At 71.9% G+C, this 55481-nt stretch carries 60 protein-coding genes and 1 tRNA gene (1 of these 61 running past the window's edge); 28 read left to right on the forward strand and 33 right to left on the reverse strand.

The genetic code is table 11. The annotated features are described in order from the left end of the window. Window positions 1-162 precede the first annotated feature (162 nt). Window positions 163-960 (reverse strand): class I SAM-dependent methyltransferase, encoded by a 798-nt coding sequence (locus ABEA87_RS26390; protein WP_345634018.1) that lies wholly within the window; start codon window positions 958-960, stop codon window positions 163-165. Between the two features lie 117 nt (window positions 961-1077). Here ABEA87_RS26390 and ABEA87_RS26395 point away from each other — a divergent pair, with 117 nt between their 5' ends. Continuing rightward, window positions 1078-1416 (forward strand): DUF952 domain-containing protein, encoded by a 339-nt coding sequence (locus ABEA87_RS26395; RefSeq protein ID WP_345634021.1) that lies wholly within the window; start codon window positions 1078-1080, stop codon window positions 1414-1416. Between the two features lie 64 nt (window positions 1417-1480). On the opposite strand, the gene ABEA87_RS26400 is transcribed toward ABEA87_RS26395, so the two are convergent. From ABEA87_RS26400 to ABEA87_RS26430, 7 genes are all read right to left on the reverse strand, one after another. Further along, window positions 1481-1921: a nitroreductase family deazaflavin-dependent oxidoreductase gene (locus tag ABEA87_RS26400; RefSeq protein ID WP_345634023.1), complete on the reverse strand. Its 441-nt coding sequence runs from the start codon at window positions 1919-1921 to the stop codon at window positions 1481-1483. Between the two features lie 47 nt (window positions 1922-1968). Continuing rightward, on the reverse strand, window positions 1969-4062 hold the full coding sequence (locus tag ABEA87_RS26405; RefSeq protein ID WP_345634025.1) for a xanthine dehydrogenase family protein molybdopterin-binding subunit: 2094 nt from the start codon (window positions 4060-4062) through the stop codon (window positions 1969-1971). Then, the gene (locus tag ABEA87_RS26410; RefSeq protein ID WP_345634027.1) at window positions 4059-5273 is read right to left on the reverse strand and encodes an FAD binding domain-containing protein; all 1215 of its coding nucleotides are present in this window, start codon (window positions 5271-5273) and stop codon (window positions 4059-4061) included. The genes ABEA87_RS26405 and ABEA87_RS26410 overlap by 4 nt, the downstream gene beginning before the upstream one ends. Then, window positions 5270-5803, reverse strand: a complete 534-nt coding sequence (locus tag ABEA87_RS26415) for a (2Fe-2S)-binding protein (RefSeq protein WP_345634028.1) — start codon at window positions 5801-5803, stop codon at window positions 5270-5272. The genes ABEA87_RS26410 and ABEA87_RS26415 overlap by 4 nt, the downstream gene beginning before the upstream one ends. A gap of 112 nt (window positions 5804-5915) precedes the next feature. Continuing rightward, window positions 5916-7115: a nucleotide disphospho-sugar-binding domain-containing protein gene (locus ABEA87_RS26420; RefSeq protein ID WP_345634029.1), complete on the reverse strand. Its 1200-nt coding sequence runs from the start codon at window positions 7113-7115 to the stop codon at window positions 5916-5918. Between the two features lie 55 nt (window positions 7116-7170). Continuing rightward, a complete protein-coding gene (locus ABEA87_RS26425; RefSeq protein WP_345634030.1) occupies window positions 7171-8286 on the reverse strand; it encodes a helix-turn-helix domain-containing protein in 1116 nt (371 codons plus the stop codon). Then, window positions 8283-8993: a hypothetical protein gene (locus ABEA87_RS26430; RefSeq protein ID WP_345634032.1), complete on the reverse strand. Its 711-nt coding sequence runs from the start codon at window positions 8991-8993 to the stop codon at window positions 8283-8285. The genes ABEA87_RS26425 and ABEA87_RS26430 overlap by 4 nt, the downstream gene beginning before the upstream one ends. Before the next feature lie 512 nt (window positions 8994-9505). Between ABEA87_RS26430 and valS the strand changes: the two genes are divergently transcribed. The 8 genes from valS (at window position 9506) to ABEA87_RS26470 (ending at window position 19239) form a co-directional block, all read left to right on the forward strand. Continuing rightward, window positions 9506-12085 carry a valine--tRNA ligase gene (gene valS, locus ABEA87_RS26435; protein WP_345634034.1) on the forward strand — a complete coding sequence of 860 codons (2580 nt, stop codon included), beginning with the start codon at window positions 9506-9508 and terminating at the stop codon, window positions 12083-12085. Between the two features lie 339 nt (window positions 12086-12424). Next, window positions 12425-12871, forward strand: a complete 447-nt coding sequence (locus ABEA87_RS26440) for a hypothetical protein (protein WP_345634036.1) — start codon at window positions 12425-12427, stop codon at window positions 12869-12871. Window positions 12872-12875: 4 nt separating this feature from the next. Next, entirely contained in the window at window positions 12876-14261 is a 1386-nt protein-coding gene (locus ABEA87_RS26445) for a hypothetical protein (RefSeq protein ID WP_345634038.1), read from the forward strand. Continuing rightward, window positions 14258-14971 (forward strand): glycosyltransferase family 2 protein, encoded by a 714-nt coding sequence (locus ABEA87_RS26450; protein WP_345634040.1) that lies wholly within the window; start codon window positions 14258-14260, stop codon window positions 14969-14971. Before ABEA87_RS26445 ends, ABEA87_RS26450 begins: the two co-directional genes overlap by 4 nt. A 92-nt stretch (window positions 14972-15063) precedes the next feature. Then, window positions 15064-17364, forward strand: coding sequence for a xanthine dehydrogenase family protein molybdopterin-binding subunit (locus ABEA87_RS26455; protein ID WP_345634042.1), 2301 nt, complete (start codon window positions 15064-15066; stop codon window positions 17362-17364). Continuing rightward, on the forward strand, window positions 17361-18338 hold the full coding sequence (locus tag ABEA87_RS26460; RefSeq protein ID WP_345634044.1) for an FAD binding domain-containing protein: 978 nt from the start codon (window positions 17361-17363) through the stop codon (window positions 18336-18338). Before ABEA87_RS26455 ends, ABEA87_RS26460 begins: the two co-directional genes overlap by 4 nt. Before the next feature lie 4 nt (window positions 18339-18342). After that, complete coding sequence (locus ABEA87_RS26465; protein WP_345634046.1) at window positions 18343-18834, forward strand: (2Fe-2S)-binding protein; 492 nt, start codon at window positions 18343-18345, stop codon at window positions 18832-18834. 75 nt (window positions 18835-18909) lie between these two features. Further along, window positions 18910-19239, forward strand: coding sequence for a hypothetical protein (locus tag ABEA87_RS26470; protein WP_345634047.1), 330 nt, complete (start codon window positions 18910-18912; stop codon window positions 19237-19239). Here ABEA87_RS26470 and ABEA87_RS26475 read toward each other — a convergent pair. The 4 genes from ABEA87_RS26475 to ABEA87_RS26490 form a co-directional block, all read right to left on the reverse strand. Continuing rightward, window positions 19236-19916 carry an SMI1/KNR4 family protein gene (locus tag ABEA87_RS26475; protein WP_345634048.1) on the reverse strand — a complete coding sequence of 227 codons (681 nt, stop codon included), beginning with the start codon at window positions 19914-19916 and terminating at the stop codon, window positions 19236-19238. The genes ABEA87_RS26470 and ABEA87_RS26475 overlap by 4 nt on opposite strands. Window positions 19917-20106: 190 nt before the next feature. After that, window positions 20107-20631 (reverse strand): ATP-binding protein, encoded by a 525-nt coding sequence (locus ABEA87_RS26480; protein WP_345634049.1) that lies wholly within the window; start codon window positions 20629-20631, stop codon window positions 20107-20109. Continuing rightward, window positions 20628-21797 carry a sensor histidine kinase gene (locus ABEA87_RS26485; RefSeq protein WP_345634050.1) on the reverse strand — a complete coding sequence of 390 codons (1170 nt, stop codon included), beginning with the start codon at window positions 21795-21797 and terminating at the stop codon, window positions 20628-20630. Before ABEA87_RS26485 ends, ABEA87_RS26480 begins: the two co-directional genes overlap by 4 nt. A gap of 11 nt (window positions 21798-21808) precedes the next feature. After that, window positions 21809-22324: a hypothetical protein gene (locus tag ABEA87_RS26490; RefSeq protein WP_345634051.1), complete on the reverse strand. Its 516-nt coding sequence runs from the start codon at window positions 22322-22324 to the stop codon at window positions 21809-21811. Window positions 22325-22557: 233 nt separating this feature from the next. Between ABEA87_RS26490 and ABEA87_RS26495 the strand changes: the two genes are divergently transcribed. Both ABEA87_RS26495 and ABEA87_RS26500 read left to right on the forward strand, forming a co-directional pair. Beyond that, window positions 22558-22977: a ChaB family protein gene (locus ABEA87_RS26495; protein WP_345634324.1), complete on the forward strand. Its 420-nt coding sequence runs from the start codon at window positions 22558-22560 to the stop codon at window positions 22975-22977. A gap of 212 nt (window positions 22978-23189) precedes the next feature. Beyond that, window positions 23190-23759, forward strand: a complete 570-nt coding sequence (locus ABEA87_RS26500; protein ID WP_345634052.1) for a hypothetical protein — start codon at window positions 23190-23192, stop codon at window positions 23757-23759. A gap of 33 nt (window positions 23760-23792) precedes the next feature. Here ABEA87_RS26500 and ABEA87_RS26505 read toward each other — a convergent pair whose 3' ends face one another. Together ABEA87_RS26505 and ABEA87_RS26510 are read right to left on the reverse strand one after the other, a co-directional pair. Then, window positions 23793-25004 carry an RNA polymerase sigma factor gene (locus ABEA87_RS26505; protein WP_425570963.1) on the reverse strand — a complete coding sequence of 404 codons (1212 nt, stop codon included), beginning with the start codon at window positions 25002-25004 and terminating at the stop codon, window positions 23793-23795. Window positions 25005-25155: 151 nt separating this feature from the next. After that, entirely contained in the window at window positions 25156-25512 is a 357-nt protein-coding gene (locus tag ABEA87_RS26510) for a YciI family protein (protein WP_345634054.1), read from the reverse strand. Between the two features lie 174 nt (window positions 25513-25686). Here ABEA87_RS26510 and ABEA87_RS26515 point away from each other — a divergent pair, with 174 nt between their 5' ends. Beyond that, window positions 25687-26259, forward strand: coding sequence for a TetR/AcrR family transcriptional regulator (locus ABEA87_RS26515; RefSeq protein WP_345634056.1), 573 nt, complete (start codon window positions 25687-25689; stop codon window positions 26257-26259). Window positions 26260-26348: 89 nt separating this feature from the next. Here ABEA87_RS26515 and ABEA87_RS26520 read toward each other — a convergent pair whose 3' ends face one another. After that, on the reverse strand, window positions 26349-27023 hold the full coding sequence (locus tag ABEA87_RS26520) for a uracil-DNA glycosylase (protein ID WP_345634058.1): 675 nt from the start codon (window positions 27021-27023) through the stop codon (window positions 26349-26351). A 232-nt stretch (window positions 27024-27255) separates the two neighbouring features. On the opposite strand from ABEA87_RS26520, the gene ABEA87_RS26525 reads away from it, so the two are divergent. Both ABEA87_RS26525 and ABEA87_RS26530 read left to right on the forward strand, forming a co-directional pair. Continuing rightward, complete coding sequence (locus tag ABEA87_RS26525; protein WP_345634060.1) at window positions 27256-27456, forward strand: hypothetical protein; 201 nt, start codon at window positions 27256-27258, stop codon at window positions 27454-27456. A gap of 392 nt (window positions 27457-27848) precedes the next feature. Further along, window positions 27849-28196 carry a PRC-barrel domain-containing protein gene (locus tag ABEA87_RS26530; protein ID WP_345634062.1) on the forward strand — a complete coding sequence of 116 codons (348 nt, stop codon included), beginning with the start codon at window positions 27849-27851 and terminating at the stop codon, window positions 28194-28196. Between the two features lie 15 nt (window positions 28197-28211). Here ABEA87_RS26530 and ABEA87_RS26535 read toward each other — a convergent pair whose 3' ends face one another. Both ABEA87_RS26535 and ABEA87_RS26540 read right to left on the reverse strand, forming a co-directional pair. After that, a complete protein-coding gene (locus ABEA87_RS26535) occupies window positions 28212-28949 on the reverse strand; it encodes a hypothetical protein (protein WP_345634064.1) in 738 nt (245 codons plus the stop codon). A gap of 178 nt (window positions 28950-29127) precedes the next feature. Then, window positions 29128-29325 carry a hypothetical protein gene (locus ABEA87_RS26540; RefSeq protein WP_345634066.1) on the reverse strand — a complete coding sequence of 66 codons (198 nt, stop codon included), beginning with the start codon at window positions 29323-29325 and terminating at the stop codon, window positions 29128-29130. Between the two features lie 263 nt (window positions 29326-29588). Here ABEA87_RS26540 and ABEA87_RS26545 point away from each other — a divergent pair, with 263 nt between their 5' ends. After that, window positions 29589-30059: a nuclear transport factor 2 family protein gene (locus ABEA87_RS26545; RefSeq protein WP_345634068.1), complete on the forward strand. Its 471-nt coding sequence runs from the start codon at window positions 29589-29591 to the stop codon at window positions 30057-30059. A gap of 95 nt (window positions 30060-30154) precedes the next feature. After that, complete coding sequence (locus ABEA87_RS26550) at window positions 30155-31687, forward strand: alkaline phosphatase family protein (protein ID WP_345634070.1); 1533 nt, start codon at window positions 30155-30157, stop codon at window positions 31685-31687. Window positions 31688-31745: 58 nt separating this feature from the next. Here ABEA87_RS26550 and ABEA87_RS42720 read toward each other — a convergent pair whose 3' ends face one another. Beyond that, window positions 31746-33305 (reverse strand): M28 family metallopeptidase, encoded by a 1560-nt coding sequence (locus tag ABEA87_RS42720; protein WP_425570959.1) that lies wholly within the window; start codon window positions 33303-33305, stop codon window positions 31746-31748. Window positions 33306-33538: 233 nt separating this feature from the next. Here ABEA87_RS42720 and ABEA87_RS26565 point away from each other — a divergent pair, with 233 nt between their 5' ends. The 3 genes from ABEA87_RS26565 (at window position 33539) to ABEA87_RS26575 (ending at window position 36616) form a co-directional block, all read left to right on the forward strand. Next, a complete protein-coding gene (locus ABEA87_RS26565) occupies window positions 33539-34627 on the forward strand; it encodes a class I SAM-dependent methyltransferase (protein WP_345634072.1) in 1089 nt (362 codons plus the stop codon). Beyond that, window positions 34624-35814: a molybdopterin molybdotransferase MoeA gene (locus ABEA87_RS26570; RefSeq protein WP_345634075.1), complete on the forward strand. Its 1191-nt coding sequence runs from the start codon at window positions 34624-34626 to the stop codon at window positions 35812-35814. The genes ABEA87_RS26565 and ABEA87_RS26570 overlap by 4 nt, the downstream gene beginning before the upstream one ends. A 163-nt stretch (window positions 35815-35977) precedes the next feature. Then, window positions 35978-36616 (forward strand): NADPH-dependent F420 reductase, encoded by a 639-nt coding sequence (locus ABEA87_RS26575; RefSeq protein ID WP_345634076.1) that lies wholly within the window; start codon window positions 35978-35980, stop codon window positions 36614-36616. Here the strand turns inward: ABEA87_RS26575 and ABEA87_RS26580 are convergent, their stop codons facing one another. The 3 genes from ABEA87_RS26580 to ABEA87_RS26590 form a co-directional block, all read right to left on the reverse strand. After that, complete coding sequence (locus tag ABEA87_RS26580) at window positions 36617-37894, reverse strand: lysylphosphatidylglycerol synthase transmembrane domain-containing protein (protein WP_345634077.1); 1278 nt, start codon at window positions 37892-37894, stop codon at window positions 36617-36619. A 203-nt stretch (window positions 37895-38097) separates the two neighbouring features. Next, window positions 38098-38445: a winged helix-turn-helix domain-containing protein gene (locus ABEA87_RS26585; protein ID WP_345634078.1), complete on the reverse strand. Its 348-nt coding sequence runs from the start codon at window positions 38443-38445 to the stop codon at window positions 38098-38100. A gap of 54 nt (window positions 38446-38499) precedes the next feature. After that, window positions 38500-38946, reverse strand: a complete 447-nt coding sequence (locus ABEA87_RS26590; RefSeq protein WP_345634079.1) for a hypothetical protein — start codon at window positions 38944-38946, stop codon at window positions 38500-38502. A gap of 162 nt (window positions 38947-39108) precedes the next feature. On the opposite strand from ABEA87_RS26590, the gene ABEA87_RS26595 reads away from it, so the two are divergent. The 4 genes from ABEA87_RS26595 to ABEA87_RS26610 all read left to right on the forward strand — a co-directional run bounded on the left by ABEA87_RS26595 (window position 39109) and on the right by ABEA87_RS26610 (window position 41552). After that, window positions 39109-39918: a nucleotidyltransferase domain-containing protein gene (locus tag ABEA87_RS26595; protein ID WP_345634081.1), complete on the forward strand. Its 810-nt coding sequence runs from the start codon at window positions 39109-39111 to the stop codon at window positions 39916-39918. Window positions 39919-39969: 51 nt separating this feature from the next. Next, window positions 39970-40605: a CG0192-related protein gene (locus tag ABEA87_RS26600; protein WP_345634083.1), complete on the forward strand. Its 636-nt coding sequence runs from the start codon at window positions 39970-39972 to the stop codon at window positions 40603-40605. Between the two features lie 61 nt (window positions 40606-40666). Continuing rightward, a tRNA-Arg gene (locus tag ABEA87_RS26605) sits at window positions 40667-40739 on the forward strand. 339 nt (window positions 40740-41078) lie between these two features. Next, window positions 41079-41552 carry a YcxB family protein gene (locus tag ABEA87_RS26610; protein WP_345634085.1) on the forward strand — a complete coding sequence of 158 codons (474 nt, stop codon included), beginning with the start codon at window positions 41079-41081 and terminating at the stop codon, window positions 41550-41552. A gap of 373 nt (window positions 41553-41925) precedes the next feature. Here the strand turns inward: ABEA87_RS26610 and ABEA87_RS26615 are convergent, their stop codons facing one another. The 8 genes from ABEA87_RS26615 to ABEA87_RS26650 form a co-directional block, all read right to left on the reverse strand. Next, window positions 41926-42651: a hypothetical protein gene (locus tag ABEA87_RS26615; RefSeq protein WP_345634088.1), complete on the reverse strand. Its 726-nt coding sequence runs from the start codon at window positions 42649-42651 to the stop codon at window positions 41926-41928. Next, a complete protein-coding gene (locus tag ABEA87_RS26620) occupies window positions 42648-42797 on the reverse strand; it encodes an excisionase (RefSeq protein WP_345634090.1) in 150 nt (49 codons plus the stop codon). Before ABEA87_RS26620 ends, ABEA87_RS26615 begins: the two co-directional genes overlap by 4 nt. A gap of 376 nt (window positions 42798-43173) precedes the next feature. Further along, complete coding sequence (locus ABEA87_RS26625) at window positions 43174-43377, reverse strand: hypothetical protein (protein ID WP_345634092.1); 204 nt, start codon at window positions 43375-43377, stop codon at window positions 43174-43176. Window positions 43378-43773: 396 nt separating this feature from the next. Continuing rightward, window positions 43774-43926, reverse strand: a complete 153-nt coding sequence (locus ABEA87_RS26630; RefSeq protein ID WP_345634094.1) for a hypothetical protein — start codon at window positions 43924-43926, stop codon at window positions 43774-43776. A 59-nt stretch (window positions 43927-43985) separates the two neighbouring features. Further along, window positions 43986-44183, reverse strand: coding sequence for a UTRA domain-containing protein (locus ABEA87_RS26635; RefSeq protein ID WP_345634096.1), 198 nt, complete (start codon window positions 44181-44183; stop codon window positions 43986-43988). A gap of 281 nt (window positions 44184-44464) precedes the next feature. Beyond that, entirely contained in the window at window positions 44465-45124 is a 660-nt protein-coding gene (locus ABEA87_RS26640) for a hypothetical protein (protein ID WP_345634098.1), read from the reverse strand. 244 nt (window positions 45125-45368) lie between these two features. After that, window positions 45369-45944, reverse strand: coding sequence for a dihydrofolate reductase family protein (locus ABEA87_RS26645; RefSeq protein ID WP_345634100.1), 576 nt, complete (start codon window positions 45942-45944; stop codon window positions 45369-45371). A gap of 895 nt (window positions 45945-46839) precedes the next feature. After that, window positions 46840-47391, reverse strand: a complete 552-nt coding sequence (locus ABEA87_RS26650; protein ID WP_345634102.1) for a TetR/AcrR family transcriptional regulator — start codon at window positions 47389-47391, stop codon at window positions 46840-46842. A gap of 87 nt (window positions 47392-47478) precedes the next feature. Here ABEA87_RS26650 and ABEA87_RS26655 point away from each other — a divergent pair, with 87 nt between their 5' ends. Together ABEA87_RS26655 and ABEA87_RS26660 are read left to right on the forward strand one after the other, a co-directional pair. Next, on the forward strand, window positions 47479-47907 hold the full coding sequence (locus tag ABEA87_RS26655) for a DoxX family protein (protein WP_345634104.1): 429 nt from the start codon (window positions 47479-47481) through the stop codon (window positions 47905-47907). Window positions 47908-47968: 61 nt separating this feature from the next. Further along, window positions 47969-48610 carry a hypothetical protein gene (locus tag ABEA87_RS26660; RefSeq protein WP_345634106.1) on the forward strand — a complete coding sequence of 214 codons (642 nt, stop codon included), beginning with the start codon at window positions 47969-47971 and terminating at the stop codon, window positions 48608-48610. A gap of 5 nt (window positions 48611-48615) precedes the next feature. Here ABEA87_RS26660 and ABEA87_RS26665 read toward each other — a convergent pair whose 3' ends face one another. Next, a complete protein-coding gene (locus ABEA87_RS26665; protein WP_345634108.1) occupies window positions 48616-49092 on the reverse strand; it encodes a hypothetical protein in 477 nt (158 codons plus the stop codon). Between the two features lie 154 nt (window positions 49093-49246). Beyond that, window positions 49247-50638: a carbohydrate-binding protein gene (locus ABEA87_RS26670; protein ID WP_345634110.1), complete on the reverse strand. Its 1392-nt coding sequence runs from the start codon at window positions 50636-50638 to the stop codon at window positions 49247-49249. Between the two features lie 204 nt (window positions 50639-50842). On the opposite strand from ABEA87_RS26670, the gene ABEA87_RS26675 reads away from it, so the two are divergent. Further along, entirely contained in the window at window positions 50843-52093 is a 1251-nt protein-coding gene (locus ABEA87_RS26675; RefSeq protein WP_345634112.1) for a cation diffusion facilitator family transporter, read from the forward strand. Window positions 52094-52177: 84 nt separating this feature from the next. On the opposite strand, the gene ABEA87_RS26680 is transcribed toward ABEA87_RS26675, so the two are convergent. Continuing rightward, entirely contained in the window at window positions 52178-52525 is a 348-nt protein-coding gene (locus tag ABEA87_RS26680; RefSeq protein ID WP_345634114.1) for an MmcQ/YjbR family DNA-binding protein, read from the reverse strand. 150 nt (window positions 52526-52675) lie between these two features. Here ABEA87_RS26680 and ABEA87_RS26685 point away from each other — a divergent pair, with 150 nt between their 5' ends. Continuing rightward, the gene (locus ABEA87_RS26685; protein ID WP_345634116.1) at window positions 52676-53194 is read left to right on the forward strand and encodes a beta-class carbonic anhydrase; all 519 of its coding nucleotides are present in this window, start codon (window positions 52676-52678) and stop codon (window positions 53192-53194) included. 225 nt (window positions 53195-53419) lie between these two features. Here ABEA87_RS26685 and ABEA87_RS26690 read toward each other — a convergent pair whose 3' ends face one another. Continuing rightward, window positions 53420-54109, reverse strand: coding sequence for a DUF4097 family beta strand repeat-containing protein (locus ABEA87_RS26690; RefSeq protein WP_345634118.1), 690 nt, complete (start codon window positions 54107-54109; stop codon window positions 53420-53422). A 321-nt stretch (window positions 54110-54430) separates the two neighbouring features. Here ABEA87_RS26690 and ABEA87_RS26695 point away from each other — a divergent pair, with 321 nt between their 5' ends. Further along, window positions 54431-55481, forward strand: the 5' portion of a protein-coding gene (locus tag ABEA87_RS26695) for a VWA domain-containing protein (RefSeq protein WP_345634120.1). 668 nt of this gene lie beyond the right edge of the window; the window shows 1051 of its 1719 coding nt (coding positions 1-1051); it begins with the start codon at window positions 54431-54433; its stop codon lies beyond the right edge, outside the window.

The following is a 55481-nucleotide window of genomic DNA, read 5'->3' on the forward strand; positions in this document are numbered from 1 at the left end:
AGTTTGACGGTGTGGAAGCCCTGGAGGCTACGGGCTTGGCGGGTGCTGGCTGCGAGTACTGCCTGGGTGTCGGTCATGTGGACAATCGTCGTCGCGGACCCGGTACCGTCGGCAGTGTGAACGCCCCTGGTTAGCCAATGACATTCGTCATGACGCCGGACGCTACGACCGTCGGGCGATCGCCAGCAGATGGCTGCTCGCACCGAGCAGGCTGGGTTCGTCCTCGATGCGGCGCAGCGTGTCCAGGATCCGCTCCCGGTCGGCCGGGTCGGCCAGAAGGTCGTTCAGCGAGTCACGGGCCATCCACAGTGGACTTTCGGTCGAGACCAGGCGCTCCAGGTGCAGGCCGGCCTCGGTCACCTCGCCGGATACCTCGTCGGGGTGGTGGAAGTAGGCGGTCGTGAACCACTTCGACCCGCCGTCGAGGTTGCGGTGTTCGCCGCTGGCCAGCGTCTCATCCACGATCCGACGAAAGCTCGGGTCGTGAATGAAGCCCCGCATCAGACCGTCCAACAACCCGGAGTACCGGCTGATGAGCGCGCCCACCGCCACCCCGCCCGGGCGCAGCACGCGCGCCGCCTCGCGCCAGGCGGCCAACCGCTCGGCGCGGACCGGAAGATGGTAGAGCGGGCCGAGCAGCAGGACGGCGTCGGCGCTGTGGTCGACCGCCGGTAACGCCCGGGCATCGCCGAGGGTCGCGGTGACCCCGGGTCGCGCGCCGGCGTCGGCAACGTGCTCCGGTACCGGATCCACCACGCGCACCCGGTACCCCGCCTCGGTCAGCGGCCCCGCGTACACGCCGGTCGCGCCGCCCACATCCAGTACGTCGGCCGGTGCCGGTGGCAGCGCCCGGGTCAGCACGTCCCAGGTGCGCAGGTACTCCAGCAGGCCCGCTCCGGTGGCGAGCCGGCTGCGTTCACCGCCAGCCCGGTAGTAGTCCATGATTTCGGCTGCCAGCATGTCGCCATCGTGGGCGCCGCGGCGGTGCCCGGGCAAGCGATTACCGCCCGGCCAAACGATCACCGGGCCGGGTGGGCGATTGTCAGCCGGTCGCGGGTGCGGGGTTAGGGTTCGGGGGTGATTTACAAGCTGTTGCCGGCCGCCGAGTGGGAGCGGGCTCGCGACCTCGGTCGCTACGAGGGCTCGGAGCTCGACCGGCGGGACGGGTTCATTCACTTCTCCGGTCTCGACCAGGTGGTGGAGACCGCGGCCCGGCACTTCGCCGGCCAGACCGACCTGGCGCTGCTGACCGTGGATCCCGAGCCGTTGGGCGAGCGGCTGCGCTGGGAGGCGTCCCGGGGCGGCGCGCTGTTCCCTCACCTGTACGGTCCGCTGCCGCTCGACGCCGTGGTGGCCGAGGCGGCGGTACCCGGCGAGGTGCCCGTCGCGGACGCGGTGGCCGCGCTGATCAAATAGCCGGGCCGATCCGATGGGCGGAACAATCGGATAGCCGGCGGTACCGGCTACCCGATCATGCTCGTCAGCCCTCGGCCGGTTCCAACACGAACACCGGGATCTGCCGCTCGGTCTTGGTCTGGTAGTCGGCGTAGTCGGGGTACGCCTCGACCGCCCGTTCCCACCAGACGTCCCGCTCCGCGCCGGTGAGCTCGCGGGCCACCATCGCGGTCTTCACCGGGCCGTCCTGCACCTCGACGCGCGGGTTGGCGATCAGGTTGAAATACCACCTCGGGTGCTTGGGCGCACCGCCCTGGGAGGCGACGGCCGCGTACCGCCCCTCGTGCTCCACCCGCATCACCGGCGTTTTGCGGATCTTGCCGCTCTGGGCGCCGCGGTTGGTGATGACCACCACAGGCATTCCCCGCAGATCCGTCCCCCGAGTGCCGCCGGAGCCCTCGTACTCCTCCACCTGATCCCGGACCCAACCGGACGTGCTCGGCTCGTAATCACCTGTCAAAGACATGGGCACCAGTAAACTCTCGCTTGATCGTCTCCGCCATGAGACCCGGCTCACCAGGTCATCAACTTGTCGAGGGTGATCGGCAGGTCCCGGATCCGGACGCCGGTGGCGTGGTACACCGCGTTGGCCACGGCCGCGGCGGCGCCGACGATGCCCAGCTCGCCGATCCCCTTGGTACCCATCGGGTTCACGTACGGATCGTCCTCCGGAAGCCACCGCACCTCCACCGCGCCGACGTCGGCGTTGCTGCTGATGTGGTACGTGGCCAGGTCCTGGTTGACCACCGAGCCGAACCGGGCATCGAGCACGCCGTCCTCGTGCAGCGCCATGGACATGCCCATGGTCATGCCGCCCAGCAGCTGCGAGCGCGCCGTCTTCGGGTTGACGATCCGGCCGGCCGCGAACACGCCCAGCAGCCGGGGTACCCGGACCTCGCCGGTCTCGGCGTTCACCCGCACCTCGGCGAACTGCGCCCCGAAGCTGTGCATCGAGTACTGGTCGGCATACGGGTTCTCCGGCATCTGGGCGGTGACCTCCAGCCCTTCGACGGGAATCGTGCCGCCGCGGCCCAGCCGCTGGCGCAGCTGCCCGGCCGCCTCGCAGATCGCCGTTCCCCAGCTGGCGATGCCGGCCGAGCCCCCGGCAACGACCGCCTGCGGGTACGCGGTATCGCCGATGCGCAACTCGACGTCTGACACGCCGACGCCCAATGCGTCGGCGGCCACCTGGGTCAGCGCGGTCCAGGTGCCGGTGCCGAGGTCGGCGGCCGCGATCAGCACCGTGTACCGGCCGGGCGGCTCGGCCCGGATGGTGGCGACCGAACCGGGTACCTGCAGGGCGTGGTACGTGGAGGCGGCCACCCCGGTGCCGACCAGCCAGCCGTCCTCGTTGCGGGACCGGGGCGTCGGGTCGCGTTCGTCCCAGCCGAACCGTTCCGCCCCCTCCCGCAGGCAGGCGATCAGGTTGCGGCTGCTGAACGGCAGCCCGGTGCCGGGGTGGGTCTCGGGCTCGTTGCGCATCCGCAGCTCGATCGGGTCGATGCCACACTCGACGGCCAGTTCGTCCATGGCGGATTCGAGGGCGAACATGCCGGGGCATTCGCCGGGCGCCCGCATGATGGTCGGAGTGGGGATGTCCAGGGACGCCAGCCGTTGCTGGGTGCGCAGGTTCGGCGTGGCGTACATGGTCGGGGTCGCGCGCGTGCAGTGCTCGGCGTACTCCTGCACCTGCGAGGTGGGTGAGGTGCAGGCGTGGAACATGGCGACGATGTGGCCGTCTTCCTGGGCGCCGATCGCGATCCGCTGGATCGTCTCGGGCCGGTATCCGGCCTGGAAGAACGCCTGTTGGCGGGTGAGCGCGAGCTTCACCGGTCGGCCCGGCACCAGGCGGGCGGCCAGCAGGGCGAGGATCAGCTCGGGGTTCACGTGTGCCTTGGAGCCGAACGCCCCGCCGATGTTGGGGGAGATCACCCGGATCTGCCGGGGGTCCAGCCCGAACAGGGCGGCGATCGACCCCCGGGCGGCGTGCACGCCCTGACTCGAGGTGTAGATGGTGAACTGGTCGTCGGCCCAACAGGCGACGGTGGTGTGCGGCTCCATCGCGTTGTGGTAGTACCGCGGCGTGGTGTAGGTCCGGTCCAGCCGCACCGGCGCGTCCGCCAGGCCGGCATCGACGTCGCCCTTGTCCACCTCCATCGGGAACTTCGACAGCACCGTCGACGGCGTCCACAGGTCGTCCCGGTCGGCGCTGAACGCCACGTCGTGCGGCTCCGACTGGTACTCGACCCGGACCAGGCCGGCCGCGTGCCGGGCGATCTCCGAGGTCTCCGCGATGACCCCGGCGACGAACTGGTTGCGGAAGGCCACCCGGTCGGACTGCAGGATGTCCAGCTCGCCGAGCCCGTCCTGGGCTCGGGTGCGGACGGCGTTGTACCGGTGCAGCACGGCCAGCACCCCGGGTTCGGAGCTGGCGAACCGGCAGTCGAGGCCGACCATCCGCCCCCGGGCGATGGTGGCCTGCACCGGGTACAGGTAGGCCGGCCGCTCGACCGGCTGCTCGAAGGCGTACCGGGCCAGGCCGCGTACCTTGTCCGGGCCGTCGATCCGGTCGATCATCTCGCCCATGGCGTGGGCCGGGATGGTCATCCGCGCGGCCCCTCGGGATCCGCGCCGGGATCCATCTCGGGGTCCATCACCGCCGGGTCGGGCGCGGGCCGGGCGGCCTCCGGGTTGGCCGCCTCCGGATGCACCCCCTCGGGATCGGCCGCCCCGGGGCCGGCCGTCTCCTGATGCGCCGCCTCGGGGTTGGTCGCCTCTGGGCGGGTCGCCCCGGGGTTGGCCGGTCCGGGACCCGCCGTGCCCGGCGGAACCAGGCTCGACCCGGCCAGATCCAGCAGCGTCCGCACGATGGTGTTGCGCGCCAGCGGCACCTTGAACGCGTTGCCCGGCAGCGGCTGGGCGTCCGCCAGCTCCTCCTCGGCCGCGTGCCGGAACCGCTCCCCGCTGGCCGGCCCGCCGATCAGGGACCGCTCCGCGACCGTGGCCCGCCACGGCTTGTGCGCCACGCCACCCAGCGCGATGCGCACGTCCCGGATCATGCCCTCCGAGATGTCGAGGACGGCGGCCACCGAGACCAGGGCGAAGGCGTACGAGGCCCGGTCGCGTACCTTGCGGTAGCGCGACCGTACGTTGGGCGGCATCGGCGGCAGGTCGATGGCGGTGATCAGCTCGCCGTGCTCCAGTACGGTGTCGTGCTCCGGCTCCTGCCCCGGCAACCGGTGCAGCTGCGCCAGCGGGATCGACCGCTCGCCGTTCGGGCCGTGGGTCTGCACCACCGCGTCGAGGGCGACCATCGCCACCGCCATGTCCGACGGGTGGGTCGCCACGCACGCCGGTGAGCTGCCCAGGATGGCGAGATCTCGGTGGTGCCCCTCGATGGCCGAGCAGCCGGAGCCGGGCTGCCGCTTGTTGCACGCGGTGGTCACGTTCTGGAAGTACACGCAACGGGTGCGCTGCAACAGGTTCCCGCCGCTGGTGGCCAGGTTGCGCAGCTGCCCGGAGGCGCCGGCGAGCAGCGCGGCGGACAGCATCGGGTACCGGGTGCGGATCATCGTATTGGCGGCCAGGTCGCTGTTGGGTACGGCGGCGCCGATGCGCACCCCGCCGTCGGGCAGTTCCTCGACCTGATCGGAGGTGAGCCGCCGCACGTCGACCAGCACATCGGGCCGGGCCACGTCGAGCCTCATCAGGTCGACCAGGTTGGTGCCACCGCCGAGGAACGCGCCCTGTGGCGCGCGGGCCAGCAGCGCCACCGCCCCGGCCACATCGTCGGCGCGCTCGTACCGGAACGGTCTCATCGTCGCGCACACTCCCGGATGGCCGGCACGATGTTGGCATACGCGGCGCACCGGCACAGGTTGCCGCTCATCCGCTCGCGGATCTCGTCGTCCATCAGCACGCCGGGATCGGTGCTCTCCACGCTCACGTTGGAGCTGGCGAACTCGGCGGTGACCGCGCTCGGCCAGCCGGCGGCGGCCTCCTCCAGCATGCCGACCGCGGACACGATCTGTCCGGGCGTGCAGTACCCGCACTGGAAGGCGTCGTGCCGGATGAACGACTCCTGCATCGGGTGCAGCGCCCCGTCCTGGGCCAGGCCGGCGGCGGTGACGATGGTGGAGCCCTCGTGCGCCACGGCCAGCGCCAGGCAGCTGTTCACCCGCCGCCCGTCCAACAGCACCGTGCAGGCGCCGCACTGCCCGTGATCGCAGCCCTTCTTCGGGCTGGTGTTGCCCAACCGCTCGCGCAGCGCGTCAAGCAGGCTGGTGCGAGGGTCCACGCTCAGCCGGTGCGCGGTGCCGTCCACCCGGAGGCTGATCTCGACGTCCATGGGACCCCGCTCCGACGTCACTCGATGGTACGAATAAGTCCAAGCTACCCGAAATGGCCGGAAATGACGGCGAAATGGCGGTGGGCGGGGAGTGGGGAGCGGCCCGGACGGGCTACGCCGGCCCGCCCGGCAGTTCGGCCACCAGTTCGGCCGGCGCCGGCATGGCCTCGATCTCCTCGCGCACCTGCCCGGCGGCCCGGGCGAGCGTGGGGTCCGTGGCGAGCCGCCACAGGTGATCGGCGGTGAGCCGCCGCGCGGGTACCGCGAGGCCGGCGCCCCGCGCCGCCACCCGCTGGGCGTTGTACCGGCGGTCCCCGGGCCCGGGCACGACCAGTTGGGGTACCCCGGCGGCCAGCGCGGCCAAAACCGTACCCGCGCCGCCGTGGTGCACGATCCCGGCACAGGTCGGCAGCGCCTCCGCGACCGGAATCCAACCCACCACCCGGACGTTGCCGGGCAGCGCGCCGGGGATCGCCCGGGCGTCCGGGCGCACCAGCACGATCTCGGCGTCGATCCGCGCCGCGGCGGCGATCACCGCCGGCATCGGGTCGCCCCCGCCGGGCCCGGCCACGGTGCTGCGGCTGACCAGGATGCGCGGACGCGAGGGCGACTCGCGCAGCCATCCGGGCAGCGCGCCGCCGCCGTACGGCACCGGCCGCATGGGCCGCCCCGAGTGGGTCCCGGCCACGCTGGCCGGAGCGATGGTCAGCACCCCGGCGTGCGGGGGCAGCCGCCGCGCGGGCGGGTGCCGCATCGCTGCGGCGGTGACTCGGGTCAGCTCCTCGCCGTCGAAAAGCGAGTTGCCATGCAGCACGGCCGGAATCCCGGCCCGCGCGGCGGCGAGCGCGCCGGCCACGGCGAGCGGCTCATGCACCACGAGATCCGGCGCCCAGTCCGCCACGAGCCGCTCGACCGGGCCGGCGAGGGCCTCGTTGACCGCCCCGAACAGCAGCGCTACGCCGCGGGTACCGGCCGTGCCGGCGAGCTCCGCGCGGGCGATGAGCGGGTGGCGCAGCATGACCCGGCGGGCGATCGCGCCGAAGTCGAACCCGGGGCAGAGGTCCTCGACCGGCGGGCAGCCCGATCGGCCCACGGCGGCCTCGCCACCGGAGGCGGCTCCGCCACCGGAGGCGGCATCGGCGGCCTCGCCGCGCGAGAAGGCTGCGGCGGCCTCGCCGCCTGAGAAGGCGTCGGCGGCCTCGCCGCCCGAGGCGATCATGACCTCGTGCCCCGCGTCCCGCGCGGCCAGCGCGAGCGGGAGCATCGGGAAGAGATGGCCGACCAGCGGTGCCGAGACGAACAGGATGCGCATCCGTCCTCCCCTCGCGGAAAGCTCCGTCAGCCCCCGGCCGGGTCCCGGCCCGGCGTCAATTGGTCAGCAGCGTCAGCTTCGGCCGCTTCGGTGGCGTGCGCGCGGCCCCGCCGTTGACGGCCACCGGTACCAGGCCGAAGACGTGCCGGTTGACTTCGGGAACGGTCAGGTGCAGGTCGCTTGCGATGTCGGCGGGGCCGATGCCCTCGGCGCGCAGGGTCTGGAAGACGCTGGCGAGCAGCGGCGAGGTCTCGCGGGCGATCCCGCCCGGCTCCCCGGTGCGGTAGCCGCGGCGGGACAGGTCGACGCAGGCGGTGCGGTAGCTCCAGTCGCTGAGCAGGCCGAGCTCGTGCAGCCGGTGGGTCAGCGCCATGGCCGCCACCCGCCAGGTCTGCTTGGCGGACAGGATCCGGTCGATGGTGGCGTTGGCCAGGCCGTGCCCCAGCACGGCGGCGCGCGGCATCAGCAGCGCGGCGGCGAACCGGTTGGCCTCCTGCTCGGCATCGGGGCCCTGGGGCAGCCGGTGCTCGCTGTGCAGCACGAGGTGGCCGAGTTCGTGGGCGGCGTCGAACCGGCCGCGCTCGCCGGACTTGCCGGTGTTGAGCAGCACGTAGGGCGTCTGGTGCCAGACGAAGGAGAACGCGTCCACGGCGGCGCACTCGGCGGTGAGGGAATACACCCGTACCCCGTGCGCCTCCAGCAGCCGGACGAGGTTGCCCAGCGCACCGTTGCCGAGCCCCCACCGGGCGCGTACGACCTCGGCCGCGGTCTCCGGATCGAGATTGGGCAGCGACGGCACGTCCGGCCCGGGCAGCTCGAACCGCTGCTCGATCCACTCAGCGAGCAGCAGCGCGATCCGGCCCGCGCTGCGCGCCGTGTCGCGCTGTCCCGCGGTGAGCTTGCTCGGCGCCCTGAAGCTGATCGCGGCGGGCGGGATCTCATCGACGTCGCCGGCCCGCAGGAAGCCGACCGGCACGTCCAGCGCCTCGGCCAGCCGGTGCTGGGTGTCCTCGGTCGGGTCCTGGCGGCCGTTCTCGTACGTGGACAGGCTGCGCACGCTGACGCCGACAGCGGTGGCCAGCTGGACCAGCGTCAGGCCGCGCCGCTTGCGGGCCAGGGTGAGCCTGCTCGGGGTCAGCGGGCTGCCGCCGGAGGGTCGGCGGGTGCTCACGCGAAGCGACGGGTGACGAGGACATCCGGCTCGTCGGCCCGCGGCGCGAGCGCCGCGACCCTCGGGCCGGGCACGATCCCGCGCGGCGCGGCCGAGGTCTTCGGTGCCGTCAGGTCGATGGCGGGCTCCAGCGGGATCGGTGGCAGCACGAGCCGCTCGACCCAGGTGTCGATGTAGCCGTCGACCATCGAGTCGGGCAGGGACAGCTCCGCGCGGATCTCGGTGTCGGTGACGTTGTACAGCAGGATCCAGGTGGCGGTCGCGTCGTCCTCGACGTCCAGCGGCCCGTCGTCGCCCAGGTCACCGAGGTCGATCGGCAGGCTCAGCTGCAGGAAGTTGCGGCCGACCGCCTCGACGGTGGCGATGCCCTTTTCGTAGCGGGTGGACGGCATCACGTGCGGGACGCCGGTGGCGCCGTCGCCGAGGGTGGTGATGATGGCCACCCGGCGGTCGGGGCTGACGGTGCGGGCGAGGTTGCGCGGGTTGTCGTACGACCAGCCGAGCGGCACCAGCCGCTCGCGCAGCAGCCGCACGGTGCGGGCGTATCGCGCCATGCCCTGCATGTTCGGCGGGTCCAGCGGCGTGTAGGCACGCGCCTCGGCGTCGGCACCACGCAGCACGAACTCCAGGATCTCCGTGGTGAGGCCCAGCTCGGTCAGCCGCTGCGCGGCCCCGTCGCCGTCAAACACCGGGCACTGCTGCCGCATCCGTGTCCCCTTCCACCGCGGGTCGCTTCCCGAAATCATCCCTCATCCGAGGACGGAAAACGTGAAGCGGCCTCGTCGGCGTGTCGCCCGGCCACCGGCCGGCGCGAGCGGGCCGCGGATGCCGCCGGCCGGTCGTGGGAGGGCGCCGGCCGGTCGTGGGAGGGCGCCGGCCGGGGCGGCGCGGATCCCGATTCGGGCCGAATGAGCCGCCTGCGCCCGTTGTGCCGATCGGCCGGAGCCTCGGCCGCGGGGCGTTACCATGGGATACTTCACCGAGGCAACACCTGCACCGAGGCACCGAGGAGCTGCAGTGAACGCGATCGCCCGCCCGCGTACCGCCGCGTCGACGTCGTCGACGCCGCGCGTATGCCGGCCGCGCGCCGCGGCTGCGGCAGTACGGGTGGCCCGCCCGTCGGGCGCGCACCGAGTAGGTAGGACGGCCTGACGCACCGCGTCACGTCGTCGACCACCGCCCGGCCCGTACATCCCCCGCCTCGAAAGGTGACCAATCCATGAGCGGATCACGCCGTGCCGTGCCCGGGAAACCCACCCTGGACGGCATCGAAGAAGCCCACGCGCGCCGCTGGGAGGCCGAGAACACCTACCGGTTCGACCGTGGCCGCACCCGCGACGAGATCTACTCCATCGACACCCCGCCGCTGACCGCGAGCGGGAGCATGCACGTGGGGCACGTCTACAGCTACACGCACACCGACATCGTGGCGCGGTTCTGGCGGATGCGCGGGCGCGAGGTCTTCTACCCGGTCGGCTGGGACGACAACGGGCTGCCCACCGAGCGCCGCGTGCAGAACTACTTCCACGTGCGGTGCGACCCCACGCTGCCGTTCGACCCGAGCGAACTGGTCGCGCTCGGGGTCACCGGCCCTGACCTGCCCGATCCGGCGAGCCGGCAGCGCCGCGACCAGCCGCCGATCCGGCTGTCCCGGCGCAGCTTCATCGACCTGTGCGCGCTGCTGACCGCGCGCGACGAGCGGGCGTTCGAGACGCTGTGGCGCCGGCTCGGGCTGTCCGTGGACTGGTCGATGACGTACACCACGATCGGTACCGTCGCCCGGCGGGTGGCGCAGCGGGCGTTCCTGCGCGGGCTGGCCGCGGGCGAGGTGTACCACGCGCTCGCGCCGACCGCCTGGGACGTGGACTTCCAGACCGCGGTGGCGCAGGCCGAGCAGGAGGACCGTGAGGTCGCCGGCGCCTACCACCGGCTGGTGTTCGGGCTGGCCAACGACCCGTCCCGCGCCATCGAGGTGGACACCACCCGGCCGGAACTGCTGCCGGCCTGCGTGGCGCTGGTCGCGCACCCCGACGACGCCCGGTACCAGGACCTGTTCGGCGCCACCGCGGTGACGCCGCTGTTCGACGCGCCGGTGCCGATCCTTCCGCACCATCTGGCCGATCCGGCGAAGGGTACCGGGATCGTCATGGTGTGCACGTACGGCGACGCGACCGACGTGACCTGGCAGCGCGAGCTGCGCCTACCGATCCGGTCGATCCTCGGCCGGGACGGCCGGTTCCTCGACGCCGACCTGGACACGTCGGCCGTGGGCGCCGAGTTCTACGCGACCCTGGTGGGCCGCTCGGTTGCCCAGGCACGCCGCGAGATCGTGGCCCGGCTCGCCGAGACCGGCCGGCTGCTGGGCGAGCCGCGGCCGATCCGGCATCCGGTGAAGTTCTTCGAGAAGGGCGATCGGCCGCTGGAGATCCTGACCAGCCGGCAGTGGTTCATCCGTACCCTGGCGCACCGCGACGAACTGCTGGCGGCCGGCCGGCGGCTGCGCTGGCAGCCCGAGTTCATGCGCCGCCGGTACGAGGACTGGGTGTACGGCCTGACCTCGGACTGGCTGATCAGCAGGCAGCGGTACTTCGGTGTGCCGTTCCCGGTCTGGTACCCGCTGGACGAGCAGGGCGAACCGCGCCACGACGCGCCGATCCTGCCGGACACCTCGGCGCTGCCCATCGACCCGCAGACCGACACCCCGCCCGGTTACCGGGAGGCGGATCGCGGCCGGCCCGGCGGCTTCGCCGGCGACACGGACGTGATGGACACCTGGGCCACCTCCTCGCTGACCCCGCGCATCGCGGGCGGCTGGGGCGAGGACGACGACCTGTGGCGCCGGGTGTACCCGATGGACCTGCGCCCGCAGGCGCACGACATCATCCGCACCTGGCTGTTCACCACGCTGGTCCGGGCCCGGGAACTGGGCGACGAACTGCCCTGGCGGGCAACGGCGATTTCGGGCTTCATCACCGACCCGGACCGCAAGAAGATGTCGAAGTCGACCGGGAACGTGGTGACCCCGCTCCAGCCACTGGAGGAGTACGGCAGCGACGCGGTGCGGTACTGGGCCGCCGGCGGGCGGCCGGGCGCGGACACCGCGTACGACACCAACCAGATGCGGGTGGGCCGGCGGCTGGCCATGAAGATCCTCAACGCGAGCCGGTTCGTGCTCGGGTTCGAGCCGGCCGGCGACGCCGATCCGGCCGCCGGGGTCGCGGCCGTCACCGAGGCACTCGATCTGGCGATGCTGGCCCGGCTGGACGGCGTGGTCGCGGACGCCACGGCGGCGCTGGAGGAGCTGGACCACACGCGCGCGCTGGAGCGGATCGAGGCGTTCTTCTGGACGTTCTGCGACGACTACGTGGAGCTGGTCAAGACGCGCGCCTACGGATCCGGCCCGGGTGCGCGCTCGGCGCGCGCCGCCCTGAGGCACGCGCTCGACGTGCTGCTGCGGCTGTTCGCGCCGGTGCTGCCGTACGTCACCGAGGAGGTCTGGTCCTGGTGGCGGGACGGTTCGATCCACCGCGCGGCCTGGCCGGCGGTGAGTGGCGATCCGGCGGTTGGCGGCGGATCGGGTGGCGATCCGGCGGTGTTCGACGCGGCGTGCTCGCTGATCGGCGCGGTTCGGCGGGCCAAGGCTGCCCGGGGCGTCACGATGCGTGCCGAGGTGCCATCGGTCGAGGTTCCGGCGGACACGCCCGGCCTGGCGCTGTTGGGCCTGGTGCGGGCGGATCTGCTCGCCGCGGCCCACGCCGATGCCGTGGTCGCGACCGAGGACGCCGGGGCCGAAAGGTAGCTCAGCGTAAGGGATTGGTCGCACAGCGCGGGTCCGGTGCGGTTCGCTGGGGGTAGGTGACCCCGCGGCCGGGCCCGCGCTGGCGCGATGTTTCCCCTCGGGGTGCCCGGTTCACGGGATCGATACGACATGGGTGACTATGTCCCAGGAAACCGGCCTGGTGCGATAAGGCGAGTTGCGTATAGCCTCAGCGTGCTCCGGCGGCGCTGCCGGCGTCACCCCTTGCCCTGAAGTGGGCCCTAGCTTCAGGCGTTCAAGAAAGCGACACAGCGATGACTCACCCCGTTGTCCCGGGCTGCCCCCTCGCCCCGGGCCAACCTCCCGCGGAGGGCCGAGCCGGTGGATGATCCCCTCGGCCGGGCCGGTGAGCAACCGTCGACCGGCGTGCCGAGCCGGCCTCGATTGTCCGGGCACCCGCTTGTCCGGATCGTTGTGGTCCTGCTGGCGGTGGTCGTGGTGGTGCTGGCCGGGCACGGCGCGCAGCGCGCCGCCCAGCGCGGGGTGGACGCCGCACACGACCCGAACCGGGGCGGCGACCGGGTCTTCGAGACCCAGATGGAGACCGTCCGGCGGCAACTGTCCGAACAGGTGCCGGCCGCGTCCACGGTGTACTTCAAGGGCAGCGTGAACAGCCTCTGGTATCAGCGCATCGTCGAGTTCGCCGCGATGGACGGCATCATCGTGGTCCCCGACGCCGCCCGGGCCGACTACGACCTCTCGGTGGTGAGCGCGCCGGCCAGCGTGTCCCCCGGGGGCATGCGGCTCGTAGTCAAAAGGATCGGGTGACGCCGTGCTCGCCTCGCTGCTCGCCGTCCTGATGGTCGTGGTGGCCGGGATGCCCATCGGATATGTGGTCTTCCGCGACCTCCGGTTCGCCCTGCTCATCGCGCCACTGGTCACCGCGCTGTCCGCGGCGGCCGCGGCGATTCTCATGCTGGTTGTCGGCGGGGACCTGCTCTGGTGGCTCGGGCCGCTGCTGGTGCTGCAGTGGGCGGCCACGCCGGTGCTGCTGCGGCGCACCGCCCCGCCCGCGGTCCGTGCCGGGACGTGGGCGGACTGGCTGTGGCTGGTCGTGCCGCTGCTGCTGCCGTTCCTGGTCGTCGTGCTTCCGCCGACGGCGTGGGACGCCAACTCGATCTGGTGGCTGCACGCCGCGTACTTCACCAAGGGCGCCACGCTGGCCCGGGAGTACCTCGGCCTGCCGTCCGTGTCCTTCTCCCACCCCGACTATCCGCCGCTGGAGTCGGCCGCGGTCGGCGCGGTGTGGAGTGTGCTGTCCGGGTACAAGCTCTACGTCGCCCAGTTCGTGTCGGCGGCGCTGAGCTTCTCCTCGATCGTGATGCTCGGCTACGCGGTACGGGTCGCGACGAACCGGGCGCCCGCGCTGGTGTCCCGGATCGCGGCGGCCTGCGTGGCGCTGGCCGCCTGGGGTGCCGAGCCGACCGGGGTCGCCGACGGCTACAGCGATGTGCTGTGGGCGGCCGCGTTCGCCGCCGCCGCGGTGCTGCTGCTGTTGCGCCCGGAGCCGCTGCGCCGGCCGCTGCTGCCGGTGCTGCTGCTGTCCGGCGTGGCGCTGACCAAGAACGAGGGCTTCGTGATGGCCGTCGTGCTGGCCGCGACCGCGACGGTACGGATGCGCCGCGAGCTGCGCCGGGCCTGGGTGCTGTGGGTACCGGTCCTGGCCGGCGGGGTGTGGAGCCTGGTCTGCCGGCATTTCGGCGCGAAGTCCGACGTCACCTCGTCGGTGCACCTGGGCGACGTGCTGCGCCTGGACCCGGCCATCTACGACCGGCTCTCGCCCACGCTGTCCGCGATCTGGAGCACCGTCGGCCCGCTGGTGGCCGTGGCGGTGGCGACCGCGGTGGTCGGCGGGATCCTCCTGCGCCGCCAGCGCCGCACCCTGGAACTCGGCGGAGACCTGTGGCTCTGGGCGCTCGTCGCGGTGTACCTCGCCGTGCTCTCGGCCACCTACCTGGTCAGCTCGAACCCCATCACCTGGTACCTGAACACCTCGATCACCCGGGTCACCCTGCCGTTCGCGCTGGTGGCGACCGCGAGCGCGGTCTGCTGGGCCGTGGTCGCGCTGACCGGTGGAGGCACCTTCGGCGGGGATGGCGCTACCATCCGACGCGAGGTCGGTATTTCTCAGGATCAATCTCAGGAGATTTCCGTATGAAGTTGTCCATCCTCATGCCCGTCTACAACGAGGAAGCCCGGCTCGGCGAGGCCCTCAAGCAGGCGTTGGATGTTGACTACCCGTGCGAGATCGAGCTAGTGGTGGTCGACGACGGCAGCAAGGACCGCACCCGGGAGATCCTGCAGAGCGCCGACGACAGCCGGCTGCGCGTCATCCTGCACGAGCGCAATCAGGGCAAGGGTGCCGCGATCATGACGGCGGTGACGGCGGCGTCCGGCGAGTACATGGTGATTCTCGACGCCGACCTGGAGTACCAGCCGCTGGACATCCCGCGGCTGCTCGAGCCGGTGCTGGACGGCCGGACCACCGTGGTCTACGGCAATCGCACGTTCGGCAGCCACAGCTCCTTCTCGTACTGGTACGTGATGGGTAACAAGGCGGTCACCACGGCGGCCAACGTGCTGTACAACTGCTACCTCGGCGACCTGGAGACGTGCTTCAAGCTGATGCCGGTCGAGCTGTACCGGTCGCTGCGCGTCAAGTCCCGCGGGTTCGGCATGGAGGCCGAGGTCACCGGGAAGCTGCTGCGCAACCGCTACCGCCCGTACGAGGTGCCGATCAGCTACCACGCCCGGTCCCGCGAGGAGGGCAAGAAGATCACCTGGCGGGACGGTGTGGAGGCGCTGTGGATTCTCGTCCGCGAGCGGGTTCGGCGCCCGAGCCTGTCCATACCCGGCCCGACCGCCTGACCGGTCACGCACCGACGATCTCCCCGCGAGATCCGGCGGGGCCCGCCGGAACGGCGGAGGGTTTTGTCCACCGATAGCCGGGAACCACTCGGATGGTGGAAGGCGAGATGGCGCGGCGCGGCGGTTGGGCGCCGGCCCGGCGGGAGGACGCCCGCCTGGTCCGGGGCGCGGGCTGCTTCGTGGGCGATCTGCGGGTGCCGGGCTGCCTGGAGGCCGCGTTCGTCCGTGGTGCCGTGGCGCACGGCGAGCTACGCGGCGTGCACGTCGCACAGGCACGCCGGATGCCCCGCGTGGCGGTCGTGTGGTCGGCGTCCGACCTGCCCCAGGTGCCGCTGACCCCGCCGATGCTCGGCATCAAGGCGGCCAAGGGGCGGCCGTGGCCGGCGCTGGCGACCGACCGGGTGCGGTACGCGGGGCAGCCGGTCGCGCTCGTGCTGGCCGCCGACCGGTACGCCGCCGAGGACGCGCGCGACGCGGTCCGGGTGGACGTGGCGCCGCTGCCGGTCCTGCTGGACCCGACCCGGGCCGCCGACAGCGAGGTGTTGCTGTTCCCGGGCGAGCCGAACGTGGCGGTGGACAAGGATTTCGGCGACCCGATCGACGACGCGGTGTGGCGCGACGCGGCGGTGGTGGTCGAGGGCCGGTACCGGCAACAGTTGCTCGCGCACACCTCCATGGAGGCGCGTGCCATCCTGATCCGGCCGGAGGGCGCCGACGGGCTGACCGTGTGGTGTTCGCACCAGGCGCCGCACCGGCTGCGCGGCGACCTGGCCAACGCGCTGGGCCTGTCCCGGCAACGGATCCGGGTGGTGGTGCCCGACGTCGGCGGCGCGTTCGGCGGTAAGAGCGAGACCTACCCGGAGTACCTCGCGCTGGCCGTCGCGGCCCGGGAACTGGGCCGGCCGGTGCGCTGGCTGGAGGATCGGGCCGAGGCGCTGACCGGACCGCCACACGGGCGCGGGCAGAACCAGCGCACCCGGATGGCGGCCGACGCCGACGGGCGGATCCTCGCCTACCAACTGGAGATCGACGCCGACATCGGCGGGTACCCGCACCTGGGCGCGTTCGTGCCGCTGAACTCGTCCGTGCTGGCGGCCGGCGCGTACCGGACGCCCCGGGTGCACGTGCGTGCCAGGGCGGTGCTGACCACGACGGCGCCGACCAGCCCGTACCGGGGCGCCGGCCGGCCGGAGGCGGCCACGGCGATCGAGCGCACGGTCGACCTGCTGGCCCGGCGCCTCGGCCTGGACCCGGCCGAGTTGAGGCTGCGCAACTTCATCCGGCCGGACGAGCTGCCGTACCAGACGCCCACCGGGTTCACCTACGACAGTGGGGACTACGCGGCGGCCCTGCGGCTGGCGATGCGCACCGTCGACTATGAGGGATGGCGCGCCGAGCAGGCCCGGCGACGCGAGGGCGGGGTCGAGCCGCCGCTGGGCATAGGCATCTGCAGCTACGTCGAGCGTTCCGGCAACGCCTCCGAGTTCGGTTCGGTCGAGGCGTGTCCGGACGGCCGCTTCATCGCGCTGTCCGGTTGCTGCTCCACCGGCCAGGGGCACGAAACGTCGTTCCCTCAGGTGGTCGCCGCCGTCCTGGGCGTCGAGCCGGAGCTGATCCGGCTGGTGGAGGCGGACACCGCGCTCGTGCCGCGTGGCATCGGCTCGTACTCCAGCCGCTCCATGCAGACCGGCGGCGCCGCGCTGCACCAGGCGGCCGGTGCCCTCATCGAGCTGGCGCGGGGGCGGCTGGCCGAGCGCCTCTCGGTGCCGATCGAGCGGATCCGGTACCACGCCGGGACGGTCAGCGCGGACGGTGAGTCGATGTCGCTGGGCGCACTCGCGGCGGCCACCGGGCCGCTGCGCACCGACGAGGTGGTGGACCCTCCGCAGGCGGTGCCGTTCGGCACCTACATCGCGGTCGTGGAGGTCGACCCCGAGTTGGGCTCGGTGCGGGTGCTGCGGATCGTGGCGGTCGACGACTACGGCGTCGTGGTCAATCCGGTCATCGTGCACGGGCAGACCGCAGGCTCCGTCGTGCAGGGCCTAGGCCAGTCCCTGTACGAACAGGTGCGCTACGACGACGACGGGCTGCCGAGCACCCTCACCCTGCTCGACTACCTGATACCCACCATGTCCGAGGTGCCGCCGCTCACGCTGGCCGAGACCTGCTCGCCGAACCCCAATACCGCGCTGGGCGCCAAGGGCGCGGGCGAGGCGGGCTGCATAGGCACGCCGGCCGCGATCCTCAATGCCGTCGCCGACGCGCTGGATCTCGACGACCCGAACGTGCTGCAGACGCCGCTGACCCCGTACGCGTGCTGGGAGGCGGCCCGGACCGGCTCCGGGCGGTCGGCGGCGCGCCGCGCCCCGCTGCGGGTGGAGGCGACCCGGTGAAGCCGGCACCCTTCGAATATCTGGCGCCGCGCGGTGCCGCCGAGGCGGTCGAGGCGCTGTCCGGCGAGGACGCCCGGGTGCTCGCCGGCGGGCAGAGCCTGGTGCTGGAGATGAACTACCGGACCGCCCGGCCGGCCCGGCTGGTCGACATCAACCGCGTCGAGGAGTTCGCCCGCCTCGACGTCGACCGGGCCGGCGAGTCCGGCGACGGGGCGCTGCGGGTACGCCCCCTGGTCCGGCACCGCGCCTTCGAACTCCCGGTCGAGCACGCCGGGGTGGGCCCGCTGGCCCGGCTGCTCTCCCTGGTGGCCCACCACATCGCGCACCCGCCGATCCGCGCCCGGGGCACGATGCTCGGCAGCCTCGCGTACGCCCATCCGGCGGCGGAGTGGCCGGCGGTGGCGACCACGCTCGGCGCCCACCTCGACCTCGCCGGCCCGGACGGCACCCGCACCGTGGCCGCCGGCGACTTCTTCACCGGCCCGTTCGGCACCGTGCGCCGCCCCGAGGAGTTGCTGATCCAGGCCCGGCTGCCGCTGCTGCCGGAGGGCGCCGGCGTCGGGTTCGTGGAGCACCGGCGCACGCACGCCAGCTTCGCCGCGCTCGCCGCGATCGCCGTGCTGCGGTTGCGGGACGGCGTGGTGGACTGGGTACGGCTGGGGCTGGTCAACGCGGCTGACCGGCCGGTGCGCGCGCACGCGGCCGAGCGGGCGCTGCTCGGGCAGCCGGCCGGCACCGAGGCGGCGTCCGCTGCCAGGGCGGTGTCCGGCGGTGGGGCGGCGTCCGCTGCCGGGGCGGTGGATGGTGCCGGGGCGGTGGCCGGTGCGGCCGAGGTCGCCGGCGACGTGGACGCGGATCCCCGGCCGCAGCCGCACGCGAGCATCGCCTACCAGCGCCACGCGGTCACCGTGCTGGTGCGCCGCGCGCTCGACCAGGCGCTGCGCGACGCCCGGGTGTCCGGGGACGGTGGGTGAGCCGGTGCGCACCAGGCTGACCGTGAACGGGCAGGCCCGCGAGCTGGACGTCGAGCCACGCCGCACGCTCGCCGACGCGCTGCGCGAGGACTGCGGGCTGACCGGTACCCACCTCGCCTGCGAGCACGGTGTGTGCGGCGCCTGCACGGTGCTCGTCGACGGCGAGGCGGTCCGTTCCTGCCTGATGTTCGCCGTGCAGTGCGACGGCCGGCAGGTGCGCACCGTCGAGGGGCTGGCCGCCGCCGACGGCACCCCGCACCCGTTGCAGGAGGCGTTCTCCGCCGAGCACGCCCTGCAGTGCGGCTTCTGCACCCCGGGCTTCCTGATGCTGGCCGCCGGCGCGCTGGCGCGCGACCCCTCGGTCGCGGCCGACCCCGACCGGCTGCGCGAACTGCTCACCTCGAACCTGTGCCGGTGCACCGGGTACGAGTCGATCCGGCGGGCAGTGGTGCGGGCGGCCGGCGAACTCGACGGCGCCCGGCACGCCGACTCCTGACGCTCCGGCAAGCGAACCGACGGGGACGGCCGGTCCGCGAAACGGTGCTGCGCGCCGGGTGTGCCAGCTGTCAGCATGAGGGACGTGGCGATGCGGGTGATGTTCGTTCAGTTGAAGACGGGCTACGACCTCGACAAGGGTCCTGCGTGGATCAGTTGGGTGCGGTTCAACCGGACCTGGAAGACGGCGCACTGGCACGGCAAGACGCTGCACCGCTGGACCGGGATGTCCGACGCCAACTTCTACGATGTCCAGACGCACGAGGAGTACTGGCTCTCGGGGCCGCACCGCGACCGGGCCGATACCCGCTACGGCAACCCGCGACCGGAGGTCGACGGCGACGCCCGTGACGCGTACGAGGCATTCCTCGGCGGGGCATCGCTACCGGGTCGCGAGCACGGTTAGTTCGGTGCGGCCGGAACGGGCTCACTCAGTGATCGCGGGGCGGGGTGCGGCTCGTCCCTCGGCTCCCAGGTCAGCCTGCCGTCGAGGGTGACCGGCAACCACCGCCCGACCGGACGCCGCCACTCCAGCGCGTCCGCGACCTCCATCAGCAGCGCGCCCACCGACGGCCAGTGGCCGAGGCGGGCACCGTCGCCGTCGCCCCTGCGGTGCGTCCCGACCGCGCCCCGGTTCTCGCCGAGCCGGCAGTCGACCAGCAACGCGTCGAGCGCGTTCGTGTCCGCGAACGGTATCCACTTGGGGTGCCAGTAGCCGCCGGGCAACGGCCCCTCGGCGCCGGCGGGGGCGAGGCCGCTGGCGGGGGCGGGGCCGCTGGCGAGGGCGAGGCCGTCCGTGCGGGCGGGACCGCCGGTGCTGATCCGCCAGGCCGGTGCGATGTCGGCGACCGGCATCGGGCGGTAGCCCCCGGGCAGCACGAACGACGGGTACTCCGGCGCGGACCCGTCGTGACGCAGCAGCGAGGCGATCAGATCGTCCGGGAACGTCACCCCGGTGATCCGCCGGCACTCGGCGATGGCCGCCGGTTCGGCCGGCGGTCGTAGCGTCGTCGCGGTGCGCGGCGCGTGCGTGGCAAGCCACCGTTCGATACGAAACCATGACTGTTCGATGTGCGTCGCCATCAGCGTCTCCCCGTGCCGCCTGTGGACCGCCAGAGTCTATGACCCGGGCCGAGACGCGTTTCGATCGAGGCCCGCGCGGCGGTGACCGGGCCGGCCCACGGCTCGGCCGGAATCGCGGGATCGCGGTCATCCGGGATCGCGGTCATCCGGGATCACGGTCATCCGGGATCGTGGTCATCCGGGATCACGGTCATCCGGGATCGGCTGGGAGCACGTCGAATCCACCGGTGCCGTCGAACCGGACCACGTAGAGCCGGTCGAACCCGTCCCCGGGCAAGGGGCGTCGCAGTCGCTTGGCGGTGGCGTGCAGGCCGACGTCGGGTACCCGCGCCCTGCCCTCACGGGCGGCGTTGCGGGCCAGCGACCCGATCAGGTCGGGCGGGAAGAAGTACCCGAGCGCCGTCGCGCCGTGGGCGCGCGCGAGTTCGATGAGGGGTCGCCACTCGTACGGCGACGGGTTGGTGTTGTCCACCGCGACGCGGCGCCCCGCCGCCAACGCCTCGTCGATCAGGCGCAGTTGGCGGGCCTGCCGGTGCCGCGCGTTCGGGAAGTCGTCCTTGCTGACCACCACGTGGCTCGGCGCCAGGTACCGCCGGCAGAACGTGCTCTTCCCCGACGCCTGCAGTCCGATGAGGATGGCCAGCTCCACGCGCGGCCCGGCCGGCCCTACCCGCGCACCGGTCGCCACGGCGGATTCCGTCTCGGGGCCGGTCATGCGGGGACGCTGATCCGCACCCGCCAGCCCGACCCCTCCGGCCCGCTGGGCTCCGGCCCGGTGGCTTCAGGCCCGCTGTGCTCCGCCGGGCCGGCGGAGAAGGTGCCACCGGCGAGTTCGGCGCGCTCGCGCAGCCCGGTCAGGCCGTACCCGCCGCCCGTGCTGGCCAGCGGTCGCGGGGCGTCGGGCGGTGGGGCGGAGTTGACGATGGCAAGGTCGACGGTGCCGGGCCGGTAGCTCAGCGCGATGCTGACCCGGGCACCGGGGGCGTGCTTGCGGATGTTGGTCATCGCCTCCTGCGCCGTGCGGTACAGGGCGAGCGCGGTGTCGGGGTTGAGTTCGCGCGGCGCGCCGTCGACCCGTACGGTCGCCGGGTCGCCGGTGAAGTCGCCGTTGTAGTGCGTGGACAGGGCGGTGAGCAACTCGGGGAGGGGGAGGGTCTCGCCGCGCAGGGCGCCGATGGCGCGGCGGGTCTCGGCGAGGCCCTCGCGGGCCAGCTGGCCGGCGCGCACCACGGACTGGCGGGCCTGGTCGGCTCGGCCACCCTCGAGGAGGGCGTCGGCCGTTTCGAGCTGGACGGTGAGCGCGGCCAGCGAGTGGGCGAGCACGTCGTGGATCTCGCGCGCGATGCGCGCCCGCTCGTCGAGGGCGGCGGATCGGGCCTGGCCCTCCCGGGCCAGCCGGGTCTCCTCGGCGAGCGCCTCGTTCTGCCGGCGGATCAACCCGACCAGCAGCGCGGCGACGCAGACCGCCGGGCCCAGCAGGATCAGCGAGGCGCCGCGGTGCTCGACCGCCAGGGTCGCCGCCAGGGCGGCGGCGACCGTCGCGGTGAACGGTGCGGACCAGCGCAGCGGTGTTCGGGTGGTGGCGTTGAGGCAGGCCACCGCCGGGTACACGATGGCCAGCCCGGGCAGCGCCACCGCGGTGAGGCCGATGCCGCCGGCGCTCATCAGCAGCGGGCCGGCGATGAGCGCCGGGCGCGGGCGGGCGGCCAGCGCTATGGCCATCCAGCCCAGCGTCACCATGGTCAGGAAGATCGTGGCGAGCCACGGGAACGGTCGGCCCTCCAGCCCGCTCTCGACGATGGAGATATCCACCGCGGTCAGCGGGATGAGGCTGCGGATACGCGGCCGCAACACCGCCACCCCCACCCGCGCTCCAGCCATGCTGACCAGTGTCACCGATAGCTGGAGGAGGCGCGGCGGCGGCTCGGCCCGTTGCCCTCGCGGACGGTCTTAGGCGCGTAGGGGACTGCGGTACGGGCGGCCCGCAGCGACACGACGGCGGTCTCGGCGATCAAGCTGGCGCCGAGGGTGGCCAGCAGGGTCCCGGTGGAGTTCAGGGTCACCCCGTTGGCCTGGCCGAGGTCGGACAGGCCGATCCGCAGCGCGATGACCAGCACCCATACCGCCAGGGTGACCGGCCGGTACCGCTGCCAGAGGTGCCCGTCGCGGGTGTAGAGCCGGATGGTGGCGCCCCGGGCGGCGCCGGCGCCGAGCGCGATGATCGCGGAGACCACCAGGAAGCCGACGTCCAGCGCGGTGATCCGGTCGTCGCGCAGCTGGTAGAGGCCCCAGGCGGTCAGCGCCAGCGGCAGGATCGCGGACTTGGCCTGCAGCGGCCGTCCGGCGAACCGCCGGATGATCATGTAAATGACGATGGCGGCGATGAGGATTACCTGCGCGATGTCCATGTGCTCAACGCTAGGAATCTTGGGCGCGGGGGACCGCAGCCCGCGGGTTGAACCCGGGTGGAACGGTGCCTCCACCCAGGGTCGGCCTGTGGGAGATTCATCCCGTTTAGCGGCAAATCTGCTCCACCGGCCCCGTTGGCGCGGCGCCAGCGATGTTCGAGCGGGGCACCGGCGGGAATTCCGTCTCCATGGCCAAGGAAGAGGACAGGCAAAAGCACGGGCAGGCTGAGGAGATGCGCGACGAGGTGCCGTCCACGGTCGCGCGCTCGGACGACAAAGCTGTACGAACGTACAAGAAGACGCTTCAGTCCGCCGAGGAGTCGTACGGCGACGGAGAGCGGGCACACCGCACGGCGTACGCGTCGCTGAAGCACACCCACGAGAAGGTGGGTGACCACTGGGAGCCGAAGGAGAGCAAGGGTCCCTCCGATCCGCAGGCCGCGCAGGGTGCGCCCGCCTCGCTGGAGCGACCGAAGGGCACGGCGCAGGGCGTGGACGCCAACGCCTCCGAGGGGCACCTGCGGGATGTGGCCCGCCGGCTCGGCATCGAGGACCCTCGGCGGCTCGACCGGGCGGACCTGGTCAGCGCGATCGAGAAGGCCAACGAGCGGTCCACCCGGCGGGCGCGGGAGCGGGATCGGCGCGGCCGGTAACCCGAGGCAGCGCCGGGATCACGCTCGGTCGGTCGTCCCGGGTACTCGCCCGAAAGTGTTGCCCGGTATGGCGTTGCGGCCGGCGTGGCGTGCGGGTCCGGCGTCGCCGGCCTGTGGCAGGGTTGACCCAATTTTCCAGCGAGGTGACATCTCCGTCCAATGTGGAGGGTCGTCCGCGCGGGAATCCGTCCAGCCATGAATGGGGCGCCGGAGTGAGTACCCACGAGATCTTCGCGGCTTTTGTCGTCAACCAGCCGGCCGGGGCGCCCGAGCCGCTGGCACCGCTGGACTGGGTGGGGGAGCTCGCCGAGCGGGCCGGGTTCGCGCTGCGGGTGGGCGCCCCGGACTCGGCCGACCCGTTGCCGTACATGGAGGGTGACTGGCTGGAGCTGCCGGTGGATGTGCGCTTCGTCGAGGGCGAGGACTATCGGGCGCTGGTCGTGGCACTGGGCCACTCCTCGTTCACGCGACACGCGGTGCGCTCCGGTGGCGCGTACCTGGAGCAGGTCGTGTCGGCGTTCGGGGAGGCCTGCGACGCGATCGCGCCGACCTACGCGTACATCGTGACCGCGCCGGAGGACGACATTCAGGGCTACCTGAAGCAGGTGTCGGTCGACGTCCACGGCCGGGACGGGCAGGCGCTGACCGAACTCGGCCTGCCGCTGCTGTACGTGGACGGCACTTTCGGCACGGACCTGCGGCCGGCGTCCCCCGCGGTGCGGGTGAGCACGCGGCGTGGCGTGGTGCTGGCGGCCGGCGAGTCGCTGACCGGCTGGCTGTAGCCGCGCCAGGTCGGGCGCCCGGGCACTCGCTGGTCAGGGGTCGGTCGCGGCGCCGGTCAGCTCGTCGTGCCGGCGCCGCAGGAAGTCGCGCTCGGTCGCGTTGCCGGCCCGCTCGATCGCCGCCCGGTACGCCTCGGCCGCCTCCGGGTCGCGGCCCAGCCGGCGCAGCAGGTCGGCGCGCACGGCGTGGTACAGGTAGTAGCCGCCCAGCTCGAGGCCGTCGAGGAGGGCGAGCGCCGGGCCGGGGCCGTCCACCTCGGCGACGGCGACCGCGCGGTGCAGCGCCACGACCGGGCCGGGGGAGACTGCCGCGAGCAGGTTGTACAGCGCGACGATGCTCGGCCAGTCGGTGGCCGCCGCGACCGGGGCGTCGCTGTGCACGGCGTTGATGGCCGCCTGGATCTGGTACGGGCCGGGCCGGCCGCGCCGTAGGCAGGCGCGCACGATGGCCCGCCCCTCGGTCAGCAGGCCGGTGTCCCAGCGGGAACGGTCCTGCTCGGTCAGCGGAATCAGCTCGCCCCGTGGGGTGGTGCGCGCCGCTCTGCGCGCCTCGGTGAGCAGCATGAGCCCGAGCAGCCCCATGACCTCTGGCTCGTCGGGCATCAGCTCGGCCAGCAGCCGCCCGAGCCGGATCGCCTCGGCGCACAGCTCCTCGCGGATGAGTCGCTCGCCCGAGCTGGCCGCGTAGCCCTCGTTGAAGATGAGGTACACGACGGCCAGCACGGCGCGCAGCCGGTCCGGCAGGTCGGCCTCGCTCGGCACCCGGTACGGGATGCGCGCGTCGCGGATCTTCGCCTTCGCCCGTACCAGCCGCTGCGCCATGGTCGGCTCGGGTACCAGGAACGCCCGCGCGACCTCGGCGGTGGTGAGCCCGCCGAGCAGCCGCAGGGTCAGCGCGACCCGGGCGTTGACGGCGAGCGCGGGGTGGCAGCAGGTGAAGATGAGGCGTAGCCGGTCGTCGCGCACGGGACCCTCCTCGGCCGGTTCGTCCCGGGTGTGCAGCAGGGCGGCCTGGGCGTGCCGCTGTTCGCGGGACGCCTCCCGGCGCCGGCGGTCGATTGCCCGGTTCCGGGCGGTGGTGATGATCCACCCGGCCGGGCTCGGCGGCGGCCCGGTAACGGGCCACCGCTGCAGGGCCGCGGCGAACGCGTCCTGAACCGCCTCCTCGGCGGCGTCGATGTCGCCCAGAGCGCGGATCAGGACGGCGACCGCGCGGCCGTACTCCTGTCGGAACACGCGTTCGATCTGGGACGCGGGCGGCGGGGACTCGGGCCGCTCCGGCTCGGGCGGGCGCGGCTCGGGCGGCGGCGACTCGGGCGGCCGCGGCTCGGGCGGCCGCGACTCGGGCGGCCGTGATCGCCTCGGCTCGGACCCGGGCCGGTCCGGCATCCCGGGGTCAGCCGCCAAGCGTGTTCTGGAACGGTCGCACCTCGACCGCGAGGGGGCTGATCACGCGGGCGAGCTTACTGGCCCACTTCAGCGCGGCGTCGAGGTCGGGCGTCTGGATGACCTCGAACCCGCCGATGTGCTCCTTGCCCTCCAGGTACGGCCCGTCGGTGATCAGCGTCTGGTCGTCCTGTACCCGGACCACCGTCGCGATGTCCGCCGGGTGCAGGAGGCCGGTGAGCACCCACGCGCCGGCCGCCCGCAGCTCCTGGTTCCACGCGTCCACCTCGCGCATCACCTTCTCCAGGAACTCCGGTGGCGGCGTGATCCCGTCTGGCTGGTAGATGCTGAGCAGGTACTGCTGCATGTGAGACTCCCGTCGAACCTGACGTTACCGCCGGCGCCGTGCCGGCCTGTCACCCTCTATACGAACGAGCCGGGGCCGTTTCGACACCCTCGGCGGCGACTTTCTGCCGCCTGTCGCGCCTGCCGGTCGCACCCGGTCGACGCCTGTGTACCGACCAGTACGTACGCTCGGTGGGTGAGCACCTCCGAACGCCTCATCGAGAGCACGCGCGAGCTGTTGTGGGAGCGCGGCTACGTCGCGACCAGCCCCAAGGCCATCCAGCAGCGGGCCGGGGCCGGCCAGGGCAGCATGTACCACCACTTCACGGGCAAGCCCGAGCTCGCGCTCGCGGCGATCAGCCGCACCGCGCAGGAGATGCGCGCCGCGGGCGAGGAGCAGCTCAGCGCACCAGGCACGGCGATCGAGCGGATCACCCGCTACCTGCGGCGCGAGCGGGACGTGCTCAAGGGCTGCCCCATCGGCCGGCTCACCCAGGACCCTGAGATCATGGCCGATCCGACGCTGCGGGCGCCGGTCGAGGAGACCTTCGCCTGGGTGCGCGGGCGCCTGGCCGAGGTGCTGGCCGAAGGCAGGGCGCGGGGCGAGTTGGCGGCGACGCTCGACGTGGCCACGACGGCCGCTGCCGTCGTCGCGGTGCTCCAGGGCGGTTACGTGCTGGCGCGTGCCGCCGGCTCGACCGCGCCGTTCGATCAGGCGATCACCGGCGTGCTCGGCCTGCTCGCCGGGCACGCCACCGGCCAAGGCTGACTGCACCGGCCGGGCGTGACCGCACCGGCCGGGCCCCTGACCGCACCGGCCGAGGCCAGCCGTGCACGGTGGGACCGGGCGACCTCGGGTCAGCTCCAGCGGATCGGTGGCAGGCCGGCGTCGGCCAGCGCCTTGTCCGCCGCGCTGAACGGGCGGCTGCCCAGGAAGCCCCTCGGGTTCATCGGGCTGGGGTGCCCGGCCTCCAGGACCACGTGCTGGGGCTGGGTAACCAGGGCGGCCTTCTTCCGCGCATAGGCACCCCAGAGGATGAAGACCACCCTGCTGGGCTTCGCGTCCAGCGCCTTGATCGCGGCGTCGGTGAAGTGCTCCCAGCCCCGGCCGGCGTGCGAGGCCGGGCTGCCGGCGCGGACCGTGAGCACCGAGTTGAGCAGCAGCACGCCCTGCGCCGCCCAGTCGCTGAGGTCGCCACCGGTGCGGGGCGCCCCGCCCAGGTCATCGCCCAACTCCTTGAAGATGTTGCGCAGCGACGGGGGGACGGACACGCCCGGCCGGACACTGAAGCTCAGGCCGTGCGCCTGGCCCTCCTTGTGGTAAGGGTCCTGGCCGAGGATCAGCACCCGGGCATCGTCTGGCGAGCACAGGCGGAACGCCTGGAACAGATCCGGCAACGGCGGGTACACCGAGCGGGCCTGGTATTCCTCGTCAACGAACGCGTTCAGCGCCCCGAGTGTGTCGGGGTCGAGGTGAGGACGGATGACCTCACGCCAGGCGGCCGGCAGCAACTCCATCAGGTCCAGCGACATGACCGCGATGGTACGGGCGGCCACCGACAATTCCCCACACCACTCCGGGCCGCCCGGCCGAATCGATCTTTGAAGCCGCCGGTGTCGCGCGTTAGCATCCGGTGCCCATCCATCGAACTTCACGAGGTTGACGTTGACGACGCCAGACACCCACCCATGCGACGTGTGCGGCGCCCTGCCCACGGCCCGGATGTCCTTCACGGCTCTCCAGGGGATCGTTCTCGTGCGCAGAATGCGATTCACCCGCGGCCACTTCTGCCGCGACTGCGGGCTGCGCGCCAGGAAGGAAGCCAACTCCTACACCCTCAAATTCGGCTGGTGGAGCGTGTCGGGCTGGCTGGCCACGCCGATCACCCTGATCTCCAACACGATCCGCGCGGGCGAGCTGAACAAGCTGCCGGCGCCGGTGCCCCCGGCGCCGGCACAGGCCTGAATCGCGGCGCGGGCCTGAACCCGTGGCACGACCCCACGCGCCGCGGGCCTGAACCCGCGGCACGACCACCCGCGGCACAACCACCCGCGGCACGACCACCCGCGGCACGACCTGCGGCGCGATCGCCCGCGGCGCAATCGCCGACCGCCCGGAGCTCCGGCCCCGGGCGGTCGGCGATTGGGGTGCCTGCCCAGGCCCGCGTGATCGGCGACTTTCGGTGCCTGGTCCGCCCGGGCGGTCCCGGGTGCTCGGCGGCCCACGCCGCCTGGCGGCGCGGCGGCGGCCTCCGGTGCGGGTCGCCCGGCGGACTCCGGCCCGCTCGGGGCGTGTCCCGCGCGCCGGGCCGGCGCTTTCGCCGGTACGCCGGCCGCCGCGGGCGTAGCGTCGGTGCTGTGCAGGATCCCGGACCGCCGATCGCCTACCTCGCGCTGCGCGGGGGCACCCCGGTCTACGACCGCGCCGGCAACCGCGTCGGCACGATGGAGCACGTCCTTGCCGACGAGCGGTCGGACATCTTCCACGGCCTGATCATCGACGCCGCACCGCCGCTTCCGCGGCACGCCTTCGCCGACGCAGACCAGATCGCCGAGCTGCACGAACAGGCCGTGCTGCTGTCGGTCGAGGGTGGGGAACTGCACGCCCTGAACGAGCGGACCGGTGCCGGCGAGGCCAGCATCGAGGAGGGCAAGCTGCGGGCCCGCCTCGAGGAGGCCAGGGAATGGGTCGGCCGGCACCACTGAGCCGCCGTACCCGGCTCAGGTCAGGCTGCCGACCGCCTTCGCGATCACCAGTACCGACGTGATCAGCGCCGCCGTCGACTCGATGCCCATCAGCATCTTCGCCCGGTGGGACAGCGGCATGGTGTCGGTGGGGCTGAACGCGGAGGAGTTGCTCAGCGAGACGTACAGGTAGTCGATGAAGACCGGCATCCACCCGCTCTGCTGGCTGGAGCCCTGGGCCACCTCGACCACGGTGTCGGCGTCCTCGTCCTGCGGAAACCGGAAGTCGGCCCGCGGCAGGGCGCGGCGGTCGACGAGATTGCGCTCCACCGGTCCGCCCCGGTCGATCTCCCAGAACGCCAGCCCGAACACGATGACGTTCGTCGCCCAGACCTGCAGCGCGCCGATGAGCAGCGGCGCGCCCGCGGCGTGGGGATCGACCAGCAGGTGCAGCAGCAGGCCGAGCGACACGAGGTTAGCGGCGGCGATGAGCACCACCACCACGATGGACAGGCTCCGGGTGGCCCGGTTCTGCCGGCTCATCCGGAGCGGGTTGACCACCAGCAGGGAGATCAGCAGTACGAGTTCCAGCCCGGGGATCACGAACCTCGGCCCCACCACCAGGGACTGCGGGAGCAGCCCGTACAGGGCGATGGCGGCGAGCGTCGCGGCGGCAGCGGGCACGCGTACCTCGCCCGTCGGCCTGCGCTCCGGTGCGGAGCGCCCGGTCCGCGCCCCGCTGGGCGGGGTCGCGGTGCTCGCCTTCGCGGTCATCGCCGCCACCCGTACCGACCGTGCCCGCCCCGGCCGAGCGGGCATCCGGTATCGCCGGGCGGCGGAACGGATCTACTCCACATCGCGCCTCCTCACCGTGCCGAACTACCGGGTACCCAGTCGCCCGTGCGGTTACGCCCGGGGCTGCCGGTGCCGGTCGGGATGCGCGGGCCGGGCGCTACTCGGCGTCCTTGAGTACGCCCTCGATCACGGACAGTCGCCGGTTCAGCTCGCTGAACTGATCCCCGACCGTCGACATCCGGTGCTCCGCCAGCTCCTGGGCGCGCACCGCCCGGTCGGCGAGCGCTCGGTACTCCGCCTCACGGGTGACCGTGGCCTTGGCGCGCAGGTGCGTCCCGTACTGCCAGATCACCACTTATTGGCGGGTGCCAACGCGAGTGTCAAGGCGGCCACCCCGCGACCCGTCGCCCGCCGACGCCGACCGGGAGGGGAATGGGCGTGGCGACGCGCCGGCCGGGCTGCATGCGGTGGTGGTGATCACGGCCGGCGGCGGCCGGCGACGACTTAACATCGGTTGGCGGGCGCCGGAGTCGTCAGGCACCGCGCCGCAGTGATTGGGCAGCCGTGACGGATTGAGCAGCCGTAAGCGGATCGAGCAGCGAGGAACCCGAGGGCACCATGGAAGACAGGCCGCCACTGCCGCCGTTCACCGAGGAAACCGCCATCCAGAAGGTACGCATGGCGGAGAACGCGTGGAACACGCGCGATCCTCAGAAGGTGGCCCTCGCGTACACCGTTGACAGCGCGTGGCGCAACCGTGACCAGTTCATCAACGGCCGCGACGGGATCGTTGAGTTCCTCACCACGAAGTGGAGCCGGGAACTCGACTACCGCCTCATCAAGGCGCTGTGGGCATTCCGGGAGAACCGGATAGCCGTACGGTTCGCGTACGAATCGCACGACGCGTCGGGGCAGTGGTTCCGGTCGTACGGCAACGAGAACTGGGAGTTCGACGAGCACGGCCTCATGCGTCGGCGCATCGCCAGCATCAACGACCTGCCCATCTCCGAGTCTGACCGGCTGTACCACTGGGACAGTTCCGGCCCGCGCCCGGAGGACCACCCCGGCCTGGAGGACCTCGGTCTGTAGCCGTCGCGTCGGGGTAGCCGCTGATCACCTTGGCGTCATCGTGTCGCCACGCGGCACCGCCCTGGTGTTTATGGCCGTCGCCCACGCTGAGGCCCATGCTGACACGTCGCATGTTGCTTCAGCTCATCGGTGCCTCCGGAGTGGCCGCCACCGGTGCGGAGCTGCTCTCCCAGGCAGCGGCCAGCGCCACGCCGGCCCACTTCCCGCACGGCTCGAACGGAATCGAGCACGTGGTGGTTCTCATGATGGAGAACCGTTCCTTCGACCATTTCCTCGGCTGGGTGCCAGGTGCGGACGGCCGTCACGACCTGACGTTCCGGTCCGCGGACGGCAACGTCTACCCCAACTACCCGCTGGCCCCCGACTTCCAGGGCTGCGGATACACCGACCCCGACCACAGCTGGGAAGGGTTCCTGGTCCAGCACAACGGCGGCAAGCTGGATGGGTTCCTGCAGCGGCCCACCACCCCGGCCGACAACCCCGGGGTCGTCATGGCCGACGCCAACACCTTCCCGATCGGCTACTACACGAACCTCGACGAGCACCGCCGGCACAAGGCGATCCCCGACCTGCCGGTGATCGGTGCGCTCGCCGAGCACTACACGGTGCTGGACCGCTACTTCTGCTCGTTCGCCGGGGAGACCTTCCCGAACCGGTTCTACCAGCACGCGGCGCGCACTGACCGGGACCACAACTCGACCAACATCTCGACGCTGCCGACCATCTGGGACCAGCTGTCGCCGATCCCCAACACCCAGGGCGTCCCCACCGGAGGGTACTTCTTCCGCGACTCGCCGTTCCTGGCGCTGTGGGGCCTGAAGTACCTTCCGTTCTGGCACCCGTTCGCGGCCGGCGACATCGACGACCTCGGCATCCCGGTCACCACGCCGTCGTTCATCGACACCGTGGCCGCCGGGAACCTGCCCAACGTCAGCTTCATCGACCCGGCCTTCGACTCCGAGGGCAACGGCACCTCAGCCGACGACCACCCGCTGGCGGACATCCGGCTCGGTGAGCGGTTCATCGCCGACACCTATCACGCCCTGGCGAACGCGGGATACCTCGACAACACGGTGTTCGTCGTGACCTTCGACGAGTGGGGTGGCTTCTACGACCACGTACCGCCGCCGCGGGTCGTCGACGACACCGACCCGTCGAGCGTCGACCACACCGGGGACGAGTCCACGCCGACCGAGGGTCGGCTGGTACCCGACTACCGGCAGCTCGGCTTCCGGGTCCCGGCGATCGTGGTGTCCAACCTGGCTCCGGCCAAGGTTGTCCACAAGGGACCGTTCGAGCACGCCTCGACGCTGAAGCTGATCGAATCCACCTTCGGCCTGCAGCCGATCGCCGCCCGGGACAAGCACGCCGAGGACCTGGGGCAGGTGCTCGACAAGAAGCCGAGGCGTCCGGTTCCCACCGGCGCCATCCCGACCAGCGCGCAGGTGCTCGGGCCGGTCAACGACGCGGACGCGATCTGCGGCGCGCACAGCGTGCAGTCCAAGTCGCCGGCCCCGAAGCACGTCGGGAAGCCCCCGCACGGGCGCGGCCAGCAGCACCGGTCCGGGTATCCGGGTGCGGGCATGGACGCGTTCGGCCGCGAATTCCGCAAGGAACACGGCCGCTAGACCGTCGGCCGGACCGCCGGATGAGGGGCCCCGGGCTCCTCATCCGGCGGTGTCGGGATCAGCCGGTCACGCCGGCCGCCCCGCGCGCGGCGAACCGCGCCGAGGTCGCCGCGGCGGCGCGGGCCCGCCGCGCGGCGACGCTTCCGTTGCCATTGACGGCGGAGGTGTCAATGGCGAACAGTCCGATCGTCCAGGCGATCGCCGCGGCACTCTGTGCCAGTACCGTACGGTTGATGTTGCCCAGATTGTCGCAGGCCTGGTGGTAGCACGAGTCGAACGGCTCACCCGCGGTACCGCCGTAGATCGCGGCCTCGGCCGCGGTCTTGCGCACCTCCGCGCCGGTGAACAGGCCACCGGACGGGATGGCCACCGCGATGAACGGGCCGTAGTCCGAGCGGCCGTCGAAGTCGGTGCCCTCATGCGCCAGGCCCTGGCCGTCGAGGTACTGCGCGAAGACGCTCTCGATCTGCGCCGAGCCGTACGGTCCCGGGCCGGAGCCGACGCCGTCGGAGTCGTCGCCGTCGTAGATGAACCGGGCGTAGTTCGGCGACGCGACCATGTCGAAGTTGAGGTACAGCGCGATGTCCAGCTGCTGTTCGAAGCTCAGCTGGGACACGTAGTACTGCGAGCCGAGCAGGCCGAACTCCTCGGCCGACCACCACGCGAAGCGCACCTTGTTGGTCACCTTCTGGTTGGCCAACTGCAGCGCGACCTCCAGCTGGGTGGCGGAGCCGGAACCGTTGTCGTTGATGCCCGGCCCCTCGGTGACGCTGTCGAGGTGGGCGCCGGACATCACGACGTTGTCCGCGCGTCCGCCGCGCGTCTCGGCGATGACGTTGCGGGTGGTGCGCAGCTCGCTGAGCACCCGCAGTTCCATGGTGACCGTCACCGGTCCCGCGGCCACGTCCGCGGCCAGGGATTCGCCCTCCCCGCGCGGGATGCCGGCGATCGGGATGCGGCCGCTGGCGGCGTCGGTGAGCCGCCCGCTGATCGGGTCGGTCGGCACCTCCGCGTTGTTGTAGACCAGCACGCCGGCCGCGCCGGCGGCGAGGGCGTTGTCGTGCTTCTGCTGGAACGGGCACGAGCCGCGCTGGATCAGCACGACGGTACCGGCGTAGTCGCTCGTGAAGTCGGCCGGCTCGCAGCCCGGCGTGGCATCGGCGGCGAGGCCGGGCAGTGCGGTCAACGGTGCTGTGAGCCCGCCCTCGGGCGTGTTCGGTGAGTACTGCATGACTATCGGGCTCAGCGTCCTGGCCGTCGGGGAAACCTCGGCGGCGCTCTGCGCGAGGGTCTGTGTGAACGGGAACTCGAACTCCTGGATCCGCACCAGGTAGCCGGCCGCGGTCAGCTTGTCGGCGATGTACTGGGCCGACGCGAGGTGGCCGGGCGTGCTCGCCGCGCGGATCCCGCCGTTGGTCTCGGCGATGCGTTGCAGTGCGATCAGATGACGATTGATGTTGTCGACGTGGACGGCCTTCACGAGCCTGCCGGCGAGCCTGGTCGGGTCGCCCGCGCTCGCGGCCGTCGCGGCCGGCGCCGGTGACGCGACGGCCAGGGCCAGCGTGCCGGCCGCGATCAGTGTGATCGCGCGTCGTTGCGTGATCGTGAACCGGGGCAACGGTATCGCCTCCTTTTCGCGCGGCGGCCGGAAGGGCCGCCGCCTCTGGCTCGCATGCTGCCGGGGGCTCCGCAAATAGACAATGCTCGATTCAAGATTTTCTTCGGGTCCGGCGCCTCGAGCTGTTCCGGAGCCTTTGAAATACCCTCGCAGTTGCTAGCCTGATAAGGCTGATGCCCTAGCAAAGTCTGCGTCGTTGCGAATAACTGGCCAGCAGTTGCATTCTTAGTCGTATGTCCGCACCAGCGGAGATCCCGCGTACCCGCGCCATCCCCGACGAAGACCAGCGCCGGCACCGCCGGTCGGTGGTCATTGACACGCTCGCCGACATCGTCTGCCGATCCAGCGGTACGGTTCCCCTTGTGGTCATCCACGACGCGACCAGGCACGGTGGCCATCTCGCCGACGAGCTGGCCGAGGCCGTGTACGCCCGCGGTCAGCCCTGCGCCCGGCTGCCGGACCCCGCGCCGCTGATCGACCGCGACCTGTGGCGCGCCGATCAGGCCGCCGTCACCGTGGTGGTCGCCGACGGCCCACCACACGGGGACGGGCCGCCCACCGGACGCCGGGACCTCGTCATCTACCTGCGTACCCCGCCGGACGCCCACGCCCACCACGGGTACGGCGACGCCGAGCACGCCGCCGACGTCGTGGTGGACTACCACGACCCGACCTGGCCGGTCATCAGGCGCGTCGCCACCCACCTCGAGCACGCCAGCGAACGGGTCTATCTCACCGAGACCCGAGCGTTCTTCGCGGCCCGGGCCGCCACCTGGGACCACAAGTTCGGCCGTGACCTGCCCGCCTACGCCCAGGCCATCGACCAGGCCGCCATTCCGGCCGGTGCCACCGTGGTCGACGTCGGCTGCGGCACCGGCCGGGCCATGGAGGCGCTGCGCGCCGCGGTCGGTCCGGGCGGTGCCGTGATCGGCGTGGACCTGACCCCGCACATGCTCACGGTCGCCGGCGACAGCACCGAGCCGGCCGCGGCGCTGCTGCTCGGCGACGCCCGCCACCTGCCGCTGGTCGACGGCAGCGTCGACGCGATATTCGCCGCGGGCCTCATCCAGCACCTGCCCGACCCCGCGGTGGGCCTCGCCGAACTGGCCCGGGTGACCCGCCCCGGCGGGCGGCTGATCCTGTTCCACCCGTCCGGGCGGGCCGCCCAGGCCGCACGCCACGGCCGCAGCCTGCGCGAGGACGAGGCGCTCGGCCGCCCGTGCCTGGATCAGCTGCTCGCCGACGCCGGCTGGACGCTGACCGACTACGACGACCCGCCGCACCGCTTCCTGGCCCTGGCCGCCCGGTCGGGATTGCGATGACGGCAGCCGTTCCGGCCGGCGGCAGCGTCGCGCCCGCCGAGGGCCGGATGCTGCCCTGGGGCCGGGCCCGGGCACTGGCCAACCGGCTGCCCGCGCCGCTGCCGCCGCAGGAGGTGCCGCTGGCCGGCGCCGCCGGGCGGGCCCTGGCCGCGCCGGTGCTCGCCCGCGCCGCGGTCCCCGGCTTCGACAACTCCGCGATGGACGGCTACGCGGTACGCGGCGGGGGACCGTGGCGCGTGACCGGCCGGATACTGGCCGGCTGCCCGGATCCCGGCGCGCTGCGCGACCGTACCGCCGTCGAGATCGCCACCGGCGCCCCGGTCCCGGCCGGTGCCGACCGGGTCGTGCCGTACGAGGACGCCGACCGTGCCGGGAATCTGGTCAGCGCCCCGGCCGTGGGCCGCGAGCACATCCGCCGCAGGGGAGAGGACGCCTCGCCCGGCGACCTGCTGGTGTCCGCCGGCGGCCCGGTCACGCCGGCGGTCATGGGCCTGGCGGCGAGCGCCGGGCTGGACACCCTCACCGTGGCGCGACCGCCCCGGGTGCGGGTGCTGCTGACGGGGGACGAGATCGTGCGCGCCGGGATCCCCGGGCCGGGCCAGGTGCGCGACGCCCTCGGCCCACTGCTGCCACCGCTACTGGCCGGGTTCGGCGCCGAAGTGACCGGGCTGGACCTGATCGACGACACGGCCGGACCGTTGACCGCCGCTATGGCCGGCGCGGCGGAGGAGGTCGTCATCGTCTGCGGCTCCTCATCCGTCGGCCCGGCCGACCACCTGCACGCCGCCCTGTCCCGCCTCGCCGCGACCGTCCACGTGGACGGGGTGGCCTGCCGCCCCGGGCGCCCGCAACTGCTCGCCGAGCTGGGCGGCGCCCGCTGGGCCGTGGGGCTGCCGGGCAACCCGTTCGCGGCCCTGGTCGCCGCGTACACCCTGCCGCAGCCGCTGATCGCGGGGCTGACCGGGCGCGGCCTGCCGGAGCTGCCGAGCGCATTGGTCTCCGGGGCGACTCGGCCGCTGCCCGGACAGACCCGGCTGGTGCCGGTGCGCTGGGGCGCCGGCAGTGCGGTGGTCGTCGCGCACGACCGGTCGGGATATCTCGGCGCGGCCGCCCTGGCCGATGCGCTGGCCATCATCGAGCCCGGCTGGACACCCACCACCCCGACCGGCCTGATCGTCCTGCGCTGACGCCGCCGGGGCCTATCCGCCCGGGCGCCCGGATCGGCGCCACCGGCGTGCCCGGGCCGGCCAAGCCCGGTCGGCGCGGCCGGCGGCGTGCGTGCATCACGGACCGTTTTCGGGGAACGACCTCAGCGGAGGCACGCCATCGGTTCGAGTCAGGAGACGCGACATGCTGCTCAACATCGTAGGTTCCGGAAACATGGCCCGGGCCATCGCCGCGAGAGCGGCGTTCGGGGACCATCAGGTACGCATCATCAACCCGAACCTGGACCACGCGCGTGCCCTGGTGACCGACCTCCGCCAGCGGTTCAGCGGCGCCGACATCGGGGTGGGGGAGAGCGTCGGGCAGGCCGACCTGAACGTGCTGGCCGTGCACTACCCGGCGGGGCAGGAGATCGTCCAGTCCGCAGGCAACGAGCTCGATGACCAGATAGTCGTGGACATCGCCAATCCGGTCGACATGTCGACCTTCGACTCCCTGACGGTACCGGCGGGAAGCTCCGCCGCCGAGGAGATCCAGCAGGCAGCCGGCGGGTCGGTACGGGTGGTGAAGGCGTTCAACACCATCTTCGCCGACCTGCTGGAGGCCGGCGAGGGCGGCGGCGAGCGGCTGGACGTGTTGATCGCCGGCGACGACGATGACGCGAAGTCGACGGTGGCGCAGTTCGTGTCCTCCACCGACATGCACCCCATGGACGTGGGGCCGCTGCGCCGCTCCCGGGAGCTGGAGGCGATGGAGTTCCTGCACATGACCATGCAGCAGCCGCTCGGCCTCAACCAGCAGAGCGCCATCAAAATCGTGTCGTAGCTACCCGGCCCGATCGGGCCCGCCGCGGTCGCCCTGGCCGTCGCGCGGGCCCGAGTCGCTGCGCGGGCCCGATTCGCCGTGCCTGCCCGGGTCGTCGTGCCTGCCCGGGTCGTCGTGCCTGCCCGGGTCGCCGCGGCTGCCCGGGTCGCCGCGGCTGCCCTGGTCGTCGCGGGGGCCGGCGGGTGCGTGCCGACGGCGCCCGGACGACGTCTGCCACAGCAGAAACATCAGCGCACCGACCAGCACCTGCGGGACGAACGTGCCGGTACGCCACACGAGGTCGGTGGCCAGGGCGTCGCTGCCGGTGGCGCCGAACGCGGCAAGCAGCCCGGTGAGGACCGCGTCCACCGTGCCCAAGCCCCCGGCGGTGATCGGGATGAACGACACCACCACGGCGAACGAGAACGCCGCCAGCGACTCCGGCCAGGTGAGCTTGAAGTTCGTGTGGGCGCCCTGCTCCAGACCGCGCAGGGCGAGCAGCAGGACCAGCCACGACGTGAACTGCGGCAGCAGCGTCGATCCGGCCACCGCCGGAGAGCGCGTCCTCATCACGTCGACCACGCTGGTCCGGAAGCCGAGTATCCGGCTGGTGGTGTCGATGGTGCGGTGCTTGGGTAGGCGCCGCAGCACCGGATTCAGCAGCCGGTCCGCCAGGCGCCCCACCGAGCGTGCGCCCCGCTCGCTGCGCAGGACCACCGTGAACGCGCCGATGGCCACGCCCACGCTCAGCACCCCGGCGACCGCGATCAGCACGAAATGCCACCGCACCTCGCCGACGATGAGCAGCGCCAGCACGCCCAGGACCGGCATGACGAGCGTGGCGAACACGTTGAAAATACTGGAGATCGCCGCCGCGCTCGCCGCCTGCCCACCGCCGAAGCCGTACGACTCCAGCATGTCGTACTCCACGCCCAGCCCGATCGCGCCACCGGCCGGTATCGCGTTGCTCAGGGCGAACGACGTCTGTCCCACGACAAAGGCCGGACGGTAGCGCAGCCCGGGCAGCGCGGCCTGCAGCGGCCAGGCACCCACCCCCACGTTGAGCGCGGCCGCCCCGGCGAGCCCGGCGAGGTACGGTGCCGGGATCCGCTCGATCGCTCCCCACGCCTGGGCGTAGTTGGCGAACCGGGGAAAGACGCCAACCGCCACGACCACCAGAATCGCCACCGTGATGGCGAGCAGGGCCACCCTGCGCCAGCGGCGCCCCGGGTGCGGGCCCCGGCGGCGCGCCGGGCGCGCCGCGCGGCCGGTGTTCGCCCTCGCCCGGCCGGCGGTCATGGATCCGGCTGTCGCGGCCGTCCGTTCGGCAACGCAACCTCCGTGGGCGGTTTGGATAGCTGGCATGCCCGTACCCACGATGACGCCGGTCAAGCATGCCGGTGTCCGCCCGCGAGCCGCCCCTGGCGGTTCCCGGCCGCCGCCGGGTGCCCGAAGCGCTTAGGGGCGGCGCCCGTCGGCGCCCGGGGGCGAAACGGTGGGGATCAGCGGGTCGCGGCGCAGACGATTGGTGTGCCGGCGGGCAGCAGCGCGGTCGAACCGTCGGCGCGGGTGAGGGTCAGCGCGGCCTCGGCGGTGACGGATTCGCCGGCCATGAGCCGCACCGGGTCTGGGGTGCCGAGCACGAAGGTGCCCTTCGGGGCCAGGGTAGACACGAGGCCGACCGAGCGCAGTTGCCCGATGGCCTGGCGCACGGTCGTGCGACTCAGGCCGGTCTGCGCGATGAGCGCCGTCTCTGACGGCAGGCGGTCGCCCGGAACGAGCCGGCCGGACCGGATCAGCCTGCAGAGATCCTCGAACAGGACGCGCCAGGCGCGAACGGAGTCAGTCATGGGCATCACCATACATGCCTACGTAGATACGTTCCATCCGCTAGCGAACTGAGGCTAGAGCACCACCTTGTATCCGCGCCGCCGCGCCCTCGCCGCCGACGGCATGTGCGATCGGAACATCCACGAGTCGGCCTGGCAGTAGCGGCACATCCGGACCGTGCCGACCATCAACCGCCCGCCGCGCTCCCGCACGAAGACGATCCGCTGCAACACCAGAGCCAGGCGCCGCCGGCACCTCGGGCACGGGCGCACGTCCACGTGGATGGTCGTGTACGCCACCCGACGCTCGGCGTACCGCACCACCGCGTACGTCTTGCGGTGGATCCGAGTCTCCGGCTTGCGCGGCGCTCCACCGAACGGGCCCAGCTCCGCGTTCGAGACGGCCTCGCCCATCCCCCCGATCCCCCGGAACCGGTGCCGCAGCCGAGCGAAACTGTCCGATGAGTGCGCCGCCAGCCACTCGTCGTCGGCCTCAATGCGCCACTCTTCGGGGCGATTCATCCGCCACCTCCGCCGTCGCGTGGTCCCGCGAACCTGGGCCGTCCCGTTCCGCGACGACCCACCCGATGCCACCGTAGCCCCAACCTCGGCGGTTGACCGTGCCGTTTCGCCGCCCGACAAAATGCCGAGCGCGCCCGGCGGCCCGGCCGGTACCGTGGCGCGGTGCTGGTGCAGGAGCGGCTCATCGCCCGGGTCAGGGAACTCTGCGTCGCCGACGAGCGGCTCGACGCCGCGCTGATGTACGGTTCCTTCGCGGCCGGCGAGGCCGACGAACACAGCGACGTCGAGTTCTGGCTGTTCTTCCGGCCCGAGCACCTCGGGCCGGATTCGCGAGAAGGCGTGCAGCCGTCATCCTGGTGCGCGCGGGTGGCGCCGTTCTCCCAGCTGGTACGCAACGAGTTCGGCACCGACGTGGTGTTCTTCCCCGGTCTGGTGCGCGGCGAATTCCACTTCGTCACCAGCGACGACATCCCGATCGTGCGCACCTGGCCGGCGAGGGGCGCACCGGTCGAGCGGATGATCCTGGTCGACCGGAGCGGAAGGCTCCGCCCGGCCCTGGAATCGGTGCCCCCGCGGCCGACCATTCCGCACACCGGCGACGAAATCGAGACGCTGTGCGGCCGGTTCGCCAACTGGCTGGTGCTCGCCCACCACGTCGGCAACCGCGGCGAGACCCTCCGCGCCTGGGACGCCCTGGGGCACGCACACCGGCACCTGCTGTGGATGGCCCGGCTGAGCCAGGAGCGCACCGATCACTGGTTGACCCCCTCGCGCGGCGCCGAGGCGGAGCTGCCCGCACCCACGATCGCGGAACTTCGCGGTACCACCAGCCCCGCCCAGCCCGACGAAATCCGCGCCGCACTGCGCGCCGCGTGGCGGCACGGGCGCCGGTACTGGACCGAACTCGCGTGGCGCCACGGATTCGTCGTGCCGCGCGACCTTTTCGCCGAAATCGACCGCGCCCTACCGTAGCCCGGGTGCCCTTCGGGAAGGCCGCACCGCGGCACCTCTACGATGCGACCCATGGCCGTGGTACACGAAGCGCAAATCCATCCCACCAAGCTCGAACTCCTGTCGGCCTGGCTGCCCGGCCGTTCCTGGTACCAGGAGCAGGCCGGTGCCGAACTCACGCGCGTGGCGGCCTGCCGCTTCGACGACCCGGCCGGCGAGGTCGGCGTCGAGACGATCCTCGTGCGGGCCGGCGACGGGCCGATCCACCACGTCCCGCTCACGTACCGTGGCGCTCCGCTGGAGGGTGGCGACGACTGGCTCGTCGGCACCATGGAGCACTCCGTGCTGGGCCCGCGCTGGGTGTACGACGCGTGTGGCGACCCGGTCTACGTCGCGGCGCTGGCGAGCGCCATGTTCGCCGGTACGGGACAGGCGGAGGAATTCAAGCAGGCGGCCGACGGCCGGCAGACCCCCCGCCAGCCCGACATGTTCGTGGCCGGCAGTGGCGCGAACGGCGCCGGGGTGCCGACCGTCGCCGCGGTTCGTCGGGTGGTCGACGAGGACCCCACGCTCATCGAGACTGACTCGGTGGCGCTGGCTGTGGTGCGAATCGTCGGCGACGACACCCCGTCTGCCGAGGTCGCTTTGACCGGCACGTGGGACGGCCAGAGCATGCCGGCCCTGCTGGCGTACGCCCGGCCGGCCTGACCTAGGCCCGGCATGCCCTGACGTGAATCGGTACCCGCCGCCGGGTACCCTGGTGCGCGTCGCCCTCGTAGCTCAGGGGATAGAGCAACGGTTTCCTAAACCGTGTGTCGCAGGTTCGAATCCTGCCGGGGGCACCTCGAAGATCAGCCAAAATGGCACCTGACCAGCGGAAACCTTTCTCATCCCATGATCCACCGTAGGCAGCCGTAGGCCGTCCTGAGTGGCTGTTTGTCGATGATCGCGGAATACGCGGAATGGATCTTGGGGGAGTTCGACGCGCTCACCACGTTGTCCCGCTCGCTGCGGAACAGCCGCCGTTGCGGCGCCGGGCATGTTCATCGGGATGCGGTCCAGATCCGCTCCCGGTCTCCTTGTCGCGTGCTTGATCGGCTTCGACCTTGCCGCGCTCGTGTGGCCTGCAGGAGCTGATCTCGCCTATCGAGGGCATTGCTGCGATGATCTAACATCGCCCGGTGGAATTCACGGTGGAGTACCAACTTAGTGCCGGTGAGGTGACCCGGGCGTTCAAGCGGGGCTTGCGGCGCGGGATACGGCTGCTTCGCTGGGGAATGCCGGCATTCCTCCTCGGGGCGGCAGCGATCTGCGCATCGGTGGGTGCCTTCGCTGCCACTGCCGGGATGGTCGCCGGAGCCATCGCCTCTCCGATCGCCGGTGCGTGGGCGTACCGACGCCTGTTCCGCCGGATGGCCGTCTTGCTGCGCGCGCCGGCGACGTTACGGTTCACCGGCGATGGATATGAGGTCCGGACGGAGCTGTCCACCGTCGCCTTGCGATGGGCGATATTCGACCGGGTGGAGTCGACGCCAGAGTTCTGGTTGTTCTACCGCGACCGGAAGTTCGCGGCGTTCCTCCCCCGAGCCGCCTTCGACGATGCGCAGCAGGCCGCGATCGACAACATCGTCGCTTCGCGCTCCGTGGCCGCCTGACGGCAATGGAACTACCGCAGCGGGGTACGTGCCCTCGATCTCGTGACGGCTGCCGGGCAGCACCGCGACCGACGCGAGGATCGGTTCCCCGGATGCCTGGTGTACGGCGATGACCAGGCTGAGCACCAGGTCGCCGGGGTCGATGCCGAAAGCTTTGCCTCGTCTTCGGTCGGTTTGCGGGTGGTCAGCCACTCGTGCGCGTAGTCCCCGCGCAGTCCGCGCCGCCGTTCGATGTGCGCCCGCAGGCCGCGGGGGATCGGGTCCGGCTTCGTGACGTCGGCCCCAGACCGCGATGTCGACCGGAACAAACGTCTGGTACGCCAAGGATGGCTGAACGGCAGGCGATCCAGACAGGGCTTACTGTCCGGACAACTCATGCCGCCTCTCCCAACGCGGCCTCGATTCGTCGGTTGATGGTCGCCTCCTGGCCGTCGAGGCACTTGGCGTACACCTTGGCAGCACGTCGACCGAGTTGCCGGCAGGTTCGGCGGCGTCGGTCGCCTGGACGCCGGCGTTCAGCCACAGCGACAGGGCCGCGTGCCGCAGGTCGTAGGGCCGGCCGGCCAGCGGCGGGGCGACCTGACGCGGAGTCAGTCCGAACGTGCGAGCCTCCTCCCAGACCGGGGGAGTTCGACGCGCTCACCACGTTGTCCCGCTCGCTACCGAACAGCCGGCCGTCCGGCGTTACGCCGTACCGCTCGATGTGCCAGCGCAGGATCGCCACCAGCTCCGGCGGGATGGGCACTACCCGCGGCTCATCCTCGCCGCGATGCTTCAGCCCGCGCTCGTTGTGCCTGTCCCGCGACCTCGCCGCCGCCCCAGGCCACTTCATGCTCACGTACGACTGCGCGAACTCCAGCCAGCTGGTCGCCTCCTTCGCCTCCACCATCGAGTCCGGCAGACCCGAGCCGGTGCCGAAGCTCTCGCCCTTGTTGATCGCCCGCATCAGGTCCGAGCGGAAGTTGTCCCCCAGGGCACGGGTCATGAACGTTTTGGACGTCTCCCGCCCGGCCACGATCCACCGGGCGGTGTAGGTCCGCTTCTTGCCCTGCCCCTTGTTGGGCCCGATATCCCAGACCCGTACGTCCCGAGACTTCACGCGGCCCGGTCCCGCAGTTGCTCCAGCCAGGCCCGGAACTCGCTACGCCACACCCGCAGCTCTTCATTGGGCAGCCGGAGGCGCTCCGGTACGACGCCGAGTTCCCGCCAGCGGTAGAACGTACGCCGCGCAGGACGTACAGGCACGCCACACTGCCCCGTTCCGGGTCGTGACCCGGGCGAGTTCCGCTACGGTGGGCATCAACAGCCCTTCCTACGAGGGGGGTTGGGGAACGCGGGGCGGGCGTTTTCTTTGGCGAGATGGGGTCCGCCCCGCGTGGTGAAACGGGTTCAGCGCTGCGCCGGCGCGCTGGCCGGCCGGATGCCCGTGCCGTGCGTCGAGTGCGCCAACCGGGCCCGGCACTTCTGGCCGCCCTTGCACCGGCCGTCGGCGGCGCGGGCACGAGCACCAGACCCACCGCCGGCGGGTAGCCGGGAACCGCGGACTTCCGGCGGTACGGGCCGGGCCGGGGCGATCACCTTGATCGAAACGGCTCGAGCTATGGCGCTGGTGAGCCTCGCCTCAAGCTCGTTTGCTCATGGCGATCGCCTGGCTCTCAACCTCTCGCATCTGGCCGCGGGTGAGGCGTCGAAGATCCCAAATGAGCTTGGCCACCTCGGTCACCGCCGGACACCAAGGATCTCGGGTGCCGTTGGTCGGGTCGACGCCGGTCAGGGCGGCCAGGTCATTGGCCGGAATGCCAAGCACGGTCGCGAGAGCGGCCACCAGCTCAGGGGTGAGTTCCTTCCTTCCTTGTCCGATGACTCGAATCGTGACCGCCGAGAAGCAGAACCTCTCGTCAGCTAGGACCAGGGCGCGAACCGCCCCCGACCAATCCAGGTTTCGATTGCGTAGGAGGCCCAGGACCAGGGCGCCCGGGCCGGGCGGAAACTGGCGCTGCGCCGGTGGCGGCGGGAACGGTTCCGCGCGGGGTTGCTGGGGCAACGACCGCACGAATTTGCGTAACCGACGTACCTGTCTTGACGAGTGAGAGACCCTGCCGAAAATCCAATCGATCAGGTGACCGGCCTCCGCGTCCAAAGGCGTCAGGTCGTCCGGTACGGCCAGTCCTGCCAGGACGAACAGATCCGACGTGTGTAGCTGGAGTACGGGCGCAAGCCCTCAGATCAGCGCTTCGCTCGGCCTGGCACCGTCAAGTACCGCCGCAAGTTCGGCTTCCGGCACCGCGGCCGCCCGGGACAGCGCGTAGACGTCGAGTTCACGATGCTCAGCCAGCCGCGCCAACGCCGTCTCGAACCCCGGAAGTTCCGCCATTCGCTCAGATTAAGACCCGTCGATGCAACTAGCCATCCGCGCCGTCAACCGTGACGAAACTACCGGAGCGGGTACGTGTCCTCGATCTCGTGCCGACCGCCGGGCAGCACTGCGACCGACGCAATGATCGGTTCCCCGGACGCCTGGTGGACCGCGATGCCCAGGCTCAGCACCGGGTCTCCCGGATCGATGTCGAGTAGTCTCGCCTCTTCCTCGGTTGGCCTGCGCGTGGTCAGCCACTCGCGCGCGCAGGCCACGCCGCAGCTCGATGTGTTCCCGCAGGCCGTCGGGTATCGGGTCCGGCTTCGTGGCGTCGGTCCCGACCTCGACGAACGTCGAGACCAGGTCGACCGGGCTGAACTCCAACACGGTACGGCGCCGCCGTTCATACACCAGAGTCCCCTCGCGCAGCTAGAGCGCCGTGGAGATCGGTGGCAACGGCGACGAGGACCAGGCCGTGGCCGGCGCCCGCCGCAGCGCGTGGAACGTGTCGTGATCGATGGGCCAGCAGGCCCCGACGGGACCGCTGCTGCGGCTGTCACCTGTGCGGTCGGGTCTTCGTCCTGCCCCGGGCCTTCGCCTCGCGGCGCTGGGCATCCACAGCGTCCTGGTGCTTGCGATAGCGGCGCCGGGCCTCGCGGGCGACGGCTTCACCTGGGAAATCGGCGCGGAGAGTGGAGGTGAACATCGCGAGGACGAGTCCGCCGGCCACGGACAGGAACGGCAATGCCAGGGGAATCAGTACCCGGCCGGTCAGGGATCCGAGGTGCGGTCCCTGCGAGAATCGGTCGCGCGAAAAACCGCACAGGACCAAGCGGTGGTACATACCCAGGTATGCGACAACTGCGGGCGCATACCAGACGACGAGGATGAGGATCTTCAGCGTCAGGGGCAGGTGAGTATTGAAGCTGTACTGGCGGTTGAAGAGGAGATCGGGGCCCAGGCCGAGGCACAGGGTGCCGATGAAGACCCCGAGCAGGAAGTAGGCGAACGTGGCCGCGCTGCGCCTGACCCAGTAACCGGCGCCGCGGCTTACCCAGGTGCGACCGATGTAGCCGAGCTCCGGTTCGCCCTGACAGGTCGCCACGTAGGTCTCGACGAGGAAATCTTTTCGGTCGGCGCGGTCTCGCCCCGATGCCTCGCTGAGCACCCTGCGCAGCCATGCCCCGGACGAAGAGGGCAGGGTCTCGACGATCATTCGGTTGCCGCTCCATTCAGGACTGGGACAGGCTAGTGCCGTGTCCACCAACCTATGCCTGGTTGGGCGTAAGTTGTGGATCCTCGCCGCGGGGTGGCGGTCGAGCGATTCGCCACCGTGGGTGGTGGGGCGGACCTCGCCCATACGACGAGGCAAAGGTTGCCTGACGCGGCACTAGCATCAGAGCGCCCTGTCGAGCGCAGCCGGAACGTCCCCGAAGGGCCTACGGAGCCTGCTAAGGGCGTCAGGGCTTAGCGACGCGGTAGCGCAGGTGGGTCACGGACCCTGCGACGGGTTTTCCTTCCGGGATCAGGTCGGCCTGTTCCCCGGCGAACAGCGGCGTGCCCTTCCCCAGCAACAACGGAACGAGATGGATGCGCACCTCATCGAGCAGGCCCGCCCGCAACAGCTGCCCGGCGACATGCGCACCCAGCACCAGGACATCCTTGTCCCCGGCGGCATCCCTGGCGCGCCGGGCCGCGGCCGACAGCCCGTCGAAGGCGAACGTCCCGCCGTTGTCGCCGAGCAGGTCCTCCCTGGTCCGGTGGGTGACCACGAAAGTCGGGACGCCGGGCCATGGTGTGCCGCCCCAGCTGCCCACGCCAAGGTCGAAGGTGTGCCGTCCGATGATGGCAGCACCCACTATCGCGTTCGTTGGGCTGAAGCTGACGTCGACCTCGCTGTCCGCCCCGTTCCCGGCCTTCCACATCCATTCATGCAACCGCTCGCCGCCGTCCCCCATGGGCTCGTCCTGCCTGACATTCGGTCCGGTCGTGAATCCGTCCAGGGACATCGCTACATCCAGCACTACCTTGCTCACCGCGAGCCTCCCTCGTTCCATCGGCGCGGCCGTCCCGGCGCCGTCACGAGAGGGTCGGTGCCGGCCTGGCCGTCTTGACGTCAACCGCGGAAAAATCAGCGGGGACGCGGCGTCCGTGGCGTTGGTCGACGGCCCGGTCAGCAGCGGGACGGGCGACGTGAGCCACGGCTTCCAACTTCAGGGTGAGAGCGGGAGTAACGCAGCGAACGCGCCGCTGCGGCGACATTCGCAAGATCCGGAGGATACGCGGAATGATCAAGGGCGGACAAGTAGCACCTGCCGCTGTCGGCCCAGGTCGCGGTACCCGAGGCCGGCTCGACGCTAGCCCCTGCCTGAACCGTGTGTCGCGCGTCCGAATCTTGCCGGGGGCACCTCGAAGATCAGCTAAGACGGCACCTGACCAGCGGGAACGTCGAGAGGTCAGAGTGTCGGCGGGTCGAACAACAGTTCCAGGAACGTCGCCTGCTGCGGAGCCTCAGGTGTACGCAGCGGCGCACCCGATTTCTTCGTCGTCATCGACTTGCCAGTTCCGCCGGTTTCGTTCGTGCGCTGAGGCAGTCGTACCATGGTGCCCGGCCTTCCGGGCTGCAACAAGAGACGCCCCGGTCTACCCGCCGGCATCCGAGGGTGCGGTCCGTGCCCTCTAACCGAGCTAATGATCATTTGGCCCCCCGCGAACTCCTCCTCGGCGCTGGGCGGGCCCACCCCTGTCACGGCCGCACCCTTGCTCCGGCTCGCCAGCGGGACCGGTCGGCTCGTCGCGGATCCGCTCCATGAGGCGGTCGTCGTGTCATCATGCCCCCCAAGACGCGGTTTGCCGGCGTCAGGTTCTGTGCCTATCAAGAGGGTCCCGGCGGATTCCGAGCGTCCCGCGACCGGACGCCGGGGGCGTCCGTTATTGGAACAGTCGACTGATGACGGGACGGGCCGCCGCCGCTGGATCGTCGCCGAGGTCGGCCGGCAGGACGCCGCCGATCCACAGTCCGGCGAAGCCGTGCACGATCGACCAGGCCGCGAGCCGGGCCGCCCGGCCCTCCTTGGCGGTAGGCGGTTCCGGCAGTGCCGCGAGCGCGTCCGTCAGGGCCCGACCCGCCCGTTCCCGCGCGGCAACGACGTCGGGGTCGTCGTTGCGGTAGAGGTCGGGCTGGAACATCACCTCGAAGTGTCCCCGGTGCTCAACCGCGAACCGGATATAGGCCAGGCCCGCCTCGACTATGTCGTCGGCCGCCCCGACCGCCTCGGCGAGCAGGTCGTACCCCTCGGTGGCGAGCGCCGTGAGCAGGCCCGCCTTGTCGCCGAAGTGGTGGGCGGGCGCGGCGTGCGATACGCCCGCACGGCGGGCCAGGTCGCGCAGGCTCAACGCCGCCGGGCCGTCCTGTTCGATCGCCTCTGCGGCCGTGGCGAGCAGAACCGGGCGCAGGTTTCCGTGATGGTACGTGCGGGCCATCCGAGAAGCGTATCTGGTCATTGACAAGATACGGCCGTGAGTGGGTATCTTGTCAGTGGCAAGTTTCCTCGTCGCGAAGGTCGAATCATGCAACCCCTCATTGCTCTCATCGCCGGCATCCTCGGTGCGCGCGTGGCCGGCCTGGCCGGCGTGGCGGCACTGGACGGCTGGCAGCCGGCGCTTCGCACAGGGGTGGCGCTGATGTTCCTGCTCACCACCTCGGCTCACTTCGTTCCGAGACTGCGTGCGGGTCTCGTGGCGATGGTTCCGCCATCGTTGCCTGGCGCGGGCTTGCTGGTCACCGTTACGGGAGTGCTGGAGTTCGCGGGTGCGGTCGGCATTCTCGTGCCGGCGACGGCGCCGTGGGCGGCGCTCGGGCTCATCCTGATGATGATTTTGATGTTCCCCGCCAACGTCTCCGCCGCCCGCCGGCGCGTTGCCGGGGCCACACCGCTCGGCCTGCGTACCGTCCTGCAACTCGTCTTCATCGCGGCGGCGGCCGCGGCGGTCGGCTGACATTTCGCAGGGTTCGGGTGCGCTTCGCGGGGCGCCAGCCGGATCGGCCAGACTGTTGGGCGTGACGCAACCGCAGACGGACGGGCCCATGGTCGAAGGCGCCGACGCCGGCATCGACGACGACTACGTCGCCGGGTGTCCCATCACCCCCGAACTGGCCCGCCAGATCGCCGATCTGGCGGACCTGCCGTGGTCCGATGGGAAGGTTACCGACGGTGCGATGCGCGCCCTCGGCTGGCGCGACAACGACGTAATCGAAACGATCAATGGCTTCGTTACCGGCCAAGGCCACGTCGTCTATAGCGATCACGATGGCTTCTACATGCCGTTCTGCCACTACTACTGGGTGGGCGGAGAGGTGTGGACGACCGACGAATGGGGTGCCCTGCCCGGCTGGTCCAGCCAGAAGGGCGCCGGCCGGGAGGAATTCGACGGGCACGTCGACGCCGCCGTCGACCGGTTCGCCGAACTGCTCGGCCCGCCGCAGTGCGACGTGAGGACCGAGGGCCGCGCCACGGCCATCGGCCCGTATTCATGGCGGTACGCCGCCTGGCGCCGTGGCGGCAACGCCCTCGTCATCGGACAGGTCCCCGAAGGCTTCTCCCTCTACCAGGACGAGGAGGCGGTCGTCTACATCGGCGCCCTGGCGGAGGACGCGCCATTCCCCGAGGCCGCCGAGTTCCGGGACTTCCTTGCCCCTTGAGCCCCTCAGGACCGCATGGCGATCGTGCGTCGGCCACCCTCGAACCCGTACGCCCACCACGTGCCGGCCGGCGCTCGCGGCAGGGTGCCCTCGACCAGCTGGACCGTGGCTCCGGCGAGTTCGATGACCGGAGTCAGGTCGACGACCTCGGCACCCCGCAAGGAGATGGTGCCGCCGTCGAGCACATCCCAGGTGGCCACCCCGTCCGCCGCGACCGTGCCGCGAACCGCCAGCCGCCTGCTCACGTCAATGAGCAGGGACCTGAGCAGGTCCACTTCGCGCGGCGGCCAGCTCTCCTCTATCGGGAATCCGAGGTCGGGAACGACCGCCACGACCCGAAGCTGGTCGAGCACCCCTGGCAACCCAGCCGGACGCCGATCCGCCGGCAACTCCTCGCCGGCTCGGATCGCCTCGACGAGCAGGAGCGACAGGCTGACGTCGTAGGCCCAGAAGCCCCGGCCACCGAACTCGACCGCTCCCATTCTGCTCACGATCCGCCCTGCCTCCGGTCCCACGCCACGGTTCCGGTCCCACGCCACGATTCGCGTCCGCGTCCGCGTCCATAGTCTCGCGGCGCGGTGGACCTCCGCGATCCGGTGGGTGTGCCACGGGCCTGCGTGACACACCCACCGGGCGTCAGCGTCCCTGAAGGGACTTGACGTTGTCGCCGAACGTCCAGTTCTTCGAACCGTCCCAGTTGATGGACCAGGTCATCAGTCCCTTGAGGCCGCTGTCGGCGTTCCAGGCCTGTGCCACCAGCGAGGTCGACATGTAGCCGCCGCCCGCGCCGGGCTGTGCCGGCAGGCCCGGTACCTGCTTGTCGTAGGGCACCCGGATCGTCGTGCCCTGGACGACCAGTCCGGTGTTCAGGCAGTTCGTCTGCGTCGTGAACCCCTGTACCGTGCCGGCCTGGTACGAGTCGCCCGAGCAGCCGTACATGCTGCCGTTGTAGTACTGCATGTTCAGCCACCAGAGCCGGCCGTTGTCGACGTACTTCTTGATGATTGGCAGGTACGCGCCCCAGATCGAGCCGTAGGTGACGCCGCCGCCGGTCACGTACGCGGTCTCGGGCGCCATGGTCAGGCCGAAGTTCGAGGGCATCTGGGCGAGCACGCCGTCGATGATGCGTTCGAGGTTGGCCTGCGAGGTGGACAGGGTGTTGATGCTCCCGCTACCGGTCAGGCCGGTCTCGATGTCGATGTCGATGCCGTCGAAGTTGTAGGTCTTCAGGATCGGCACGATCGTGGAGACGAATTTGTCAGCCACCGCCGAGGAGCTCAGGTCGATGCCGGCCGCCGCGCCCCCGATCGACATGAGAATCGTGGCACCCGCCGCCTTGGCCTGGCACATCTGGGCCGGGGTGGCGACCTTCACGTTCGCGTCCATGCCGTCCTGCCACAGCACGGTGCCGTCGGACCGGATGACCGGGAACGCGGCGTTGATCACGTTGTACCCGTGCGCCGCGATGCGCGAGTCGGTGATCGGGATCCAACCCAGCGGCGGGTGCACGCCGTTGAGGTTGCCGTCCCAGTTCTCCCAGTACCCCTGGAGAACCTTGCCCGCCGGCCGCGACTTCACGGAGCAGGTACCGCCACCGGGCGGCGGCGAGGTGGTGGGGGACGGCGAGGGGGACGTGGTGTGTGAGGGCGACGGTGACGGCGAGGTCGGGTGGGTGGTGGACGGGGTCGGAGACGGGGACGCGGGCGGCGTGGTGCCGCCGCCGGTACACGTGCCGAGGTCCTGCCACAGCGCCGGTACCGCGGCGGGGGTCCAGCCCGCACCGACCGGTGGGGTGTTCGCCTGCCGAGCCTGGTACGCGTGGCCCTGGTAGGTGACCCGGTCGCCGGCGGCGTAGCTGGTGCCTTCGGCCCAGGCCGGATAGGTGCAGGCGACCAGCGGCGCGACGGTTGCGGTGTTGACCGCTGCCTGGCCGCTCGGCGCGAAGAGCAGTCCCGTCGCGGCGGTGATCGTCGCGACGGTCAGCGTTATGGCGGCTGCCAGGACGGGGGCTCGACGTCGTAATCTCATAACACTTAATACTCCTAACAGTTGGCCGCGACGCGAGCGTAACAAACTATGCCCGTCGATGTAAGCGTGTGGACCGTGGCCGCGACGCGGAAATGCGCGGCGATGGCGACCGGCCCGGCGGACGCGAAGGGCGCGGCGTCGCGGCCGGCGCGCACCTATCATTCCTGTGGGTGCCGCAGATCGAGGCGAGTGGAGGCGCCGGCCGTGGACAACGAGCGAAGCCACCACGAAGAGGGGCAGGGCGCGCCGGAGCCGCACGGCGCAGGCACGGCGGCCCACGACCACGAGACCGGCCACGATCATGGGACCAGCCACGGTCACGATCACGGTCATGAGCACGGGCACGAGACCGGCCACGGGCACGATACCGGCCAGCCGCACGAGACCGGCCAGCCGCACGAGACCGGCCAGCCGCACGAGACCGGGCACGGGCACGGGCACGAGACCGGGCACGGCGGGTGGGCGGGGCTCTGGCACCGGGCCGGCCACCTGATCACCCCTCACTCCCACGACGCCGCCGATAAGATCGACTCGGCCATGGAGGCCAGCCGCGAGGGCCTGCGCGCCCTGTGGATCTCCCTGGCCGTACTCGGCGTCACCGCCGTGTCTCAGGTCGCGATCACCGTGCTGTCCGGCTCGATCGCCCTGCTCGGCGACGCCCTGCACAATCTCGCCGACGCGTTGACCGCGGTACCGCTGGGCATCGCCTTCCTGCTCGGCCGGCGGGCCGCCACCCGGCGGTACACCTACGGGTACGGCCGGGCCGAGGACCTGGCCGGCATCGTCATCGTGGTCTTCATCGCCGGCTCCTCCGCCCTGGCCGGCTACGAGGCCGTCGGCCGGCTGCTGCACCCCGCCACGGTGTCGCACCTGCCCTACGTGGCCGGCGCGGCGCTGGTCGGATTCGCGGGCAACGAGATCGTCGCCCGGTACCGGATCGGCGTCGGGCGCCGGATCGGCTCCGCCGCTCTGGTGGCGGACGGGCTGCACGCCCGTACCGACGGGTTCACCTCACTGGCCGTGCTGCTCGGCGCCGGCGGGGTCGCGATCGGCTGGCGCTGGGCCGACCCCGCCGTCGGGCTGCTCATCACGGTCGCGATCCTGTTCGTGCTCAAGGACGCCGCCCGCGAGGTGTACCGCCGGCTGATGGACGCCGTGGACCCGGCGCAGGTCGACGCGGTGGAGGCCACCTTGTGCGCGACCCCCGGCGTCGTGGGCGTCGGCGCGGTACACCTGCGGTGGATCGGCCACCAACTCCGCGCCGAGTGCGAGATAGCGGTCAACGCCGACCTGTCCATCGCCGAGGCCCACGCCATCGCGGTCGACGCCGAGCACCGGCTCATCCACGCGGTACCGAGGCTCACCGCCGCGCTGGTGCACGCCGACCCGTACGGTCCGGATCAGGCGCAGCACGCGCGGCTGGCGCACCACCGGACGGCCGCCCCGGCGGGCTGAAACCGGCCGCCACCACAGGCCGCCCGACCGGGCCGCCATCGCGGGCCGGGCCGTTACCGCGGGCCCGGCCGCCAGACCGGGCCGCTACCGCAGGCCGTGTTCGAAGGCGGCGGCGACCCGTTTCGGCACGACCATCCGCCACGCCTCGACGACCAGCTCGCGCAGCTCGGTCTCGTCGATGGCGGCCAGCCACACCCGGACCCAGTTGAAGCGCTCGTCGGAGGGGATCGGCATGAAGAACTTGTCCGGCTCGCTGGCGATCAGCCCGGCGCGCTCCTGCTTCGGAAACGCGAACCCCATCGACGCCTCGTCGGGTGAGATGGCGAGGTAGACGATGCGGCCGACCCGGAACTTGATGCGGTCACGGATCAGCCTCTCCTCGGTGCGCGGCAGGGCCTTCGCCATCCGCCGCACGTCGTCGGCTCCGACCACCGGTGCCTCCCTCTCCGCGTCCGCCCGGAAGCCATCCCCCGGACCCGATGACGCGCACCGTACCGGCGGGGTACGACAGCCGCCCGGGCGTGTATCCGGGCGCCAACCGGGAAAGAGCCCAGGGGAGCAACGGGGGAGGAGCGAGCGGTCATGGGTGTCATCGACGCGGCGTTCAGCGCCAACGCGACCCTTGCCAACGAGTACGACGCCCGCCGCGGTCGCGCGCCGGCACCCAGGCTCGCCATTGTCACCTGCGCCGACTCGCGGCTGACCGGGGTGCTGCCGCTGCTGGGCGTGGCCGCCGACGACGCGGACGTGATCAGGAACGCGGGCGGGATCATCAACGAGGACTCGGTGCGGTCCCTCGCCGTCTCGACCCACGTGCTCGGGGTCAAGGAGATCATGATCATCGGTCACACGAACTGTGCCCTGCAGACGTTCACCGACGACGACCTGGCCTCCCGGCTGCCCGAGCGCCGGCCGGCGGAGCATCCCGAGCCCCGGTTCTCGACCTTCACCGACCTCGAGGAGAACGTGCGGAAGCAGGTCAACCTCGCCTGTTCGCATCCGTGGCTCCCCGGCGACGTCGCGATCAGGGGCTTCATCCTCGACGTGAAAAGTGGGCGGCTGCGCGAGGTGAGCCCGGCGCGAAACTCCGTGCCGGCCTGACCCACCCCGCCAACCGCCCCCTGGCGGCCAATCCCGGTCGCCGCGGCCCGTCCCACCCGGCCGCCGCGGACCGTCCCCCGGCCGCCGCATCGGACGTCCCCCGACCGCCCGTCGTGCCCGCCCCGCCGTTCCCGCCCCGCTGGTGCCCGCCCCGGCATGCCCGCCCCGGCATGCCCGCCCCGTCATGCACCGCCGGGTCATGCTCGACTCGGAGACCGGCCCCGCTCAGGAGTCGATGGTGATCTTTCCGGCGGCGCTGTGAGCGCTGATTCTCCTGGTCGACGCCGGGTCGCGCGGCACGGAGACGGTCGTCTTGCCGGCGTCCGCCCTCGCGTCCACCGAGTACGACCCGTCGCCGGGTACCCGGATGTCGATCTCACCCGCGTCGGCGGTGACGGTCACCGAGGTCGGCGGGGCGGAGTACCGCAGCCGGACCCGGCCGACCTCGCCGTGCACGGTGGTGCTGGCGCTGGTCAGGCGCGTCCCCTCGATCTCGCCCGCCGAGCTGGTGATGTTCAGGTCGCCGGCCAGACCGGTGAGCGCCACCCGACCGGCCGAGGCGTTGATGTTCACCGAGGTGGCGGCCGGCACCCGTACCTGATAATCCACCTCGCAGTGGCCGGATACTCCGGGGCAGCCGTCGTCGACCAGCCGCAGCGTGGCGGAGTCGGTACGGTGACTGGTGCGCGGCGCGTGGTTGCTGTAGCGCGCGGTCTCCGTCACCACCACCGGCCCCGCGCCGACGGTGACCTCGACCTTGCCGGCCGGGTCGCGCACGCTCAGGCTGCCGATGTCGCCGGTGACCTCGTACGAGCGGACGTCCGTGGACGTGGAGATTGAGCATCCGGCCACCGCCCAGCCGGACGCGATCAGCATCACCGCCGTCGCGCTGAGTGCAAGCGTGGCGCGTCGCATCTGCCGTCCCCTCTCCCGTGTGATGGATTCAGCCTGCCGGCCGGTCGGGATCGGCGGATCCGGGATCGACCCCGGTCTGTACCCGGAGTCGACCCCGAGTGCGGGTCAGGGTCGGGGCCCGCGGTCCGTAAGGGTCGGGTCGGCTCGTCGTCGGCGAGCGCAATGAAGATCCAATAAAGCTATTGGCGAAGATCAAATTCGACGGTCGGGTAGGCCCAGGTCACGGTGCGTAGGAAATAGGGCGGCCGCCGCGATTTTGTGAAGAAGATTCGGCCGAATGTACATGGCATTGTGGCCGTTGACTCCGGAGCATGGGTACCCGTGGCAGGCCGTCATCGCAACACTCACCGCATCGGAGTCAAGCTCCTCGTCGGGTTCGTCGTGCTCGTCGTCGCCGCAGGGTTGGGCTGGGGCGGGTACCGGTTCGTTAACCGCGCGTCATGCGGTTCGCACATCACCCTGCGCGTGGCCGCGGCACCCGAGATCGCCCCGGTCGTTCGGTCGACCGCCAGCGCGTGGAGCGAGCACCAGGACAGCGGCACGTGTGTCACGGTCACGGTCACCGGGGCGGAGCCGGCGGACGTGGCGGCGGCAATCGCCCACCAGGCCGGCGCGACCGTCAGCGGGGTCGGCCAGACCGACGGCAAGACCCAGGTACCGGACGTGTGGATCCCCGACTCGTCGACCTGGCTCGAGCGCATCCGTGCGGTCAACGCCGACATCGTTCCCGCGGTCGCCCAGTCGGTGGCGAGCAGCCCGGTCGTGCTGGCGGTGCCGCAGCCGCTGGCCAAGCAGGCGCTAGGCTGGCCGGCCGCGAAGCTGACCTGGCCGGCCCTGCTGCAGAAGATGACCGGCGGCCAGGCGCTCAAGGCCGGCATCGTCGACCCGGATCGGGACGCGTCCGGCCTGTCGGGCCTGATGGCGCTCAGTAGCGCCGTGGCGGCGGCCGGTGGCGCGAGCGCGCAGCAGTCGACCGTCGCGGCCCTGCGCGCGCTGGCCGCCAACCGCTCCACGGTGCGCGCCGACCTGGTCGGCCGCTTCCCGCGCGCGGGGGACGCCACCACGCTGGCCGCCGGCCTGGCCGCCGCGCCGCTGTCGGAGCAGGCGGTCATCGCGTACAACGCCGCGCAGCCGCCGGTACCGCTGGCCCCGGTGTTCCTGAACCCGGCGCCGACCGCGCTGGACTACCCGTACGCGGTGCTGCCCAGCGCCACCAACCAGGCGGTGAGCGCGGCCAACGAGCTGCTCGGCCAGCTGACCGGCGCGCCGTACCGCAACCTGCTGGCCCAGCACGGACTGCGCGCCCCGGACGGCACGACCGGGGCGGGGTTCCCCACCGAGCAGGGCGCGCCCCCGCCAGCCTCGGCACCGG

Source organism: Rugosimonospora acidiphila (genome assembly GCF_039543385.1).
GTDB classification, from domain to species: Bacteria; Actinomycetota; Actinomycetes; order Mycobacteriales; family Micromonosporaceae; genus Rugosimonospora; species Rugosimonospora acidiphila.

Coding starts and splice junctions, on each gene's coding strand:
- ABEA87_RS26420 (WP_345634029.1), bottom strand. CDS start 7,115: ATGCGCATCCTGTTCGTCTCGGCACCGCTGGTCGGCCATCTCTTCCCG.
- ABEA87_RS26545 (WP_345634068.1), top strand. CDS start 29,589: ATGGAAGACAGGCCGCCACTGCCGCCGTTCACCGAGGAAACCGCCATC.
- ABEA87_RS26670 (WP_345634110.1), bottom strand. CDS start 50,638: ATGAGATTACGACGTCGAGCCCCCGTCCTGGCAGCCGCCATAACGCTG.
- ABEA87_RS26430 (WP_345634032.1), bottom strand. CDS start 8,993: ATGCGGCAGCAGTGCCCGGTGTTTGACGGCGACGGGGCCGCGCAGCGG.
- ABEA87_RS26485 (WP_345634050.1), bottom strand. CDS start 21,797: ATGGCTGGAGCGCGGGTGGGGGTGGCGGTGTTGCGGCCGCGTATCCGC.
- ABEA87_RS26690 (WP_345634118.1), bottom strand. CDS start 54,109: ATGCGACGCGCCACGCTTGCACTCAGCGCGACGGCGGTGATGCTGATC.
- ABEA87_RS26665 (WP_345634108.1), bottom strand. CDS start 49,092: ATGGGAGCGGTCGAGTTCGGTGGCCGGGGCTTCTGGGCCTACGACGTC.
- ABEA87_RS26535 (WP_345634064.1), bottom strand. CDS start 28,949: ATGACCGCGAAGGCGAGCACCGCGACCCCGCCCAGCGGGGCGCGGACC.
- ABEA87_RS26490 (WP_345634051.1), bottom strand. CDS start 22,324: ATGGACATCGCGCAGGTAATCCTCATCGCCGCCATCGTCATTTACATG.
- ABEA87_RS26495 (WP_345634324.1), top strand. CDS start 22,558: ATGCGCGACGAGGTGCCGTCCACGGTCGCGCGCTCGGACGACAAAGCT.
- ABEA87_RS26640 (WP_345634098.1), bottom strand. CDS start 45,124: ATGATCGTCGAGACCCTGCCCTCTTCGTCCGGGGCATGGCTGCGCAGG.
- ABEA87_RS26470 (WP_345634047.1), top strand. CDS start 18,910: ATGAGGGACGTGGCGATGCGGGTGATGTTCGTTCAGTTGAAGACGGGC.
- ABEA87_RS26510 (WP_345634054.1), bottom strand. CDS start 25,512: ATGCAGCAGTACCTGCTCAGCATCTACCAGCCAGACGGGATCACGCCG.
- ABEA87_RS26580 (WP_345634077.1), bottom strand. CDS start 37,894: ATGACCGCCGGCCGGGCGAGGGCGAACACCGGCCGCGCGGCGCGCCCG.
- ABEA87_RS26650 (WP_345634102.1), bottom strand. CDS start 47,391: ATGGCCCGCACGTACCATCACGGAAACCTGCGCCCGGTTCTGCTCGCC.
- ABEA87_RS26525 (WP_345634060.1), top strand. CDS start 27,256: ATGCGATTCACCCGCGGCCACTTCTGCCGCGACTGCGGGCTGCGCGCC.
- ABEA87_RS26415 (WP_345634028.1), bottom strand. CDS start 5,803: ATGGACGTCGAGATCAGCCTCCGGGTGGACGGCACCGCGCACCGGCTG.
- ABEA87_RS26585 (WP_345634078.1), bottom strand. CDS start 38,445: ATGACTGACTCCGTTCGCGCCTGGCGCGTCCTGTTCGAGGATCTCTGC.
- ABEA87_RS26390 (WP_345634018.1), bottom strand. CDS start 960: ATGCTGGCAGCCGAAATCATGGACTACTACCGGGCTGGCGGTGAACGC.
- ABEA87_RS26455 (WP_345634042.1), top strand. CDS start 15,064: ATGGTGGAAGGCGAGATGGCGCGGCGCGGCGGTTGGGCGCCGGCCCGG.
- ABEA87_RS26685 (WP_345634116.1), top strand. CDS start 52,676: ATGGGTGTCATCGACGCGGCGTTCAGCGCCAACGCGACCCTTGCCAAC.
- ABEA87_RS26520 (WP_345634058.1), bottom strand. CDS start 27,023: ATGTCGCTGGACCTGATGGAGTTGCTGCCGGCCGCCTGGCGTGAGGTC.
- ABEA87_RS26450 (WP_345634040.1), top strand. CDS start 14,258: ATGAAGTTGTCCATCCTCATGCCCGTCTACAACGAGGAAGCCCGGCTC.
- ABEA87_RS26405 (WP_345634025.1), bottom strand. CDS start 4,062: ATGACCATCCCGGCCCACGCCATGGGCGAGATGATCGACCGGATCGAC.
- valS (WP_345634034.1), top strand. CDS start 9,506: ATGAGCGGATCACGCCGTGCCGTGCCCGGGAAACCCACCCTGGACGGC.
- ABEA87_RS26630 (WP_345634094.1), bottom strand. CDS start 43,926: ATGGCGGAACTTCCGGGGTTCGAGACGGCGTTGGCGCGGCTGGCTGAG.
- ABEA87_RS26575 (WP_345634076.1), top strand. CDS start 35,978: ATGCTGCTCAACATCGTAGGTTCCGGAAACATGGCCCGGGCCATCGCC.
- ABEA87_RS26410 (WP_345634027.1), bottom strand. CDS start 5,273: ATGAGACCGTTCCGGTACGAGCGCGCCGACGATGTGGCCGGGGCGGTG.
- ABEA87_RS26655 (WP_345634104.1), top strand. CDS start 47,479: ATGCAACCCCTCATTGCTCTCATCGCCGGCATCCTCGGTGCGCGCGTG.
- ABEA87_RS26570 (WP_345634075.1), top strand. CDS start 34,624: ATGACGGCAGCCGTTCCGGCCGGCGGCAGCGTCGCGCCCGCCGAGGGC.
- ABEA87_RS26590 (WP_345634079.1), bottom strand. CDS start 38,946: ATGAATCGCCCCGAAGAGTGGCGCATTGAGGCCGACGACGAGTGGCTG.
- ABEA87_RS26550 (WP_345634070.1), top strand. CDS start 30,155: ATGCTGACACGTCGCATGTTGCTTCAGCTCATCGGTGCCTCCGGAGTG.
- ABEA87_RS26475 (WP_345634048.1), bottom strand. CDS start 19,916: ATGGCGACGCACATCGAACAGTCATGGTTTCGTATCGAACGGTGGCTT.
- ABEA87_RS26480 (WP_345634049.1), bottom strand. CDS start 20,631: ATGACCGGCCCCGAGACGGAATCCGCCGTGGCGACCGGTGCGCGGGTA.
- ABEA87_RS26400 (WP_345634023.1), bottom strand. CDS start 1,921: ATGTCTTTGACAGGTGATTACGAGCCGAGCACGTCCGGTTGGGTCCGG.
- ABEA87_RS26600 (WP_345634083.1), top strand. CDS start 39,970: ATGGCCGTGGTACACGAAGCGCAAATCCATCCCACCAAGCTCGAACTC.
- ABEA87_RS26565 (WP_345634072.1), top strand. CDS start 33,539: ATGTCCGCACCAGCGGAGATCCCGCGTACCCGCGCCATCCCCGACGAA.